The following is a 56,374-nucleotide window of genomic DNA, read 5'->3' on the forward strand; positions in this document are numbered from 1 at the left end:
AGAGAAGAGCAGCATATCAAAATTTCTATAGCGAATCATAGTGAAGAATTTACAAAAAAAGAATTAGAGAATTTGTTTGAGCGTTTTTATAAAAAAGATCAATCGAGAAGTAGAGCTGTAGAAGGTTCAGGTTTGGGGCTTGCAATTGCAAAAAGCATTGTTGAATTGCACAAAGGAGAAATTCGAGCAAAACATGAAAATGGGGTTATTCAATTTATTATATTATTGCCAATTTAATTAGAAAAGCATTAGGAAATTTGGTTACATTTTAATAAGTAATAGTGCCACAATTGATTTAGAGGAAGTCCTTTAAGTGGAAGTATCTGAGAAGAGGAGAATAGAAAGTTTCATGAAAAAAATAAGCGCGTTTATCGTATTGATTATAGTTGGAGTTACATTACTTATAGTGAAGGGTGGACCTATTGTAGATCAACTCAATCCATTTATTAAAGAAGATATTTATTATGCTGTTGTTGATAATGATGGTAAATATGGAGCTGAAAACAAAGGTTTTGCTAGATGGGAATATAAATTCAAAGGATATAATGAATCTGGTCAAGAGCAAAAGATTGCAATGACTGCTTCAAAACATTTAAGAATAGGAGCATATTTAAAGATTAGATCTAAAGGAAGTTATGGTATGGAATGGGAAGAAGTACAAATAGATGAAATACCTAAGAAAGTAAAAGAGAAAGTACAAATACAACATAATTAGTTATAGAAATTATAAGTGGCATTCCATGGATAAGGTAACGAGCAAGCTTCGAAGATTGTAGCAGTATATGATAAGTTCTAAATTTTTTATAAAGAAGATAAAGTTTATCTTAACTTTATTTAAACTGCATTTCTTCTGTGTAAAATGACTAGTATTCTATAGTATGTAGATAAAAAATAGTAGGGAGTAGCAGGATAATTATGCAGGTTTCTAAGAAGAAAATATTATTATTTCTTTCAATTATTCTTTTTGCTTTATTGATGGTGTATGTATGTACAAATAATAAGCATGTCCAAAATATTGTTCATAATATAGAAGACATCTATAAAGTATATAGAGAGAATCAGGTATTGAAAGGGAAAATTGAACATCAAGAATCGTTAAAGAGTAAAGTGCAAATATTAAGTGAGGAGAAAGAAAACCTTACTAAACTTATCAACAAAACGAAAGAATTAAAGGAACAAGGAAAATACAATTTAATTCAAGCTACAATAGTAACTCGTGTAGCAGAAGAGTGGTATGGAGAAGTCACTATTGATAGAGGAGCACAACATGGTGTAAAGGTTGATATGGCTGTTATTACAGTGGACGGTTTTATCGGAAAGGTAGAGAGTGTAGATCAATATACATCTGTTGTGAAATTAATTACGAATGATGAACGAACGAATCGTTTAGCAATCACCCTTCAAAATAATTCATCCATTTTAGGATTTGTTACAGGGTATGATAAGAAAAAACAGGCCCTTCGAATTGATAATATCCCATCAGATAAAGTGAAAGAAATAAAAATAGGTGATAGCATTATTACCTCTGAATTGAGTCAGAAAATACCACCAGGTCTTGAAGTAGCAGAGGTACTAGAGCAAGAACAAGATCAATATGGTCTTACTTATACTATTTATGCAAAACCAAAGGCGAATTTATATCATTTAGAATATGTTATTTTAATAGAACCTAAATAATAGTTTTATGTAGTGCCTTTGAGAGGTGAATTAGAAACGAAGAGAATGAACGTAAAATAAAGAGTAAGAGGGATAAGGAAAAGTAAAACGGTACTAAATTTAATGATATATGGTTATATATTTATAATGTTTTTATTTTATCTTTATCTCGGACAATTATAATGAAGAGGTAAACTGATGATAAGTGCAAAGTTATTAAGTATTACAGTCAGGCTTTTTTTTGTACATTTTTAATATTAATTATTTATATAACCTCTTAAATAGGCTAGAAAATCTATATAATATCCTTCGACTTTATATGTGTAAATATATTATTTGAGCGTGAGAATATTGATGTCAAAAGGTATATGAATCGGATTATAAAATGTTTGATTTGCATATTGTAATGTTTTTTTCAGGAGTGTACATTACAAAAATGTAAGGATAATGTAAGAGGAATCAATATTGCTGTTTGTAGGGAAAAGATAAAATGATAGTTAGTGGCTATGAAAGTAGCATGATCGCAGCACTAGCCAAATGACAGGAGGCAATATGAAAACTTTAATATTTGAAGAGAACGTTGTACAAAGAGGGTATAGTAAAAAGATGAATGTAGTACACCACACTGTAGAAAAGCGTGGGTGTAGAGTGTGTTATTAAAACTTTCTATTTCTAGTATGAAAAAAATGATTAAGGATTATATCGTTTTATTAATAGGTCTTGTCATCTCAATTTCTATTTTTTATATGTTTCAAACGCTTGCGTTAAATAAAGAGTTTACAATGAATAACAGTATTATTGGTTCAATCGTATTTGTATTTCAAATAGGATCGATTTTGGTGGCTTTTATTACATTCTTTTATATTTTTTATGCAAACTCTTTTCTCCTTTCACTACGGCGGAAAGAACTTGGCATGTATCTTGTTTTAGGGGCCAAAAAGAGTAAAATCAGCCAACTTTTATTCTTTGAGACATTGTCTATGGGAATGATTTCACTAGCATTAGGGAGTGTATTCGGAGCTATTCTTTCCAATTTCGTTAGCAAATTTTTAACGAAACAATTGGAAATTTCAACGGAAGGTTATCAAGCATTTTATGTTCCGGCATTCAAAATAACATTTATATTCTTTAGTGCGTTATTTCTACTTACATCCATTATGAATGCGATTCGTATAGCGCTTAAAACGGAACTAGATTTAATTCGTACAGAGGAGCAAACGGAACACATACGAATGAAAGGACCAGCCACAATATTGTTACTTTTATGTAGTTTGCTAGGACTAGGTGTAGGGTATTATTTCGTAATTTTCGTAGGAATAAAGGGCGCTGGAGCCATTATACTTCCATTATTCACGATTACAATCGGGACATATCTTATATTTATTTCGTTCTTACCTATGATTGTTAATAGGTTAAAGAAAACGCGCTATTTAAATGAGAAGAAATTAAATGCATTTACATTTGCACAATTGCAGTTCAGGGTAAGTAGTTTGGCGAAAATATTAGGCACGGTAACGATGCTAATTGGACTAGGTGTAGGGGCAATGGCTGGTGGCATGTCTTTACAGAAAAACGTAATCCTTACAGCAGAAAGAATGTCAGGTTATGATATTACAATTCATGATCCAGAAGCAGAGGATTATAAAGCTATGGAAAAAATGAAAATTGTAGATAAAAAACAATATAAATACAAAGTTAATAATGAGGCTGTTTACTATTTAAAAGAAGAATTATTAGCGAATCCTCCACTGTTGTTTGGAAAGAAAGAGACAACACATATTACTGAACAACTTCCATCTTCGAGCTATAGGATGTTTAAGGGGGAGGAAGTTGATCCATCTATTTCTACGTTACCACTGAATTGGGATAAGAGTATGGATAGTGATTTTAGATCGAATATTTCTGTATATGATCGTAAACCTGTCTATATCGTCGATGAAAACCGTTATGAAGCAATCCAAGGGAATGAGCATACATTTTTTATTGCTAAAGTAGATAATATTTTAAGGTATAAAACAGAGTTAAAAGAGATGGATAATCGTCAAATCGAAAAAATAGCCGCTGCTATTAATAAGCCTAAGGAAGATGTATATTTACCAACAAACTATAGTGATTATGAATCTATGCTTGCCTTTTCAAAAGGAACTTCCTTTATGGGATTCTTTTTAGGCCTTGCTTTTTTAGCTATGATGGTAAGTTGTTTAATGTTTAAGATCCTTTCTGGAGCTACGAAAGATATAGGGCGGTATGAGATGCTTCGGAAAATTGGGGTACGTAAAGAATTACTTATACAATCTATGTATAAAGAATTAGGCATTGTATTTCTATTTCCAGCTATATTGGGTCTTATACACGTTTTGGTAGGAATGAATGTATTTACATTTGTTAAATTTTTTGTGGATCCATATGTGAATATTGGACTTCCGATTTGTATATTTATAATTATTTACGTTGTTTACTATTTGATCACTGTTCAATTATATAAGGGGATTGTCCTCCCAAAGGAAAAATAGAATATAGAATTCAAGGGTCTCAAACTTATTATAGTTTGGGACTTTTTAATATTATTAAGGGGAAATCAAGGAATCCCTCTACTATTTTTAAGGAAACACATCTATACATAGAGATTAGTGTAATTAATTACACTAATTGAATTTTTAAGTGAAATATATCGTATCTGCATTTTATATTTATATAGCTTGTTTAGTCTATGAATACACCCAAGCTGGTATTTAAAAAAGTATACAGGGAGAAAATGAAATGAGAAAGAAAATTTTACTAATTTGTGCGATGGATGAATTAAAAGTCAAACTTGTAAATTTTATTGGATTTCCTTTTATATTAATTTGGTTATTGAGCATATATGTGAACAGTAATCATTTGGATAGGAACTATGGTTGGAATGAGATTAGTAGCTTTGGGGATGGTAGAGAGACAGAGAAAAGAAGGTTTGTATGTGTATTGTCCTAAGTGTAATGTGAAAATTCAAAAAGGGGATTTTGCTCCTTTTTATTCAAAATGTAATTTATTTTTTTAGTAAATAATGATAGTTGGAATGAGTTTGAGATATTGAAAAAGCTTTGCGAGGATACGCAAAGCTTTTTCATATAGTGTATTTTCTTTCGATTCACATTGTAGATAAGGAGAAAGAGAATCCTCTATTTTCAGTTTATAAAAGGTGAAGAGGAAAATTTATTATAACTTTTGTAATAAGCGTTCGTTGCTTTCCATATCTCCTTTACATAAAGGACATTGCGGCTCTTCTTCTAACGAAAAGTTTTTACGCATCCACCCACGGCAGTTTTCTTCTTGACATTCCCATACAGCAATTGCTTCTGGTTCTTCTACAGGTTTATCATTTTTTCTCCAATACATGTGATCGCTCCCTTAAATTGAAAAGTTTTTCAGAAAAAACAAAAAAGGTTGTTAACGATTTTGTTAACAACCTTTTTATATTAGTTCATTATACTTTATTTTTTGAAAAAATGCGAAGGTTAGTAATTGTTAAAGTATAGCAAAATAAGGATTATAAATCATTGTTGAAAGCTTTGATAATAATTCAATTTGACACGGTGTATGCCGTCAACCTTCTCGATATTTTTCTAGCTCTTCTTCACACTATTGTTTTGTTGACTTTGGAATTTCTATATCATCAATTAGGCGTTTCTGCTGTTGTGTCTTCCAGAATATGCTCGTTGTATGGAAGACTTTTTGTTTTGAAAACATTATGAAGTTTAATAAATTTATCCAGCATAAACGGGTAGTAGGGATCTCAACTCAGAATTTGGTTGGAGCGAAGAAGTTAGGTGGAAATAAAGGTTTTGAATATACAGTTAAACCTTATGATGAGAAGGGAGAAGAGAAAGAAGTAACAATTGATGGCGTAGATAAATTACAAAAAGGCTCGTACTGGCATGTCATTACAAGAGGGAAGTTTTTACATGATAAAGTAGAAATAGAGGTAGATAAAATTCCTGATGGTACGAAGGTGAAGTTAGGATTATAAAGATAAAACCGATTCTCAATGTGGGAATCAGTTTTATTATTTTATGGTAAAATGTAGAAGGGTATTGAGAGATATGCTACTCGTTGCTAGGCTTATATTAATTGGGGTTATGTGCAGTATGAGAATAGTATCCTTACATATGATAAGAATGAGAAAAGATAGAAGAGAGATATGTATATTGTCCAAAATGTAATGCGAAAATTCGAAGAGGAAATTCTGCTCCTTTTTGTTCGAAATGCAATGTAACATTTTAACTATATTAAATCCAAAACCACTTTGTATGATTTTGGATTTTTCTTTTTAAGAAAATATTAAGAAACCCCGTGACTATTTGTTAAGAAAATCTATTTATACTGAGTTCTGTTGCTTACAGGGAACATCAAGAATCATAACAGGAGGTTTAAATAGATGAAAACAATGTTAGAAGCGAAAGGGATTTCGAAAATATATAATACAGGTGGTAATGCATTTGAAGCGCTGAAAGATATTCATTTACAGGTGAAAGAGGGAGAATTTGTCGGTATTATGGGGCCATCTGGTTCTGGGAAAACGACGCTTTTGAATGTTCTTTCTACTATTGATACAACATCAAAAGGTGAGATTTTAATTGATGGAAAAGATATTGTGAAGATGAATGATGATGATGAACTAGCGTTATTCCGCCGTGATCATTTAGGATTCATTTTCCAAGATTATAATTTATTAGATACGTTAACAGTACGAGAAAATATTGCATTGCCTCTGGCCTTATCGAAAGTGAAGGCGAAAGAGGTAGAATCTCGCGTTGAGATGATTGCAAAGAAATTTGGAATAAATCATATTTTAAATCAATATCCGTATGAAGTGTCAGGTGGACAAAAACAACGCTGTGCAGCATCAAGAGCGATTGTAACAAATCCAAGTATGATTTTTGGAGATGAGCCAACTGGTGCGCTTGATTCAAAGTCAGCGACAGATTTATTAGAAAGTATGAAATCATTAAATGAAAAAGACCGTGCAACGATTTTAATGGTAACGCATGATGTATTTGCCGCAAGTTATTGCAAACGTGTTGTATTCATTAAAGACGGTGAATTGTATAAAGAGTTATATCGCGGGGAGCTTACACGTAAACAGTTCTTCCAACAAGTTGTTGACGTAATGTCTTCTATTTCTGGAGGTGCTATAAGTGAGCTTATATAGTATCGCTCTTCGTAATATAAAACGAAATTTTAAAGATTATTTTATATACTTTGCTTCTATGATTTTTAGTATCGTAATTTATTTTACATTTAAATCATTGCAGTATAATTCACAAGTTGGAGAAGCTGGCGACCGGGTTAGTAACGGATTTCAACTTGCGAGTGTCATGCTTATTATATTTGTCGCGATATTTATTATATATTCAAATGGATTTTTCACACGAAAGCGTAAAAAAGAAATAGGTCTTTACTCTTTACTAGGTATTCGGAAAAAAGAAATAGGCAAAATGCTGTTTTATGAAAATATGTTAATGGGTTTACTATCATTAGTAATTGGCATTATAATCGGTAGTTTACTTTCAAAATCATTTCTTCAGCTGTTAGTCAGCATGATGGAATTAGGCGTAAATGTTCATTTTGAAGTGCCGATTGGAGCGGTTATTGATACAGCATGTATTTTTTGTTTCATTATTCTTTATACATCTTTTAAAGGATATCGAGTTATTTATCGTTTTAAATTAATTGAATTGTTCCGAGCAGAAAATGAAGGAGAAGGAATGCCAAAAGGTTCTAAAATTATAGCTATTGTTTCTATATTACTAATTGGTTCAGGATATTTCTTATCAGTAACAGCTATTAAAAATGCTAACGGTGATAACTTTATGTCAATTGCTCTTTCCATTTTATTAGCGACAGTACTTGGTACGTATTTATTCTTTATGTTCTTTACTGTATTTGTATTAAAAAGAGTACGAAATAAAAAATCTAAGTTTTATAACGGAATGCAAATCGTTACGACATCTCAGTTACTATACCGTATTAAAGGAAATGCAAAATCATTAGCAACAATTGCAATATTAAGCGCAGTAACATTAACAGCGGTTGGAACTTCTGTAACAACGTACTATAACGCATATATGCAGGCGAAAAAATATATGCCGATTAGTTATTCTTACGAAAAGAAAGATGCTCGTGTAGATCGTAAAGTAGAGGAGATTTTAAAAGAGGAGACAGAAAAGAATGAAGTGATTCATCAATATGAGTTAGAAACAGTAAAAGTAATCGGTGAATTTGGTGATGATGTTTCAAATAAAGATGCATTAAAATCAAGAACGACTGAACTTATGGCTCAATCATCATTTAATAAAATCGCAAAATATTTAAATGAAAAAACAGTGGATTTGAAGAAGGCAGAAGCGTACGCATTTGATGTGATGCACGGTGAAGGGAATAAAGATACTGGCGTATATAAAGGGAAGAAAGGAATATTCCCAATTGGAGAAGTCGCACCAGTACAAATAATAGAAGTAAATGCGCGAAACATTACAAACTTATATGAGCTTGTAGTTGTCGTTCCAGATGAAGTGTATGAGCAGGCGAAGAAGACAGTCGGATCTCACATTGTACAAAACATTGATGTAAAAGATGAAAGAAATAGTAAAGTACTAACAGAGAAATTAAAACAAGTAATATCAAAAGAATATGCAGAAGGACAAGAACAGTTCCGTGACTTCTATACTATTTTCCGAGATGGCATTGAAATGTCAGGATTAATTATGTTTAGTGGTATTTTCTTAGGGTTAGTATTTTTACTTGCGACAGGTTCAATTATTTACTTCAAACAATTAACAGAAGCAAATGCAGATCGTGAGCGTTACATCGTTCTTCGAAAGCTTGGAGTAACGAAAAAAGAAATGAAAAAGGCAATTGCAAAGCAAATGAGATTTATCTTCTTCATTCCTTTAGTAGTAGGTATATTGCACACTTTATTTGCGCTAAAAGGATTAGCGACAGTACTTCCTTATGAAATTGCAGTACCGTTATTACTTAGTATTGGTGTGTATAGTATCATTTATATAGGTTATTATTTGTTGACGGTTCGATCTTATTTTCGGATTGTGAGTAAATAGAAAAAAGCGAAAGAGAACATAGTGAAAATGATGTTCTCTTTCGCTTTTTATATTACTATTTATGTCCTAAAATATGCTCAATCTCATGCAAACTTAATTTACTTGCCTTAGCAATCGTTTCAAGTGGTATACCAAGATCATACATATTTTTAATTATTTGAATTTTTCCCTTTTTCAATCCCTTTTTCAATCCCTTGTTTCATTCCTTGTTTCATTCCTTGTTCCATTCCTCTTTTTATTCCTTCTGTCTCTGCATGGGCAAATTTTGCTGCTTCATCCATTAAAACTTTCTCCCTTGCGTCATAGGCTTGTCGGAAAGAAGAATCTTGACTCATACGTTCCCATTTATTTATCGCTTTTTGTAAAATAGGGTCTTGGTTCATAGCAATATCCTCCAATAGTTTAGTTAAGTGCTCATCCTCATTTGCTGAAAGCAATAAAAGCCAACGAACAAATGGATCTTTCCACGGATTTACTTTTTCTTCATGCCATTGTTCAGTTAACTTTGGAATTTCTATAATGTGGATTTCTATGTCTTCACTCAGGATTTTTTGTTGTTGTGTATTCCATAATATGCTTGTTGTATGGAAGGCTGGGTGTTCCGAAAACATTGCGAAGTTTAGTAAGTTTATGGTGATGGTTTTGTGAAGTGCACTGTAGGGCATCCCTTTTTGTAGTTGAGATGTGTATAGTCTTCCCCAATAATATAAACTGCGTTTAACCATATCGTGATTATTATTGAGTTGTATTTCTACATTAACTTTTGTTCCTGTGTCTAATGTCGCTGAAATGTCTAAAATAGATAACTTATCCTCTTCATATTCCCTGTGTAAATGTGGATCTTCTAGTTGTAGAGAAGCAATGGGCGACTCTAAAGACTCTTGTAACATAGCATTTAAAAATGCAATTAGAATATCTTCGCTACCATTCGTACCAAACAATTGTTTAAATGCAAAATCAATGCGTAAATTAACTAACTGTTGGTTGAACAAAGTTTGTCCTCTCCCTTATATGAAGGTGCTTCTTTCCTTCATTGTACATAAAAAGAACTAGAGTATGCAAACAAGCCATTCTTCTATTTTTTAGTAGTGTTATTAGAATGTCACAGGTAAGTATGGTTATGTTATACTCTAGTGAAATTAAAGAAATATTTTTGTTTATATCGAGGTGAAGATGATACATATGCAAAAAGATATTTTAAAACTATTAGATAAAAAGCAAAGTAAGTATGAATTTCCTGCCTTTGATAATGAATATATGGATATTTCGCAAGTGAAATTCTCTCTTTTCTTTAAAGATACTAAGGATTGGTTAATGGTGTTTCAACTTGTTGGGGTAGGTTCATTAGGTGTATATAATGATATTCAAGTATATGGAGATAGAATTACTTATTCAATGGGTGATGATTGCATTCTACAATTAAATAATGGCGATTATGAGTTGTTTGATGATGAAGGTGAATTTATACCGAATATTTATAAAGGCAGTTTAAAAATTCGCGAGCATCATTTTGAATATGAATTTACAGAAGAGGATTATATAAATAATGGAATAGAAGTACAAACGACAGAACATTATCCAACATACTTTATGCGTATGCTTGCTACTAATGAAGAAGTTAGAACATTATTATGGTGGAGTAAAGAAGAGATTTTGGAAGAGTTCGGTTTAGAAGGTAATTGGGAAGTAGCGTATGAAACGGAAGAATGGAAACATGTTGAAGACGAAAAAGTAAGTGAAAATGAATTCTTCCAATCAGTAGCCGCTGCAATAGAGAAGAAAGATCCAAGTATTATTGTGAAGAAGGATTCTAATACGCATTGGAGAAATTGGGTAGAGTTTGATTGTGACTGAAAAGGATAGGAGAAAGAATAACAAATGAAAAGAAGAAGAAAATCCGGAGAAAAAGTACAAATGCATCGTTTTGCACTACCTCTATGCTACGGAAGTGAAGCACCATATTATTATTACGAGATAGCGCCCCATGAAAGAGAGGAATGCTCCCATTTAACATCAGAACTTTGCGTAATGGACAATGAACATTACTTTATTAGAGGTTGTTTAGAGATTCCTATCATTGATTACCACGAAAATTTTATTTGGACTGTGTGGGTATCACTTAGTAAAGAAAGTTATGATGAAGTATTAGAGAAGTGGGATGAAAGAGGCCGAGAAAATAGTGATCCTTATTTTGGTTGGTTATCTGTAGAAATACCAGTTTATCCAGAAACACTAAATTTAAAAACAAATGTACATATAAGAGAAGTTGGAATGGCACCGTATGTTGAATTAGAGCCAACCGAGCATCCTTTAGCGATCGAACAAAGAAATGGAATTACTTTAGAGAGAGTTAAAGAAATAGAGGAAATGATCCAACAATATAACTAGATTAGAAGAGAAAAAACGAGTGCTAGCACTCGTTTTTTTATTACACAACCGCAGGATTATAAATCATCGTAAAGTGTCCTTGTAATAATTCAATGTGACAAGGTGTATGAAGCGAGCTTTCTCCATCTGTATCTACTTCTTTTTCTTCTTTCGTTTCAATATGAATGGATTTCGCTTTTACGTGGAAGATGTCATTTTCATTTGAGTCTTCAAATAGTTTCTTTCCGATGTAATCTTTAAATGCTTGAATACCTGTTGATTTGACTACGAAAATATCAAGTGTTCCGTCATCACATTTTACGTTCGGAATAAAGGATGGAATACCACCAAGATATTCACCATTTCCAACCATGACAAGGACAGCTTCGTCTTCATATACTTGTCCGTCATAAGTAATTTTTACTGGGAATGTTTCAGCATTTTTTACAGTTCGAATTGTGCTTAAATAGTAACCGATTTTACCAAGCTTTGCTTTTTCTTCTGCATCGATATTGTTTGATACTTCAGATACGAGTCCAATGCCCCAGAAGTTTAAGAAATGTTGTTCATTTGCTTTTGCAACGTCAACTGGTTTTATATGTTCTTTTGTAATAAGTTTTGCCGCTTCTGCAATGTTTTGCGGAACACCAAGTGTGCGAGAGAAGTCGTTGCAAGTTCCACCTGGAATGATTGCAAGTGTAGGTCTAGTTTCGAGAGGTGCTAAGCCATTTGTGCATTCAAATACTGTTCCATCACCACCAAAGACGATAATTAAATCTACTTTACTAGCAAACTCTTGGCAATATTTTGTTGCATCACCTTGTTTTTTCGTATGAAGGATATGTAGATCAGGAAAAGCTGCGGCAAGAGGTGGTACGATTTTTGTTAAATTTGTATGTAAGTCACCTTGACCAGCTTTCGGATTTACGATGAGGAGTACTTTTTCAAATTTTGTCTTTGTCATATTTCATCTCTCCCTGTAGTTTGTAATGGAAAGAAAGGAGCTGTTCCCATGTATTTTAGAACAGCTTCTCCCTATTAATTGGATGCTAAGATTGTCAGTTATTGTCGGTAAGTCGATATATTTAAAAAATCGCCGATATACATTTTATGTACCATCAATTTTTTAAGTTATACGATTACTCCGTTACAACTGAAGCAATAAATGGTAAGTTACGATATTTTTCCGCACAGTCGATACCGTATCCAACGATGAATTCGTCTGGAATTTGGAAGCCAACATATTCAGCTGTTAAGTCCACTTTACGGCGTTCTGGTTTATCAAGTAAAGTACAGAACTTAAGTGCCTTTGGTTTATGCATAAAGAAGTGGTCTTTTAAGAAATGAAGCGTTAAACCAGAATCGATGATATCTTCTACGACAATTACGTTTTTTCCAGTAATGTTTACGTCGATATCTTTTAGTAGTTTCACTTTTCCAGTAGTTTCTGTTTGATTTCCGTAGCTAGATGCAGAGATAAAATCAATTGTTACATCGTTTTTAATGTGACGAATTAAATCAGCAGCAAATACGAATGAACCTTTTAATACTGCGATAACTACGATTTCTTCTCCTTCAAAGTCACGTTCGATTTGAAGTGCTAGTTCTTTTACTTTTGCTTGTAATTGTTCTTCAGAAATTAAAGTGTCTTTTATTTCAATATTCATTGTAATCCTCCTACAGTGTAAAACTTATGAACATTTCGACTGTAAAGGATAGAATAGAAAAAGTCAAAGGAGATAGTAATTTTTTACAAAGATAACGACAAAATCATCTGATGATATGATATACTAAGTACAATAAGAAAACGCTTCCATAAAGGGTGGATATGATGAAGAAGAAACAGTACACAAGTGTAACATTTATAAAAGCATTACTTTTAACAATTGTTCTTGGCCTGTTGGCTTACGTAATTGATGTACCTGCGATTCGTATTTCATTAATTGGAATGACTTTAGTGTTAGGAGCAATTTCGCACGGTATGATGTCGCAGCTAAAAGAAGCTGGACTTGATGATATGAGAGATCATATAGATAAAAAGTAAGAAACCTTCATTATATAGAGTGAAGGTTTTTTTGTTTCTTACAAAAATGTAAGGTAGTTGTAAGGCAAATCGATAGTTGCATAATAGCATTTTGGATAAACTATGGGTGTAAGGTAAAAGGCAAGCATATTTTAGGTAAATTAAGTTTTAGGCACTCTATATGTGAAAAAGGAGTAGGAGGGCATGGAGAAACGTTGGACGACCTTTTCTTTTTTAGCGACTAGTAACACCGTAATGCTAGATGGAAAAATGGATTTTTTGCACTTGTTTGATCGTGAAGATGATCATTCTTCTTCTAAATTTACAATGAAATGGAATAAATGGAGCGAAAGTTGTAGGTTTGAAGAAGAGGCCCCTAACGAAAAGCAAAAGATTATTTTAACAAACCCTATTAAAGCGTGGGTTGTTCAACGTCGTAAGTGTAACGTCAAAAATCACTTCAAGAAAACTGAGCCGAGACAATTAGTTATCGCTCCGGCCCGTTCTACTTCCAAATCACGCGAAAGTAACATGTAGATATTGAGACACACACCCGAAAAAACATCGTACATATTGCGATGTTTTTTCTTTTTCTACAATGAAATCTTTAAATGAAATATATTTCATCTGCATCTTATATTTATATCGCTTGCTTATTCTAGTAATACATCCGATGCGAGTTGATGTGAATAAAGTATAAGGAGAGAATGAAGATGAAAAAGAGACTATTACCAATTTGTGCAATGGCACTTTTAACAGTAGGATATTCTTCAGTAGCGAGTGCTTCTACTGGAACAGTAACAAAGGAAGAAGAAGCGCAAGTGCAACAAGATAAAGCTAAAAAAGAAGAAGCAATTAAGGAACAGCAAAAAAATGAAGTAGAGAAAAAACAAGCGGCACAAGTACAAGAAAAAAATAATATGGCTAAAAAAGAGGAAGCAATAAAAGCTGAGAAAAAGAGTGAAGAAGAGAAAAAGAGAATAGCGCAAGAACAGTTAAAAAATGATATGGCAAAAAAAGAAGCAGCGATAAAAGTCGAGCAAAAGAATGAAGTAGCTAAAAAAGAAGAAGCAAAGCCAGTTGTACAAGGTGAAAAATTACCAAACACAGCATCAAATAATGTAGCAATGATGGGATTAAGTGCATGTCTTGTAGCGATAGGTACATTATTTGGTTTGAATCGTCGCAATAAGGTTAAAGCGTAAATAAAATATTTTCCTATAAAGAATGGGATAATTTCATATATTAAAAATGGTAGGTTACTCCTACCATTTTTTGCATGGAGGGATGAAGGATGAAGTTACTCAATTATATCGGTATCATATTGATGGCTATAGGGCTATTCATGGGATCCTATTACGCTGTGGAATGGTATAAAGGAAAAAGCTCTGCCGGGCAATTAACGGCAGAAGAAATAAAGAGCCTTAAAAATATACAAGATACTCAACTTTCTCATGAAACACCTGTAACTTCTCAAGTGCCTTCTTCTCAAACAGAACATAAAGAAGGAGAAAAGGTAGCACTGTTAAATATACCGAAAATAAAGAAGAAGTTTTCTATATATTGGGGAGCGGATGATACGACTCTGAAAAAAGGAGTTGGTATGTTTGTTAGTGATTTAACGACAACCCCATCTGGAGGAGGACATACTGTACTGAGTGGACATCGAGATACTGTATTTACAGATTTAGGAGAGTTGAAAGAAAAGGATACCCTTGTTTTAGAGTATGATAATAAAACGTACACATATGAAATTCAAAAGACATGGATTACTCATGCGGATGATCGTACTGTTATTATAAAAAAAGAAGAACCGATATTAACACTGACAACTTGTTACCCATTTGATTATATAGGGGATGCACCAGATAGATATATTATCGAGGCGAAGTTAACTGGCAGTTATTCAAAATGAAATTATACTTTCTGAAAGCAGGAGGGGGATATATAAGTTATGTCAAAAAACATTTTAATTGTTGAAGATGAAGATATATTACGTGAAATATTAAAAGATTATTTTTTAAGTGAACAATATGTAGTGTTTGAAGCGAGGGACGGGAAAGAGGCTTTAGCTGTATTTGAAGAAGAAGAGGTTGATTTAGTTATTTTAGATATTATGTTGCCAGAACTCGATGGATGGTCTGTTTGCCGAAGAATTCGAAAGACGTCCGAGGTGCCTATTATTATGCTAACGGCGCGCGTAGATGAAGACGATACGTTACTTGGTTTTGAACTTGGGGCAGATGACTATGTGACGAAGCCGTATAGTCCACCCATTCTATTAGCAAGAGCGAAACGATTATTAGAAAGTAGAAAAGCATCGAAGAAACCTTTAGAGAACGAAGATGATATGTTATCGATTCATGGCATCCACGTCCATTTTCCGTCACGTACTGTTGATGAGGCAGATGTTAGTTTAACGCATACGGAGTTTGAAATATTAGTGTATTTCATGAAAAACCAAGGAATTGTACTAACAAGGGAACAATTAATTTCAAGAATTTGGGGATATGAATTTGCTGGTGATGATCGAACGGTTAATAGTCATATTCGTAATTTAAGAAATAAATTAGGAGAGAAAGCAAAGTACATTACAACTGTAGTACGAACAGGTTATAAATTTGAGGGAACTGTATGAAGAAAGGAATTGTACTAAAATTATTTACTCTTACAACAGCATTATGTATGTTAATTTTAGCGACGATATTTATTGGACAAACGATATTTTTCAAACAATATTATGCGAATCGAAAAGTGGAAGATATTAAAGTGAATTTAAATTCCTTTGAGAAGAATTATTTAAACTACACAGGAACTGCAGAAGGAATCCAGAAACTTGAGCAAGACTTTTTTAGGGAAAATAATACGTGGATTACGACACTAGATCAGAATGGGAATTTAAAACATGTGGATGATTTTTATTTTGAGGTAACGATAGATCGTAGGCAACAAAAGAGCTTTGGACAACAACTATTCAAGATACCCTTACACAATCTCGTCAATATAGAGGAGATTGATAATAAATCATCAGAGCATTTTTTAGGACAAGAGATTTATTTTTCTGGAGTGAGAAAAGAAGATAGTTTTATTCCATTCTCTTTTTCTTTATCTAAGCAGAATTTAAGCGGATCTAATAAACCGTTAGAAAAAGCATTTCAGGAGAAAATAAAATTAGATGAGGAGAAAAAGAGAGCAGTTGGGGAGCAACTTGCTAAGGAAAAGAAACCAGCTGTCCAGGAAGAAGCTGCTCAGGAATTAGGCGTTTACATAGGAGGACGTGTTACAAAAGTACAGTTACCAGATGTAAACGGTCCTGTGAATCCAATTTATAAAAATAGCATATTTTTAGATAATATTAAGGGTTTTCAAACCGATTTATTATTAAAAGAAAGCAATAAAATACGATATACAACACAAACAATGGATTATGAAAAGAATGATATAAAATATAAATTATTAATTAAGCCAATAAAAGAAAAAGACGGATCAGTAGCATATATATATGCAATGGCTTCTTTACAGCCTGTAGATGAAGCTGTACAAATGGTGCAAGATTATTACATATACATCATTGCATTTGTAGTCGTTCTTATTTTTTTAGCTTCGTTTTATTATTCAAAGCAAATTGCCAAACCGTTATTAAAAATAAATGATACGACGAAGAAAATAGCGCATTTAGATTTTACAGAAAAAATACCGATTACTTCAAAAGATGAAATTGGTGATTTATCGAAAAATATTAATATACTTTCTAATAAATTAAATTCTCATATCGGACAGCTTGAACAAGATATTGAAAAGGAAAGAAAGTTAGAAAATACACGGAAAGAATTCATTTCTGGTGTTTCGCATGAATTAAAAACACCGCTGAGTATTATGAAAAGTTGCATTTCCATTTTAAAAGACGGGGTAGCTGAGCATAAAAAAGAGTATTACTTTCAAGCGATGGAGAGAGAAGTAGACAAAATGGATACTTTAATTTTGGATATGCTTGAGTTAGCTAAATTTGAATCTGGTACATATAAAATGAAAAAGGATTTATTTTATATTGATTCAGTAATTGAAGATATATGTGAATACCTTTCTGTGGAGATAGAGAAAAAAGAACTTCGTGTTCATAAAAATATAAGTCCATTTGAAGTGATTGCAAATCAAGGCCGGATTGAACAAGTCATCGTGAACTTCATTACGAATGCAATACGTTATACACCAAATAAAGAGGATATTATTATTTCGACAATAGATGATAAAGATCGTATAAAAGTGTGCATTGAAAATAAAGGTACTCACATTGAAGACGAACAATTAGATAAAATTTGGGATCGTTTTTATCGCGTGGATACAGCTCGGCAGCGTTCACAAGGTGGGACGGGGCTTGGGCTTGCTATTTCAAAGAATATTTTAGAACTACATGATGCTGAATATGGGGCAGGAAATACAGAAGATGGTGTGTTATTTTATTTCTATTTACCGAAGAAAGCGTAGACAATACAATCTGCGCTTTTTTTAAGTTATTTTCATATTATCTTTACCTAATCTTTATTTTTAAGAGATATAATCTTGTTAGAAAATGAGGTTATGTAAGGAGTAGATTAGCCGTGAATAGCAATTTACTAGGTGTGATGGTATTTATTTTTCTTTGTGCATTTATTGTATTTATTATTGATATTACTCACTGAGAATTTTGATATAAAAAAGGCGCTAGTTAAGCGCCTTTTTTTTGTGAATTCATTTGATAAGCACTAATGCTCTTGAATAAGCGTGGTGAAGTGAGAAATAAAAATATAAGTAAAACTGTACATAAAATAAAAGAACCAAGCATTGTACTTCCATTTACGATTAATGAATATAACACAGCCGATTGACCTTTCGGTGCATATTGTCCCCAGAAAATAATACCGGCAATAAAGTGACAGAAATAGCGAGCAAAGCTACCGATAAATGTGGCAAGGATAATGTAAACAAGGATTTTCTTACCATGGTTTTGTTTTGCTGAAGGTTTTTCTTTGCGACTACCTAAAGTTAATTGTTCATTGCTATTCTCATTAGATACTAGAAGTGCTTTTTGAATTGGACGATAGAATAAGCCAGCAAATCCAATAAAAGCAAAGGCAATGAAGTACTCAATAAATGCTTGAACAGGTGTTAAAATGTAAGTATCACCTACAATAATTTGTAATAATCCCCAAATTAAGCCACCTAAGAAAGCAGATTTAAAGCCCCAGCGATATGCAATAATAAAAATAGGAATCATAGCAAATGAAATGGAACCGCCTGTTGGAAGTTTAAGTGATAATGGTAAAATGTCGATAATCATGGCGAAGGCTGCAAGAATAGCAGATTCGATCATCGCTTGTAAATTGGTGTTACGCATGTTGTCTCCCCCTAAATCCAAGTTGTACAAAAAAGAATAGATATCATAGGAGGATACGAAATACGTAAATAAAAATGAGGCATGTATTTCGGACGTTTGCACAATCCCTGCGTAAGCATTAACTAACAGGTTCGAAGGGTCGGAACGAAGTGTTCCCTCTCAGCGACATGGCTCCCCCAGTGATAACGAGATTCTTTATTTGCTACCGTTTATTGTAAGCGAAATGGATGAGAATGGCAAACAAATACAGTATGACAATGATTGAAATAGAATTGTAGCGAAATGTTAATAAATATGAAGCAAAAGGGTATAGTACAAGAGAAATAGAGTGTGCTATAATTTTTCTGAAAATAATTATCATTCTCTTCTGAGGGGGAAGGTTATGAGCTTAGTAGATATTAAAATCGGTGAGAAAGTGTTAGTAAAAAGCGTTCAGTCGTTAGATCAATTATTAAAGAGAAGACTAGCTGCTTTCGGTCTTTCTGAAGGAAGCGAACTTCGTATGAAGCAGAAGGCGATGTTCAAAGGTCCTTGTACATTGGAGTGTCGTGGACAGTTAATTAGTATTCGTCATTGTGACGCGAAAATGATAAAGGTGGAATTAGCGTGAATAAGGTAGCTTTGCTAGGGAATCCGAATACAGGAAAGACATCATTATTTAATGCACTTACTGGTTCTTATGAGTATGTAGGAAACTGGAGCGGTGTAACAGTAGAAAAAAAGGTTGGTAAATTAAAAGATAGACAAGGAACATTAATTGATTTACCAGGTGTTTATGATTTAAATCCAGTTTCGCGTGATGAAGGTGTTGTAACAAACTTTCTATTAACAGAAGAATTTCAGCATATGTTAAATATTGTGGATTCCTCGCAGTTTGAACGAAATATGCATTTAACGTTGCAATTACTTGAATTTGGTAAGCCAGTTTCAATTGGTTTAAACATGGTTGATGTGGCGAAGCAAAGAGGAATTGTAATTGATGTAAAACGATTATCGGAACTCTTAGGTGTAACAGTTGTGCCTGTCGTTGCAAGAAGTGGAAAAGGCTGTGAAGAACTACTTGCGACTCTTAAAGAAAATGACAAAAAAGAGAAAAAGCCATTCCTTATTTCATATGGTGTACAAATGGATGAAGGAATTGGAGAAGTAATTGCTCTTTTAGAGACAGTGAATTACGAGCATCCGAGATGGCTAGCGCTTCAATTTTTAAGCAATAACGAAGTAGTAGAAAAAGAAATGAAAGCATTACCAATTTATAAGGAACTCATAGCCATTCGATCTCGCTTAGAAGGAAAACTTGATTGTACGTTAGAAGAGCACATTTACAAAACTCGTGAAGCGTATATTGAAAAGTTAAAAACAAATGTTATGGAGCATGAGAAAGAAGGAAAAATTCCTTTTTCAGAAAAAGTTGATAGATTAATTACACATAAAATTTTAGGACTTCCAATCTTTTTAGCAGTTATGTTTTTTATTTTTCAGGTTACGTTTACGTGGATTGGTACACCTTTATCGGATATGTTAGATGAGTTTTTTGGTGGCCAGCTTACGGATTGGGTGACAGCTGGACTTACAAGTATTGGAGCTTCTCATTTTATTCAAGCACTCGTTACAGAAGGTATTATTGCCGGTGTTGGTGCTGTATTAGTATTCGTACCACAAATCTTTGCACTATTCTTTTTCATTTCATTATTAGAAGACTCAGGATATATGGCGCGAATTGCAGTTGTTATGGATAGAATTATGGAGTTTTTCGGTTTAAACGGAAAGGCATTTATCCCGATGATTATCGGCTTTGGATGTAACGTTCCAGGTATTATGGCTGCGAGAACGATTGAACAGGAAAAAGAACGTTTACTTACCATTTTAGTAACACCATTTATGTCTTGTTCAGCACGATTACCTGTATATGCATTATTTGCGGGCGTATTCTTCCCGCATAGTCAGGCGACTGTTGTATTTTCTTTATATGTTGCAGGGATTGTTCTCGCGTTATTAGTTACAAAAATTATGTCTCTTACGATTTTGAAAGCGGAAAAGTCTATTTTCGTAATTGAACTACCACCTTATCGTGTGCCACAAGCGAAAACGTTATGGCTGAGCACCTGGGAGAAAGGGAAAGGGTTTGTTCGTAAAGCTGGTACATTCATCTTTGGTGGTTCGGTTGTTATTTGGTTATTAAACTATGCAGGTCCATCAGGATTTGGCGTTGATATGGGAGATAGCTACTTAGCGATGATTGGTGGATTTATCGCACCGCTATTTGCACCGCTCGGGTTCGGAACGTGGCAAGCTGCAGCATCCCTTTTAACAGGATTTTTAGCGAAAGAAGTTGTCGTTTCTACAATGGCAATTATTTATGCAGTTAAAGAAGATGTGCTTGGAAACGTAATGGGAGCACATTATACAGCATTATCGGCTTATGCATTTATGTTCTTTATTTTATTATACGTTCCATGTTTAGCGACGGTGGCTGTTATTAAACGTGAAACAGGATCAGCGAAATGGACGATTTTCTCAGTCGTTTACCCGCTTGTTGTTGCTTATGTATTAACGCTTATTATATACCAAGTTGGATCTTTACTAGGATTCTAAAAGGAGATGTATAATGATGGTCAATATTATAATTGGAGCTATCATTTTTGGTTATGCAGCATACACGTTAGTTAATTTTGTAAAGAGAAGTAAAAAAGGAAAATGCGCAGCATGTTCTTTAAATAAGTCATGTCAGTCGAAAACTTGTAGTCCGGATATGGAACAAGTTGCTCATAATAAATAGAAAAAAGCTTTGCGAATTTCGCAAAGCTTTTTTGTTTTACTTTTTAATTTTTACAAGTTGAGAAGCTTCTACGCCTTTGTAACCAGGAAATTCTTTACTTGGGTCTTTATCAAATTTTAATACACCTACAGATTTTTCATCACCTTTTACATTGCTGTAAGTTGCGTCATCAACAATCGCATACATATCTGTATATGCACGGCCACTTCCGATAATTGTGTTGCCTTCATATTTTAATTTTGCCCCATCAAGTGTAGTATTTTCTACTTTTTCTTTTGCAAATAATACACCTTGTTCTGTTGTTATAGCTGGTAATTTATCAAGTGGTTTCGTGTTGTCTTTTTCATCAACTTTGTTAAGTAACTCTTTTTTCACTAGTTCTTCACCAGTTTTCTTATCCATTACAAGAACTTTTTTACCATCTAATGTTGTCATTTTCATTTTATAGAAGTCTTTTTCTTTCACTTCTTTTTTGTTTTTATCTGTAATTTGCTGAACTTGTTCTTCTGAGCCATACAGTACAAAGCCGTTCGCTTTCTCTCCTAATAAAGAACAACCTGATAATGCTCCAAATGAAATTGCCGCTGCTAATCCGATTCCTACTAATTTTTTCATGATGACTTCTCCTTTTATCTGTTTTATAGTAAATACAATTTTTGTATTATTGCTTACATGTGAAGAAGCATGTTTGTTGCTTCTGGTATTAGTGTATAAGAAATATCGGAATGCAACTATCGAGTTAGCTTACAGTAACATTACAATAATGTAATTTAGTGAAAGTGCATAAAAATAAGTCAATTCTGAAGAGAATTAATGGGAATATATTAGAAATACAATATTTTATCTGGAATGTCATATTATATTGGCTATATTTTGGAAATAACATGTAAGGACATCTTTGTTTTGTTATAATAAACACATAGGCTGTAAAAATGAATATTCTTTACTGTAAAGGGAGATTCTTAAGTTTTCCAAGTAGTGAATTTGAAATATGAGGTATATCATAGGAGGAATTTAGATGTCTGTATTTAAACGATTAAGAGATTTAACAATGTCAAATGTGTATTCGTTAATTGAAAAAGCGGAAGATCCAGTTAAGATGACTGATCAATATTTACGCGATATGCAAGCTGATGTACAAGAAGCTGAGAAAAGTGTAGCAGCTCAAATCGCACTTGAGAAGAAATTCAAAATATTATTTGAAGAGCAAGAAGCACTTGTGAAAAAACGTGAAGAGCAAGCTCATATGGCTGTTCAAGCTAATAACTTAGATCTTGCGCGTCGTGCATTAGAAGAAAAACAAAATGCAGAGCAAAAGATGAATGAGTATAAAGCAAGCTACGAGCAGAATAAAGCTGCTGCTGATAATCTGCGTCTTAAGCTAGAAGAAATGCGCAAGCAATTAACAGAGCTGAAAAATAAACGTGAAACACTTGTAGCACGTGTAAATGCAGCGAAAGCACAGAAGAATATTAATCAGGCGATGTCTGGATTTGATTCAAATTCAGCAAAAGCTGGTTTAAGCAGTATGGAAGAGAAAGCTCTTCAATTAGAGGCTGAAGCGGAAGCAAGCGGTGAAGTTTATAAGAAAGAAAAGTCATTAGATGATGAATTCGCAAGCTTAAACAAAAATTCTGCTGTTGACGATGAATTAGCTCGTATTATGAAGCAGTATGAGAAATAATATAGAATAGAGACAAATGAACCGACATGTCTAAATATATTCATGTCGGTTTTCTATTATATTTAGAGGAGGTTTTGCAATGACATGGATGAATGTAGTTGCCATGCTTGTATGGACTGGAGCGAGTGCAGTACTTTTATTTGCAATTATGTGGGTTGATTCAATTTTTACAAAATACAATGATTTAAAAGAAATCAAAAATGGAAATACAGCTGTAACAACTCGTTTTATTATGAAATTATTTGCACAAGGGTACATTTTATCCCAATCAATTACGAAAGCAAATGACTTATGGCAGGCCCTTCTTGCTTCAGCAGTTTCTTTCGTTATTTTATTAGTGGTAGAAATGTTTATCGAATTCGTATTAAAGAAAATGGCTGGTTTAGATTTAGAAGAAGGTACGAAAGAAGGCAGTGTTGCTCACGCGATGTTGGCTGGATCATTACATATTGTTGGTGCACTTATTTTAGGTGCTTGTTTATAAAGAGAAAAGGAGGGATAGATCATGAGTTTATTTAAACGAATTAAAAATATAATGAAAAGCCCAGAGCCACCGAAGCCGGAAAAGAGTCTTTTAACGTTAGCTCCTGGCGATATGATTGAAGTTTCGTTAGTTATGTACGAATTGACCGGGAAAACGAGTATGCATTCTCGTAAAGAAATTGTTTTAACACTGCAAGATGGAAAAGACATTCGTTATTTAAAAATTGAAGACCGTGAAAATACGTATTACAAATTATATACACCAATTGATGGTCGCTTAGATTCAATTGAGGAAATTCCGACGACAATTGAAATGGATGATACTGAGTATCATATGGAAGAACAATATAACGGACGTGTTGTTGTGATGGGGAAAACACCATTCTCCGCTTCAGAGGAACAGTACGTATGGGAATTCCAATCAGATAATCGAAAATTATTGCGTATTGAATGGCAAAATGGTCGCACAATGATGTATGAGGGAGAAGCAATCATTCCTGCTGATGTACAAATTATAAGAGCAACGTAAGGGGGCGTAATCATGTCAAACCGATTGTTTACCATGATTAAATCGTTTGTAATCCCTATACTTGCTATCGTTATATTACTTGTTGTTGCTGGTTATGCCTTATCAGGTTGTCAAGGCGGGCAGACAAAGTCGATTCAAGACCGTTATCCACTTGAGTCTGTCGCAAAGGAAGGTAAACAAGAATCTTACGTGTATAGGGCCGCCAATCGGTCAGTTCCTGAAGTAGCGAAGGAACTCATTAACGAAAGAGAACCGAAGCAAGCATCTAAAGAAGACGAAAATCAAATGTTCCTCGTTTATTCTGATAAGATTTATAACCTGCAAAAGGATAAGGAGAAACCATCTGATACGTTAATTGAAATAAGTAATAAAGAATTTGTCCGTCAAAATTACCAACCGTCCTTCTTGCAAGGATATATTATGGGTAGCATATTAAACGATATATTCGGTTCAAGAAAATCATCGCCCGGTGATTATCGAGGATACAATGACAGACAAAATCATAAACCAGTTATTCCAGAGAGACCACCTACGAAAGAAGAAAAGAAAACCCCACCTCCAATTACGAAGGAAGGGAAAGGGTCTATCATTAAGCGAGGCGATAATGTAGATTCGAAACCATCAGTAGGTGATAAGGGAAGTATTACTGAAAAAGGAAGTAATACGACGCCCCCACCTTCTACTGGAAGTAAGGGTAAAATTACAAAAACACCAGGCGGTTCAAGCGGATCAGATGTGAAGCCGAAATCATCTATTAAAACGCCGCCAAGAAATACATCTCCTCCGAAAACGAGGGTTGGTGGTTCAGGAAAAATTACGAAGAGAAGATAGTTATAGAGGCCGAAAAGTGGAATTTGCTTTTCGGTCTTTTTTATTATGGAAATCAATTCCTTTTAACTGATACAATTAAGACATAAGGAGGGGATAGTATGACTATGTATAAAAGATTTAGTGTAATTATGTTCCTCGTATTATTCTTGAGTTTGTTTATTAGTACAACGATGAAATTTCACTTTATAGTAGGTATTTTATGGATACTATGTATATGTACTCTCTTTCTATATGTTCCGCTGCGCTTTCAAGAGGAAGTACCCGCCTTTCAAAAATACGTAGCATGGATTAAGAGAGGAAGAAGATGGGGAGAGTAAAATTATATCAGCGATTATTAAAATATAGCGACTTACCGACAAAGACTGCAACTTAATAATAAGAAGAGGGTGTGCCAAATTGTTGGCACACCCTCTTTTTCATAACGATTAATGAATATCACGTTTCTTGAAATTACCGCCTTTTACTTCTGCTACGTCATAAACTGTAATAAAAGCGTGTGGATCGATTTCATTAATAAGTTCTTTCATTTTACTTTCTTCTAAACGGTTAATTACACAAGAAATTTCTTTGAATTTCTCTCTTGAATAGCCACCGTATACTTCGTTATATGTTGCACTTCGGCCTAAACGATCGCGAATTGTTTCTACCATTAATTCAGGCTCTTTTGTGATAATTTTAAATGCTTTCGAACCACTTAAACCAACTTCAACGATATGAATCACTTTCGAAGCGATAAAGTAAGCAATTGCCGAAAGGATAGCTCCTTGAAGGCCGAATACCGTTGATACGAAAATAAATACGAACATGTTTAAGAATAAAATAAGGTCACTCGTTCCAAATGGTAACTTACGAGAAAGCAATACAGCAAGCATATCGATTCCATCTAATGCCCCACCGTTACGTAATGCTAGTCCCATACCAAAACCGATAATAATACCACCAACAACTGTAACTAATAATGTATCGCCTTCGATAATAGCTGGTATTCCGTGCATGACAACGGTACCTACTGCTAATGAAGCGATTCCAATAATAGAATAAATTGCAAAGCTTTTACCGATTTGCTTATATCCTAACCAAACGAAAGGAATGTTAATAACTGCGATTAGAGCTCCTAATGGCAATCCAAATAATCTTGAACTAACGATACTTAAACCAGTCACACCACCGTCTGATACGTTATTTGGAATTAATACTGCTTCTAATCCGTACGCTGTGATAAATGCCCCAATAATAATCATCAAAGCTTTCGAAGCAATTTTTAGCTTATTGGGCTTGTTTTTGATAATTTTCTCCATATAATTTCCTCGTTTCAAACTAGTTTCTTGTTTGTTACATAATTCACACCTAAATTTCATTTTAACATTTAATTTGAAAAAATTCTCCTTTAATGGATGTATGCAGGGAATATTATGACCATATTATTAATTTAAATACAACTGTAGAAGATTAGAGAGTGATCATAATTTTAATATGAAAAAGTAGAATGGATAGTATGGATATATTTGGGGCACTAATCTTAGGGAGGGGATTCTGTGGGATACTGTACGAAATGTGGAAATGAAACGAACGAGGGCAACGAGTTTTGCGGACAGTGCGGGGAGAGTCTTAGCTATAAAACGGTAGAGGGAAGTTTTCCGAATAGCAGTTCTAATAGTAGTATAGAAGTTTTTTCTTTAGTTGGTTTCATCACTGGATTAATATCATGGTTTATAAACTTATGGGGGCTTATTGGTAGTGTAGCTATCGTATTTTCTATATTGGGTTTAAACAAAAAAGTGACGGGTACGAGTAAAACATTTGCTATTGTTGGAGTGATTTCTGGAATAATTAATGTGTTGTATGCTGTTACGTTATTTATTTAAATTTGATGAACGAAAAGGTATAAAAAAGTCCCCTGTGCATAAAGCATTCAGAGGAATTTTTATTTGATAGCTATTAAGAAACAATAAAACTAATTACTGTTAGGAATAAAGCGAAGCCTAAAATAGTTCCACATATTTTCATATGGCGCTTACGTCCCATAACAACAATCGCGACATATTCACGAATCATTGCGTTAGGCCAGTAATAAAATGCAGTTTTTGATCCGATTCCTTGGCTATTAAGGCCAGCTTGTCTTGCGTATATACCAGCGCGGAAAAGGTGGAAATTATTCGTTGTAAAAATACTTCTATACTTACCTTCTGGTTTTAAAGAATCCATAATTTCTTTAGAGAACAACATATTTTGATATGTGTTTACAGAGCGATTTTCTTGCACCGTATGTTCAAGAGGAATTCCTTTTTCAACAGCATAATTTTGCATCGCTTCTGCTTCTGGAAGGCCTTCATCTGGACCTTGACCACCAGAGAAAATAATTGTTGGTGGTGTATTCACAGCTGCTTGTTTCCAATAAAAGTCGATAGCTTTATTAATACGACTTGCAAGTAAAGGTGGTACTTTATCATTAATTAAGCCGCTACCAAGAACGATTATGAAATTTTGATTACGTCTTGGTCTGTTGAATTGGTATAAAAAATATGCGCTTAAGAAGTTAGATAAGTGTATAAAGAAATAGAAGCTTATAAGAGAAATAGCTGCAAAAATAGGCTCTAAATGCGATGAGACTAGACTTGCTGGATTTATGATAGGGAGTAACATAAAGAATAACATCCCTAAAGCAGCAAGGAGTGTTAAACAGTTAGTGAACCGTCTTCCTTCTCGCTTCATTAAAATTCTAGCATTAAGAAATAACCCAAACATTAAAGTAACAATACCGAAAGGAAGCATAATGAGAAGTGCTAAAATAGGTAAAATTATAATATAGCGTAGGACAGCATTATCTGAGTTCAAAGATACAATTACACAAAAAAGAAGGAAAAAACAGATAAAGGCATTAAATAAAAAACCATTTATTATTTTCCGCGGATCTTTTAAATACGAGATAAGAAAAATAATAAACAATATAAGAGGAATAATTCCAAAATACAGCATAAATATAGTACACCTCAATTTGTATAAGAATTTGACATACCTTTTATATTACATGATTTTATAAGTGAAAATGAAAGAAAAAGGATTTTGAATTTTCTCAATAAAATATATAGATATGTATGTTACAATATATTCAAAGCGATATATTAAAAGTAAAATGGTTGAAAAGGCACTCAGTAGAGTGCTTTTTCTTTTTGTATGCAATTGTGCATATTATATTTTTTTTCAAATGAAGAGGATTACAATATAAGTTGTAGACAGACTTTATAAACCAGAATTTAATACAAACATTTTCCTCTACTTTTTGTATCTAACAATCGTATAACAATAAATAATTCTGTTTTATAGTGTCTGTTTATAAAAGGTGTCTTTTTTGAAGGCGCCTTTTTGTTATTAGTATAGATAGTTTTCACTGTTAACATAGTGAAAACTATCTATACTAAACATTAGCAATCTTCCGTATAAATATTATCAATTTACTATATATTCCAGTGGTGTTAACCTACATATGAAAGGCTTTCTTTTTCAAAATATTACCCCTAATAAAATTTTGAAGAAGTCAACTGTCTCCAAACTTGTCTTTATGCTTAAGGAAAAAGCACTCAATTTGAGTGCTTTTTCTTATTGAAACATGCTATTTTTCTAGGCGATTTTCATAAAATAAAAGTAAAGAAATGAAAGTGGGTGACAAAATGCCAGCAGTTGTGGAAGGTGTTATTATTGAAAACTGCAATGGAACAATTAATGTAGGTGATAAATATAACGTACAGCCGATTGAAAAGACGAAAGCTTACAATGGATCGGGATCATCAAATACAGGAATGAAAGTACAAACGTTTAGCGGGATTAGTACGGCGGATGTAAGGGATAATGATGTGTATGATCAAGTTATTCAATCAACGTTATAATTTTAAAATGCAAAATTGCATAAAGTAACATGTTTGTTGTATGTTACACTTTAGCTGTGAGCTGTTAATGATTCTTCTGTATTATAGTTGTTAGATTGGAAATATAACATCTTATCGAAAATCATACATGAAAAAGACACTTCAACCGAAGTGTCTTTTTTTATTTTAGTGATACCCTTTAGCAGAGTCTTTATGAATTTTATTTTTAAAGATACTGTAGCTCCAAAGCTGATATCCAATAACGATTGGTACCATGACCATTGCAACGAAGAACATAATTTTTAAGTTTAATTGACTACCAGCTGCGTTGTATAACGTTGTACTGTATGCATCGTTAATACGAGATGGTAACATTCTTGGGAACATACCTGCAAAGCCAGTTGTCATAAACATTGCGATTGTTAGGCAAACGAATGTGAATGCAAGGCCAATTTTATGTTTGTACACCATAATAAGTGCGAGTACACTCATTAACATTGCAAGTACTGGAAGAATGAATAGTACCGGATATTCCGTAAAGTTTTGGAATAAGTTTGTCCGATTAGTAGTTGCTACATAGAAGATAGCTAAAATAATAGCTGCTGCCATTGAAAATGGTCTTGCTATTTTATAAGCACGATTAGATACTTCACCAGTCGTTTTAATCATGACCCAAAGGGCACCGGATACGACAAATATAGCAGTGAAGAAAAGACCACCTAATATACCGTAATGGTTTAATAAGCTAAGTAAATTTCCTTCATAGCCATTTTTTCCGATTTGTAGTCCGTAATACAGGTTAGCAAATGTAACACCGAATAAGAAGGTGATTAAGAAACTGCCAATTGTAAAGGCCCATTTACAAGTTTTTTGCCAAATTGGTGAATCATCTTTATGCATGAATTCCAGTCCAGCGGCACGAGCAAATAGTGCAAGTAATACTAAGAATAACGGTGTATATAGATAACTAAACATATTTGCATATGTGACTGGGAAGGCAGCAAATGTTGCGCCACCAGCTGTAATTAACCATACTTCATTACCGCCCCAGAACGGGCCAATTGCTTCTTGTAATTGATTTCGTTCTTGTCGGTCTTTCGTAACGAAAGGAAAAATCATTCCGTTACCAAGTGCATACCCATCAAGAATGAAGTAAACTGTCCAAATCACGCCCCATAAACCGAACCAGATGATTGCAAGCATATCATGAGACATGAGCCACACCTCCTTCAGTAGCAGGTTCTTCTAATGCTGCAGGTCCTTTTTTCGCGAACTTCAACATTAAGTATACGTCTGCGATTAAAAGTAAAGTGTAGAACAAAATTAAACTAATTAATGAGAACCAAATTTGTGGAACTGATATAGGCGATACAGATTCTGCTGTACGCATTAGTTTATATACTGTCCATGGCTGACGACCTACTTCAGCGACAATCCATCCTGCGTTAATCGCGATATAAGGAAGTAAGACAGACCATATTGTAATTTTTAAATAACGTTTTGAGTTTTCTAGTTTTCCTTTTCGGTTTAAATAGAAGCCGTACCAAGTTAATGCCATAAAGAACATACCAAGTGCAACCATTAAGCGGAAGCTATAATACACGAGGTTAACATTTGGACGTTCATCTTTCGGAATATCTTTTAAACCAACAATTTCGCCATCAAATGAGTTTGTATAGAAAAAGCTTCCGAGTTTTGGAATCGTAAGGAATTCAAAGTTCTTCTCATTTTTTACATCAGGAATTTGAACAATTGAGAAGCCTTGTCCTTTTCCAGTTTCCCAAACTGCTTCCATCGCAGCTCCTTTTGCTGGTTGATATTTAGCTGCTGATACACCAGATTGATGTCCCATAAACGGTGTAATTGTTGCGGCGAATAAACCTAGCATTAAACCAAACTTAAATGATTTTTTGAAGAATTCCACTTCGTTTTTACGTAATAAGTGATAGGCACTAATTGCCATAACGAAGAAAGCCCCTACGATATAACAACCAATGACAGTATGGAAGAACATATTCCAAGCATATGGATTTGTAACGAGTGCCCAGAAGTCATTTAATTCAGCGCGGCCGTTACGTACTACGTAGCCAATAGGGTTTTGCATAAAGCCGTTTGCTGTAATAATCCAAAGTGCGGAAATATTTGTTCCAAGTGCAACCATCCACATACAGAAGGCACGGAACTTTGGTGAAATTTTGTCTTTACCGAATAACCATATTCCCATGAAAGTAGATTCTAAGAAGAAGGCAACAAGTGCTTCGATTGCGAGAGGTGATCCGAAAATATCTCCCATATATTTGGAGTACTCAGACCAGTTTGTTCCAAATTGGAATTCCATCGTAATCCCGGTTATAATCCCCATTACGAAGTTAATTGTAAATAATTTACCCCAGAAATTTGCCATTTTACGGTATGTTGGATTCAATGTGCGGGCGCATTGAGTTTCCATACATGCTACTAAAATAACAAGTCCGATTGTCAAAGGTACAAATAAAAAGTGATAAAAAATAGTAATTGCAAATTGAAAACGACTTAGTAACAGAACGTCGGACATAATAAATATTCACTCCTTTTTTACATTATCTAAAATCAGTTTATAGTGAAAAAACGTTTAAAGTATGTGAGACTTGTTACAAAGGTGTGTGTATATTTTGAAAGAATTATGTCGATTATCTGAAAACATCCTATTTTTACTATAAAGCAATATCCTTTTTGAGTTTTTTAAATTTTGGTACACTATATAAGTAATGTAAATGAGAGAAAAGAGGGTTCTTTACTATGAAGTCATTAGAAGAGATTTTACAATACAATGAAAAATTCGTTGAAGAGAAAAGATACGAAGAGTATGAAACAGGAAAATTCCCGAATAAAAAAATGGTAATTATCTCTTGTATGGATACTCGTCTTGTTGAATTATTACCAAAAGCAATGAATATGCGTAATGGTGATGTGAAAATTATTAAAGTAGCAGGAGCTGTTATCTCACATCCATTCGGAAGTATTATGCGTAGTATTTTAGTTGCTGTATATGAACTTGGTGCTGATGAAGTTTGTGTAGTTGGTCACCACGATTGCGGTATGGCAAAAATTCAGGCAAGCAGTACAATTGAGAAGATGAAAGAGCGCGGTATAACAAATGAGAAATTAGATACACTCCGTTATTCTGGAATCGATTTAGAAAGATTCCTACAAGGGTTCTCTAGTGTAGAAGAAAGTGTAGAACATAGCGTATCAATACTTCGCAACCATCCATTACTTCCAGAAGAAGTACCTGTTCACGGTCTTGTTATCGATCCTGATACAGGAAAATTAGATCTAGTTGTGAATGGTTACGACAATTAAGAATTTACTTTGTCATCCTTTTTATCTGGGACAGGATCAAATCCTCCCGGGTGGAAAGGGTGACATTTTAATATACGCTTACAAGTAAGCCAAAAGCCTTTAAGTGTACCATGTTTTTGAAACGCCTCTAATCCGTAATGAGAACAAGTCGGATAAAAACGGCATGTTGGTGGCGTCATGGGAGAAATGAACTTTTGATAAAAGCGTATAATCCCAATAAAAATCTGTTTCATAACGGTCTCCTTTTCAGCATATTCTTAAAGTATTATAGCACGACTGTACATAATACTTTACTAATGTGCATTTCCGTTATATCATATTGGATATAACGGAATTAAATTAAAAGCGGGAGAGATGTTTTATGCCATCAGTAGAAAGCTTTGAATTAGATCATACGATTGTAAAGGCACCTTATGTAAGACATTGCGGAGTTCACAATGTAGGTAGTGACGGTATTGTAAATAAATTTGATATTCGTTTCTGCCAACCGAATAAACAAGCAATGAAACCAGATGTTATTCATACGTTAGAACATTTATTAGCATTTAATTTACGTAAATATATTGATCGTTATCCGCATTTTGATATTATCGATATTTCACCGATGGGCTGCCAAACAGGATATTATCTTGTAGTAAGTGGAACACCGACAGTTCGAGAAATCATTGATTTATTAGAACTAACATTAAAAGATGCGGTTCAAATTACAGAAATTCCAGCTGCAAATGAAACACAATGTGGTCAAGCGAAGCTTCACGACTTAGAAGGAGCACAACGCTTAATGAACTTCTGGTTAAGCCAAGATAAAGATGAACTTGAGAAAGTGTTTGGATAAAGAAAAACTGCCTGTGAAAAGGCAGTTTTTTTATTTGTAAAAGAGAAAAGTACAGGTTTTATAGAAAAACAATGAGTTTCACTTATGAGCATTTTTAAGAAATGAAAGGCAGTAGGTGAATATATTAATGAGAGCTCCTGTTTGAAAAACAGGAGTTTTTTGTGTGAATGGAGTATTGACTTTAACGTATACGTCAAAGTTTATAGTGAAGATAAATAAGGCGTGAGGAGGAAACGATGGATAAGTATAGCATTGGTGAAATTTCAAAAGAAACGAATGTAACGACGAGAACACTTAGATATTATGAGGAAATTGGATTGTTAAAACCATCGTACGTTGCCGAGTCAGGGTATCGCTACTATTCAAAAGATGATGTGATTACATTACAGCAAATCACGACTTTTAAAAAGCTTGGTTTTAAGCTGTCGGAAATAAAAGAAGTATTAAAAGAAAAAAAGGGGATTTCAGAAGAAGAAAGATGGAAAAGTGCAATTCAAAATGAAATTCAAACAATACAAGCGGAAGTAAAAAGATTACAGGATTTAGAAAAGCAACTATATACAACATTTCATGCCATTGAATTAACAGGAGAGCTTAGAACAGAAGATTTAATGTTATTTATAAAATCAGTACAGGGAATTGATCAGAGGGAAAAGTTTAGGAAAAGGTATTTTACTGAGGAAGAAAAGCAAATCATTCAGGATTTACCAACGTTTGAAGAAGATGACGAAAGAATGAAAGAGTGGTTACAAGTATTAAGAGAAATTCGCCAGCGTATAAATGAACCAGTAGATTCACCAGAAATGCAACAATTGGCGGAAAAAGTAGTGACTTTTTCAATGCATGTATTTCAAGAAGATGAACAATTAATAAATAAGTATTGGGAATTAATTAGACCTGAAGAGGGAGAAATTGCAAAAGTATATGGACTTGATTCGGAAACAATGAAGTATATAGATGAAATGGTGGAGTATTATTTGAAAAAGGAGGAAGATAAATGACAGCCATGCAAAAAGAAAAGCTATATGGAAAGGAGCACGCACGATTAGAGCGGCAATACTTTTATAAACATGTGGGGATTTTCATTTTTGCACAGCTTCTATTTATTTTTATAGTAGGGCTTGTACCAGCTCAAGAGTTGCCAAGCGGTTCCTATTTCCTTCATATGAAAGAGTGGATTTTAAATAAACAAATTGGATTTTATAAAAATGAAACGATTAATACGATTACAAGTGTCTGGACATCAGTGCTTATTATTCATTTTATATGGGCGATGTCTTACATTCTTTTTCCGAAAAAGAAGCGTAATTCTTCGAAACAAGAAACAAGAGAAGAGATAAAAGAAGAAGTGAAAAAGAAAAAGGAGATTAGCATAAATAGGGCGTGGATGTATTTAGTATTTGGGGGCTTAATTGAAATATATTGGGCGACAGGATTAAAAACAAATTCAATGAGTATTTTGACACTCATTGCAATTTTAGTGAGCTTTCAACTACTAATTGAAGCAACTAAAAAAATTCCAATTGGTACGGCATATGCAGTATTTACTGGAATTGGTACAGTTGGAACGATATTAGTAGATATTTTATATTTCAAAGAACCATTTTCGCTCATCAAAATTTTCCTCGTTTGCTTATTGGCACTATTTATTATCGGATTGAAATTTAGTGGGAATAAGGAAGAGGTGAAATAAAGTGGCATGGATCTATTTAATTATAGCTGGGCTCTTTGAAATTGTCGGTGTAATTGGGATAAAGAAAGTAGCAAAAAATAATAGTTGGACGAATAATATTATTTTAATAGGTGGTTTTATTATTAGTTTTCAATTTTTAACGATGGCGCTTCAAGAAATTCAGTTATCGATCGCATATGCAGTTTGGACTGGAATCGGAACGCTCGGGGCAGCAGTTGTCGGTATTTTATTTTTTCAAGAACCTAAAAACGCTTTTCGGATTATTTGTATTGTTGGGATTATGGGGACGATTATTGGATTGAAAGTAGTGAGTTAAAGAAGAGCACACAAGCTCTTCTTTTTTATGGAAGTATGTCAGAAATCCCAACGAAGAAAGTGATTATCCCAACTATAAAACAAAAGATAGCTTTCGATTTTTGCTTTTGTTGTATTTCAGCAACTCCCGAAAGAATAAATGTGATGCTTAAAAGGATAAATACATAAGAGAAAAGAATAGAAATTCGTGTAAAAAGACTAAAAAAAGCAAGAATAAAAGCAATAGCAGATAGTAAGATTCGAAGGTTTGTTAGCATAGTATCCTCCAATTTATTAACTGTTTAAAAAATCCAAATTAGTGAGAGGTAATGGTCAGTAGGTGATTGGAAATTACATGTTATCTTTAGTGAAAGTAGTTCGATATTACAATGAAGAGCATAAGACTAGAAACGAAAAAATGCGAGATACCCATTGATTTTCTTCCGGATTTCAGTTCATTAATTCCTAGAAGAATAAAGAAACAACTGAGAGCAAATTGCATGTATGGGAGAAGTGTGAAGTTGTCGGTAGCAAGAGAATAAGTGCAAAGAGAGAGTGTGAGAAGCATGAAAAAATAGCGTAATCCAGTTAGCATTGTATACCTCCTTTAAAGAGACTATTTATCGAAATATTTCTGAGAAGCCAAGAAATAAAGCACCAGCTCCTGCTAACAGAGCAAGTATACTACCGCCTTTTTGCTGTTTTAAGTTTTCCTCTATACTAATAACGAAAGCCATCATCCCTAAAAAGATGAACATATAAGGCATAATTTCTCTATTACTAGTAAAGAAACTATAGATTGCTATACATAAAGCAATAAGTGATAAAGTAATCCGTCCCCCTTTTAGCATAAAAGACCTCCTCTATTTTATGTAGGTAATAATGAGAACAATCCAAATGAAAGCACCGGCAATAATACAAATAAGTCCAGTTGCTGACTCCTTTTTCTTTATTTGTTCAAATGCGATGAGAAACATTAAAGCCCCTAATAGAAATTGTGAAAGAGGTAGAAAATTATTTTGACCTGTATATAATCCAATTGCTGACATAACGATCACAGTGAGTGCGATTGTGATGCGGAGTATACGAAGCATACTATGAATCCTCCTTATTCTTTTTTGTATAAGGATTATCTTCTAGTTTATCGACGGAATGTTTATAAGCATAGCCTTTATTAATTGTCATGATGGAGAGTACGAGGATGAGTAGGACGATGATAATACCGATAATTAATATTTTGAACATAAAACCCCTCCTTTTCTTTATTTTACATAATTTTGTAATTGATGAAAACAATAGAAATTAAAAGGATGAAAGAAGGGTGTTACATGGAGACGAAAAAAACATATTATATATCAATAGGAAATGGTCAAATTTCACAAGTGAAGACGGCGGATACGTATAATTTTGAAATTTACGCAAATGATGAGGAAATTACGGAATTAAGAGAGCACTTCGATCAAGCATATGTAGAAGATTTAGGTTCATTTGTACGCTCCCACGTTCCATTTGTTGAGTATCATCACGATTCAAATAATGACCGATATGATGAACAACTACAAAAAGCATATAAAATGATTTACGATTTAGGAAATCATGAGACGAAAGAATTAGTCGCGCAAATGGGAATAATCAATGGATTGTAATTGGATAATATTATGCAGAAAAGCGAGAATATGCTACAATTTGTGGTAGGAAAAACTTGTAACCATCAATAGGGGAGTAATGGCATGTACAAATTTAAAGATTATTACCACAACACTGTACAATTATCGTTTGAACGTTATCCATTTTCTCCTGAGCCAAAGCATGTTTGGGTTGTATGCCGGTACGGGGATCAATGGTTATTAACACATCATTTACGTCGCGGTCTTGAATTTCCAGGTGGTAAAGTAGAACTAGGGGAAACACCGGAAGAAGCGGCAGTTCGAGAGGTTCATGAAGAAACCGGCGGCATAGTTTCTGATTTAACTTACTTAGGACAATACAAAGTATCTGGAAAAGACAAAATAATCATTAAAAACATTTATTTTGCAACAATTAGTGCGGTAGAAGAACATACGCATTACGAAGAAACGAAAGGGTCTGTTTTATTAATAGACATTCCTGACAACATTAAAACGAATAGAAAATTTAGCTTTATAATGCGCGATGACGTATTAGCGCGTACGATGAAACATATAGAAGAAATCGGCTGTTTTACGAAGTAAAGTAGCCGGTTTCTTTTTTTTGTGGGCATTATAAAAGATTACGCCATAAAAAATAGTGAGCGATTTGATTTAAGAAATTATTTATAACATATTTTGTTTTTTCAATAAAAAACAGAATTTTCTGTCATGGATAAGTCTTAATTGAAGGTAATATAAAATATAAAACTGGAATATCTTTTGAATTATTTGATTTTTTTTCCTTATAAACCAAATAAAAGTTAAAATGTTTATCAACATATTGGATATTGAACCAAAAAAAGGAAAACGCTAATATGAGTATATATTATCCAAATAGGTAACAATGTTTGATAGATCTCGTTGAAAAGAAAAGGGAGCGGATAAATATGAGTTTAAGAGATTTAGAGAATAAATTGAATGCTTTAAAAGTTACAGAGGAAATGGAAATTGAGTTAGAAACTAATGGTGTTCCTGTTTTTGAAAAACAAGGGGGATCAGGGATTAATTTAGATTTAACGATGCTGGGAGGTTCTAGGCCTCGTACAGATCAGATTTAATAGAAAAAATTAAGTGTAAAAAATAAAAAATAATATTCAACGAGATCTATGAGATATTGAAGAAATATAAAGGGAGGTAACAAAGTGAAAGTAAAATCTAACGAAAGTATTTTAGAGCCGCTATATTCTCAACCATCCTCTAAGCTTTATGAAGTTGCATGCGATGTGAATACACCTGCAATTATATATGATTATGCTGGTATGAAAGATGTAGTTGATAGAATACAAGAGGATCTGAAAGAACTCCCCCATGCAAAATTAAATCTTGCTGTAAAAGCTACACATACTCCTGAATTATTATCTTTATATGCGAAATGGGGACTAGGGTGCGATGTAGCAAGTCTAGGAGAATATGAGCTTGCAAAGAAGGCTGGTTTTACTGAGATAACTACGACAAATCCAGCTTATAGTTTGAAGGATATGAGAGTTTTCATGAATGAAGGGATTACTTTAGACATTGATTCTATTTCACAGTTGATTTTATATGGGGAACATTTTCCTAATACGAATGTTGGAATTAGAGTTAGAATTCCGCTACCAACTGAAATTGAGTCTGCAGCAACATTTGGAAAAGATAGTAGATTTGGCATAAATATTCTTGATGATAGATTGGAAAAAAATATAAAAAAATTCAATTTAAATATAACAAGGTTACATGTTCATACTGGACAAATGACACCTCAATCGTTGCTCTATAAAGCTGATTATTTATTTGCCGTTGCAAGTTATCTTAGTAATGTCGAAGTTCTTGACTTTGGAGGAGGAATGTTTCATTTTTATGTTGATCGTGAAAAGGCTAGGAAAGCTATTTCTAGTTTAAAAGAGAAAGTAGTTAAGTGGCAGAAGGAAAATAATAGGAAGATACATATACGTTTTGAACCAGGAGGAGCGTTATTATCAGGTTGTGGATATCTAGTTACATCTGTGATGGCAAGCGAGTTTCATACCTTTTTTAATAAGAAAGTGATTACTGTGGACTCTTCTGCTTGGAATTTAGCCCCCTGGCATAAACCTAATCTTATTAGCCTAAATAAGAAGAATAAGAAAAAAGAAAAAATTTTAATTGCAGGAAATACCTTATATGAAGGGGACTTTTTTGGGAAAGATATAAACGGGAATATGATGGATTTTGAATTAGAGAATTTAGATGTTGGAGATAAAATTTTGTTTACTGCTTCTGGGGCATATACCATGACAAACTCTAGAAGGTTTAACTGTCTACCTTTGCCAGGTGAATATTTATTGTTGGAAAATCAATTAATTCGCATTAATCACTCTGGAGGAAGTCGATATGAATAAATATTATAGAGTAAAAAAAAGTTTAATTATTAAAGAAGAATTAAATTATCTCACCTTATGGGATTCTAAAGAAGGCTGGGAAATAAATGTAGAACAAAGCTCCTTAGAGTGTATTAGGGCGTTTTATTTGCCAATAACAAGAGATGCTGCACATAAATTATTACTTAATCGGTTTGATTTAACAAGTGAGCTATTGGATTCAATGATAAACTCTTTACTTGAACAGGGGATAATTGAAGAGTTTACCCCGGAAGCAGAAACTTTTAGAGGAGGGAAAGGAGGTATGTTTAATTCAGAAGTGGTAACGCTGTCTGAATGTATGAATGGAACATGGTGCAATATAGCTTTTATAGGGATGCCATATGACCTTAATGTAACGTATAGACCAGGTTGTCGATTTGCACCAAGATATTTAAGGAAAGTAAGTGGAGCTGTATATCAGCATAACTCGCGGTCCTTATGCGGAGTTTATGATCCAATAAAAGGAAAAAGGATTTTTGAAAATGTAACAATGGCGGATATTGGCGATATTCAATCAATTGTATTTGCTAGAAATGGTAAAGAGTTCGATGCGTTGGAAGAGACTGTGTTTCGTTTGGTCAATCATAATGTTTTTCCGGTAACAATAGGGGGAGATCATTCAATTACTCTACCATGCCTAAAAGGAATAGTGAGAGCGAAGAAAATAGGTGTTATTCAATTAGACGCACATTCTGATTTTGGATTAAATAAGTTGGATAACTGGAGAGATTCGGTACACCACGGTAATTTTATAGATGCAGTTCTTGAGGAAGAGGGTATCGAAGAGGTTATTCAAGTTGGTATTAGACAGTTAGTTGAGAATCAGCTAACACATGAAAAGGTAAAACAATGGCCTGGAAAATCAATTTTGAATAATTTGAATGAATTTGGAGATGTGTTAAATAAAGAATTGCAATATTATATAACACTTGATGTAGATGTATTTGATTCAGCGGTAATTAAGTCTACAGGGACGCCGTTACCAGGTGGATTTAGTTATGATGAAATGATAGAAATATTAGAATTTATAGTTGGACAGGTAGAGGTTATTGGTCTAGATATAGTTGAATTATTACCAGAGGAATCTGAGACTGAGGGGATTACTATCTCAAGAATTATCATAAATATATTATCTAATATAATGGAGAGAAAATATGAGTATTTATCCAGAAATACCACAGTTGTTAATTAATAAAAACTTTGATATACAAACCCCTGCAATCATTTATGATGTTGAGGCAATTAAATATGTAGTGAAAAAAATAAAGGATAACATTAGTAAAATACCTAATACTCATATTTGTTTTTCTGTCAAAGCAAATAGGAATATTTCTCTATTGAAAACTTTAGTGGAACTAGGAATTGGTGCGGATGTTGCGTCTATAGCAGAGTTAGATGTTGCTAAAAGTGCCGGATTTCAACATATCTACGCTACCTCTCCATCTTTTTCAAGTAATGAAATAGAGGTTTTATACAAAAATGGAATTATCCCAGATTTTAGCACTGTATCACAACTTAAAGAAGCGCTGAAAAATGGGAGTGTTGAAAACAAGATAGGGTTGAGAGTTAAGTTTAAATTAGATTTACTAGATTCAGAATTAGAAACCACCTTTGGAGAACAAAGTCGTTTTGGTATTGATGTATTTTCTTCAGATATAAAAATGTTATTAAAAAAATATGGACTTAAAGTGAAGCAAATACATGTGCATTTGGGAGAGATAAGGAATTCAAATATAATGTCGCAAGTAGCGTTGGGAATGGAAAAAATGGTGGGAATGTTTCCGGAAGTCGAGGTTCTTAACTTTGGTGGAGGATTAACATATTTATATTCTGATGAAAATGAGGTTACAAAAACCTGGGATATCTTAGAAGGTGTAATTAAAAGGATAAATAAATTATTAAATAGACAAGTGAAAGTAATAATAGAACCTGGGATGTTGTTAATGGCCATGTGCGGATATCTTGTTTCGACAGTGCTTACTTCAGACGTAGAGGGGAATCATAGGATAGTTACTTTGGATAGTTCAGCATGGAATTTAATGTATTGGACTCCGCCTATCTTGGTATATACGTACACAAATAATCTTATAAAAGACATGCATAAGATTTGTGGTTCTACTTGCTATGAGAAAGACATATTCATTCAATCAAATTATAATGAACGTTTAGATATTGGGGATCGGGTGTTATTAGCTCCAGCTGGGGCATATGTAACTAGTATGGCTAGAAATATGCACGGTTTTCCCTTACCAGATGAGTGGATTCTTAATAATAATAGATTGTATAGAGTAGGAGGAAGAGAAGTTGGTGTTAACTGAATTTTCTAATTATATAGTTTTATTACAAGAAATAGAGGATTTAATTTCAATATATTTTTCTCTAGGTATGGAAGGGCATCCTTACTCAGCAAAAACAAATGGTTGGCTAGAATCCGCAGTTCACTTAGGTAGGCAAATTAGTGAAAAGAAAATTGGGACATTTGAAGATGAAATGCATCTGGAAAATTTAAGCATGCAATTAAGAGTTTTATGGATGGAATTTGTCCAATTTACTACTAATAAACATATGAAGTCACCTCCACTGGGAGAAGTAAAATATTTACCCTCACAAAATAAGATAGATTTTAGTTATGAAAGAAACATAGAGCCGGTTCATTTAGAAAGAAAAGCTAATTTATATCGTGAAAAACATGATGAATGGGAATGTGATCATGTTTTCGCTTCAAGTGGGATGGCTTGTATATCTACTTTTTTACAAAGTTTTTTTGGAATGTCAAAGCCAACACAAAAACAACCATTAAAATTATGCACATGGGGAGATTATTTTGAAACTCGTGTATTGCTAGATTTATACAAAAGGGATTCTATTGAAATTCAAAATTTTAAAACCCAAAAAGAATTTGAAGCAAGTATTAGTCGATTTGATCTTTTCTTTATAGAGCCGGTTCGTTATAACTGGTCATTAGAGGTGTTTAATTTTGTTAGCTTTATAGATAAGTTAACTAAGGATACATCGAAAAATTTAAAGGTTTTGATTATAGATACTACTTTAAACGGGAATACATTAAGAGTGATTGAGTTGTTAGAAAAACTCAAGGCTATTCCTAATTTAATATTTGTACATATTCACTCTTGTTTGAAGTTAGATCAGCAAGGTATGGAATTTTCAAATTGTGGATTATTAAGTGTTTATACAGTTAAGGAAAATAATCAAATACCATCAGCAAAGAATATTTGTTCTTATATTAGAAAAGTACGAACGTTATTAGGAACAGGACTAACTTATGAAGAAATTTCTTTATTAGATAATAAATTTTTCTTAAATAGAAAGGGATTTTCTATTTATTGTAATAGAGTATTTAAGAATAATGAAGATTTAGCAAAATCTATTTGTAATAAAGGTATTTTTAATAATATTGCATACCCATCTCTTATTTCTACAGAAAGTTGGGCAAAAGCTCCTTTTGTTGTTTTTCATTTAAAAGAAGATACATTGGAAAATTACGGTTGGTTACTTAGTATTGTAAATTATGAAGCGAAAAGGAAAAAAATCCCCTTTGTAATGGGCTCAAGTTTTGGGTTTAGAACTCATCGTTTTGAGGTGATAATTCCAAATTTAAAACAGGGAAAAGGATTATTTAAAGTGGCTATGGGGGTTAGAGAAGGTCCTACTAAAGAATATGTTATTAATCTTTTAATGAGAATATCTAAATATAAAAACTTAGAAGAATTAAAATTAGCATATCCCAAAGTTACTCCTATTAATTTAAAGGATATAAAAGCATAAAAGTGAGGAGAAAAAATGATAGAAGTTATAAAAGTAAAAAAAACGTATAAAACTAGAAATAAACAAGTAGAAGTATTAAACAATATCTCTTTTAATATTGGAAAAGGGGAGGTCGTTGGGCTCTTAGGTATCAATGGGGCTGGAAAAACAACATTAATAAAATGTCTATGCGGTCTTATAGAAACCAATGAAGGGGATATAAGGATTAATGGTATATCTGTAACACACAAAAATAAGAAAGCGCTGAAACATATTAGTTCTGTTTTAGAAGGTAATCGTAATTTATATTGGCGTCTAACAGTGAAAGAAAATATAGAATATTTTTTGGGGAATCGTGGAATATCCCGTGGTCATATTCAATCTCGAATAGATTACTTTTTAGAAAGATTCCAATTATACGAGAAGAAAAATGAACTTGTAAAAAATCTTTCTCGTGGTATGCAACAAAAAGTAGCTATTATTATTGCACTTATGGCTGATACAGAAATTCTATTATTAGATGAACCAACTCTCGGACTTGATGTGGAATCTAATAATGAAATAAGAACATTTTTAAAAGAAATCGTGAATACAGAAAATAAAACTATATTAATTAGCTCCCATGATATGAATTTAATTCAAAAGTTATGTGATCGAGTTGTAATTATTAGTAATGGAAGAATTATAACAAATGACACCGTTTTGAATCTAATGAATTTATTCCAAGTTAAGTCCTATCAATTTATTACCAGTATACATCTAAAAGAAACATACAGGCAAACTCTATACAAACTAAATGATTCAATTCACATAATTGAAAAAGATGGAAAAGATATTATTAAAGTAACAATATCTAGCAATGATGATTTTTATTCTATTATGAATTATCTAAAGCAATTTGATATTGAAATAGAGTCTATTGAGAAAGATCAAGTTAATTTTGAGGAAGTATTTTTGAAGCTAATAAAGGGTGAGGTGGCATATGGGTCTATATAATATCTTTATTTCCAATTTACGAAGGGAAGGTATAAATATGTTACGCTATCTTCCTAACACAATAAGTGAATTGGTTATATTTTACTTGGTTTTTCTTGGATTTTTTTTAGGTATAACTTTAGTTGGTGATCCTAATACAATAGAGCATAACATACAGTTGGTAATTTTAAATTATGTTTTTTGGTTTCTTATTTTAACGGTAACACAAGGAATCGGTTGGGAGATATCGAATGAGGCAGGACAGGGAACATTAGAACAGCTATATTTAACACCGTATAAACTTTCTTTTATATTACTTACAAGGATGATAAGCACAATATTAATTAATTTGGTGACTATATCTTTTTTGTTATTTGGTGCTATGTTAACAGCAAATCAATGGCTAAATATTGATTTAATTTCTATATTACCTATTTTATGTATTACATTAATAGGCGTATTTGGAATTGGTTATGCGATAGCTGGAATTACAATGATTTTAAAACAGGTGGATTACATCTTACAATTATTTCAATTTATTATTATGGGTCTGACATTTATTCCGTTAACGGTAGCTCCCTTCCTAAAATACGGTCCGTTTATGTTAGGGTTACAATTGATTAGGGATATAGCCATAAATAAAAAATCATTGTTCTCTATTGGGGGAGCAGAGTTATTATTTCTTATAGTAAATGCATGTATCTATTTAGTTATAGGATTAATTGTATTTTGGAGATGCGAAAAAATCGCTAAAAACAAAGGTCTATTTGGACATTACTAGATAAAGGAGAAGAATAGATGACTAAGTATAAGAGAGAAAACAGAGAGTTAACTAAATTAGCTTCTTATATTGCGACTTTAAATCAAATACCAGAATATCATGTTGGTTATTGTGGGATACAAAAGGATGAAATAAAAAGCACTTTAGAAAATGAATTTTCTGACTGTAGTTTTGAAAAATCGTTTACTATTCTGTATGAGGATTTAGAAATTGTTGGAGCACTTGGTTTTGATGTAGATAGTGACACTAAAACAGCTGAAATTTGGGGACCTTTTATTCATAAAGAAGAGCAGTGGGAAAGACTAGCAGCAAAGCTGTGGAAAATAGGAGTATCCAAATTGGAAGGAAGTGTACATACATTTAATGGTTTTTTTAATAGGAAAAATAAAAATGTAAAAAAATTTATGAACGATTTAGTTGTGGATAAACAAGGAAAACATGTGATTTTAAAAATACACCCCTCAAATTTCGTGTATTATCCTAGTTTAGTAATAGAACCAATTACATCTGGGTTTTATGAAAGTTTTATTAAGTTACATGATAAAGTATTTCCAGATACTTATTATAGTGGAGAAGCAATTATTAATAGAATAAATGAGGAAAATAAATTATTCGTTTTTAAGAAAGAAGGCCTTTTGTTAGGGTATATTTATATTGAAGGGAGCCTGGAATTTAAAGAGGGAAATATAGAATACATTGCGGTCCATCCTTCAGTGCGAAATAAAGGGATTGGCTTAAAACTTTTAAACTATGGATTGTATGAATTATTTAGCTTTGTAAAAGTAGAAGAAATTTCTATTTGTGTGAATGCAGATAATGAACAAGCAATCCGTCTATACAGAAGCGCAGGTTTTTCTATTACAGATGAAATGGATTTCTACAGTGTAAAATTATGACACCTAGTAATGGAATACAATTTTCTTTATGATAAAAACGAAAAGTAAAATTAAAGTTAAAGTTGGTATTACGGATATGTTTATAGACTTTGTTTCGTACAATGCAAAAAAGAATATATAAATATAGATTCTTCTATTAATCCTAATTTTATATAAAAGAGGAGAAAATCTTTGTGGATTACGCAACATTTTAAAGAACATAAAGTAGGAAGCCGTAGCATAAATGCTAGGCTTTTTTTATAAGTAGAAAGAATGGGAAGAGAATAGAAAAAAATTCATGAGATAGAAGCTAAAATAAGGGAAGCACATCTTATCAACGTACAGTTTTATAAAAAATTTCTAGTTATAGATTAACCAAGTAAGCAACAGTTTACCGTTTAAGCTCCACCTCTAAAAACGAAAGCACCTCCAACAAATCATCTACGATACGTGAATGCTTAAAATTCCCCCAAAACGAATCTTTTTTCCAAACACCAAGAATCCCTACTTGTTCAGAACCAAGCACATCGTTTTCTGGATGATCTCCAACATAAAGACATTCTTCTGCCTTCACATCTAGTCTTTGCAAAGCACGTTCGAAAATTTCAGGATGAGGTTTTTTAATTCCTTCAGCTTCTGAAACGAGAATGGTGTTTGTATACGTATGTATATGTAGTGCTCGAAGGTTGCTCATCTGAAATTCAGTAAAACCATTTGTAATAATACCAATTTTAATGTTTCGCTGTTTTAACTGTTGAAGTAGTTCATGCGTGTTTTTGAAAGGAATACAATGATGTTGGAAGTTTGTAATATAGTCGTGTAGTAGTTGTTCTTGCGTTAAAGTAGTAATGTTGTATTCGGAAAGGAGAGTAGCATATACTTTATCTTTCCACGTATAGCCATTATTATCGAGTTCAAGAAATCGAGAACAATACTCTGATTTCTCTATGCTCTTCAAATGTGAGGCGAAGCGATTATATTGCTCACAAATAAATTGTTCTAAAGATTGGCGCCGATCTAATAGTGTTCCATCTAAGTCGAATAAGATTGCACGAATCATGGGAAGCCTCCTTGCAGTTTTTATAATTAATTATCGCATATTCGCAAAAAAATGATTATGATATTTTGTAGAATGGAATAATGGGGGATTATATGAAGGAACTGTATGGCAAGTTAGTGTGTTGTATGATAGCAAGCAGTTTAGTTGCAGGATGCGAGAGTGCTATCGAGGTTACGAAAGAAAAAGAAATTTGTAAAACAGAAGAAGAGTGCACGCAAATAGGAGATAAAACATTACAAAAAGTATATAAAAAGATAGAGGGACTTTCAGAACTTGAAACAGTAGAGGATTATGACATAGAAGAGTATGAAAGTATGAATATGAAAGAGGCGGAACAGAAAAAAGAAGAGGATGAAAATTATTTCTTTTTAGCTTCTTATTATATCGATGATGATGAAATTGTAGATCCTTATTTTGAGAAATTGGATCGTAAGAGATTGAATAAAGCTTTTGCAGATGACGAAGTAGCAAAAGATGATTTGTTAAGCCAGCGGCAAGATAGAGAGTATCATGAAACTTTATGGGACATGTATCGCACTCTCATTCCAGTGAAATATCGTGAGAATATAACAGGGTTTGATCTAATAACGGATGGTTATGACGGCGTTGTTGCTCATGTCATGCCAAGTATGGATGACCCGAGAGATTGGTTGCTTAGTTTAGATGTGCTCGATTCTGGGGTGAATATAGATGAAGTGATGAAAACATTAATTCATGAAACGGCTCACGTATTAACGATTGGGCATAAACAAGTACCAGTGGATAGGAAATATTTAGAGGCGTTTGATGAAGAGAAAGACATTTCATCATATCGAAATAAATGTAAAACGGTGTTCTTGAAAAATGGATGTGCGAGAAAAACTTCGTATATTAACCAATTTTATGATGAATTTTGGAAACCAATTGAGCAAGAGTGGACAGAAAAGAAAGTAGAAGAAAGTGAAGAGGCACAAATTAAATTTTATAAAGAAAAGCATGATGAGTTTGTATCGCTGTATGGAACAACAAATGTAACGGAAGATATCGCAGATACATTTACAGCGTTCATTTTACAAGATTCAAAAAAAGTGAAAGAAGGAACAGAGTTAAAATATAAGAAAATTGCTTTCTTCTATCAGTTCCCTGAGCTTGTAAAAATGAGAGCGGAAGTGCTGTCAGGATTATATGATGTTTCGAAAACGATAGAACAACAAAGTGGAGACTAATGTGAGTTATGCGTTCGATATAGTTTCGTTAGAGTAAAGCGTGAAGAATTTTTAATTCTTTGCGTTTTTTTTATGTTGATAAAATTGAAAATTCTGTATTTTTATTAAAAAGAAGAAGGAACTGGCGGTATAAAATAGAATTAGTATAAAAATGTCACAATTTAGACACAATTATAATGCGCGTGTTGTAGGGACTATAAGTTTACTCTCGAGGAGGTAATGAAACGTATGAAAACGATTCTTGCTGTTGCTGGTCTCATTTGGGTAATGTCTCACGGTTTTCCGATTTTTGAAGGGGAGCAAATTCGTAGTGCTTTGAATGAAAAGTTTAATGATTATCATGTGATAGATCGAAAAGATAATGTCGTTACAGTACGTGTGAAAGACTGTTTCCATACAGTTACGGTTGCGGATGGAAACATTACAAATGAAACGAAAATGTGTGATAAAAGGTAAAAGAAAGAAGCTGACTATAGCGCACTGTTTTGAGTCAGCTTCTTTTTCTTTTTCCAATTAGAATTTTTTCAAATGCCTCGACAAATACATACATAAGAGTTGCAAGAACACATGTGAGTAGTACGCTAAGTAAGACGAGTGTGAAGTTAAAGACTTGGAATCCGTAGCTAATTAAGTAGCCAAGTCCTTGTTTGGAAACGAGAAGTTCTCCGAAAATAACACCGACCCAGGATAAACCAACATTTACTTTTAACGTTGAGATAATTGCTGGAAAGGATGCAGGGAGAACGACTTGCTTATAACATTGCCATTTATTTGCGCCAAATGTGTCCATCACTTTTATATAGTTAGAATCGACTTCTTGAAATGCACTGTAAATAACGAGAATGGTAATGATGATGGAAATGATTACTCCCATTGCGATAGAAGATGAAATGTTTGGACCGAAAATAACGATGATGATTGGACCGAGTGCAACTTTTGGCATTGCATTTAGGACGACGAGATAAGGATCAAGTACGCGGGCTAGAAGTGGCATCCACCAAAGAAATGTGGCAATAATAGCACCGAGTACCGTTCCGAGAATGAAGCCTACTCCTGTTTCCAGCAATGTCGTCCATATGTGGACCCAAAGTGAACCGTCGATCCATTTCGTTAAGAAGAGATCCCAAATACTCGAAGGAGAACTAAAGAGTAAAGGATCGATCCATTCTTTTTTGCTAGCTATTTCCCATAGTGCAAAGAAAAGAATAAGTAGTAAAAGCTGTAATGAGCGAGCAATCCAAGCACGCCTACGTTCTTTCTTTCGAAATTGTTCATGTAGTTGTTTTATATTATCCAAGTCGTTCCAGCTCCTTCCATATATCTTGAAAGAGGGCTGGGAAATCGTAGTGATGGCGTGCTTCTAACGGTGATAAAGAACGGATACTTTCCGGGACGATAAAGGTTTTTGCGATTTTTCCAGGATTCGCTTGCAGTAAATAAATACGATCACTCATCGCAATCGCCTCTTCAATATCGTGAGTAACAAGTAGTGATGTTTTCTTATATTTATTTAGTAAGTTGAAAACGAGTTCTTCTAGTTTTAATTTCGTTTGATAATCGAGTGCGGAGAATGGTTCATCTAGCAATAAAATTTTGGGATCAGTTGCTAACGTTCGAACGAGAGCGGCACGTTGACGCATACCGCCGGATAGTTCACGAGGATATTGTCCTTCTACCCCATGTAAACCGACTTGTTTTAAAAGATTTAAAGTATGCCCTTTCATCTGTTCATCATAAATCTTTCGAATATGAAGTCCAAGCATAATATTTTCTTCAATCGTTTTCCAAGGGAATAAGTAATCTTGCTGCAACATATATCCCATAGATGAAGTTTTCGTTGTAATCGGTTCACCATCTAAAAAGACGATACCGTCAATTGGATCAAGTAGTCCAGCAATGATTGAGAGGAGCGTTGTTTTACCGCAACCACTTGGACCAAGTATAGAAATAAATTCGCCTTCTTCCACTTGTAAGCTCATATCTTCGAGAATAAGTTTGGCATTCTCTTTTGCAAAAAAGCAGTGGGAAACGTTACGTATTTGTAAAAAACTCATACACTTCGCCTCTATTTCTTAATAACGCTTTCGGCAATTTTTGTATTGACGAGCGCTTCATGTGGGACTTCTTTTTGTAATTCGCCAGCGTCTTTCATAATAGTTTGGAGCTGTTTCCATTCTTCCGCATCTAGTAGTGGATTTGTCGCATAAGAATGCTGCTTTTTATACCGTTCAATTACTTTGACTGTTATGTCTTTTGAAGTGTCTTTAAATAATGGGGAAACAGCATCAGCGATCTCTTCTGGACTATGTGTATCAACCCATTGCTGTGCTTTATAGAGAGCACGTGTGAACTTTTCAGCTGCAGCTTTATCTTTCTTTAAGAAACTTTCTTTTGCCATGAACGTTGTATAAGGAACAGTACCAGATTCATTTCCGAATGAAGCGACGATATAACCTTTACCTTCTTTCTCAAGTATACTTGCAGTCGGTTCAAAGAGCTGCACAAACTCTCCAGTACCAGATGCGAAGGCATTTGCAATGTTAGCAAACTCGATATTTTGAATTAAGTTTGTATCTTTATGAGGATCAATGCCATTTTTCTTTAAAACGTATTCCCCGACCATTTGCGGCATGCCGCCTTTACGCTGTCCTAAAAATGTAACACCTTTTACTTCATTCCAATTAAAAGAGTCTAGTTTTTTACGTGAAACTAAAAATGTCCCATCTGTTTGTGTAAGCTGTGCAAAGTTAATGATAGGGTCTTTCGCTCCTTGTTGATGAACGTAAATAGACGTTTCAGAACCGACCAGAGCAATATCAATTCCGCCAGATAATAGGGCGGTCATCGTTTTATCGCCACCAGCTGTTGTTTGTAGGTCAATATCTAGTCCTTCATCTTTAAAAAATCCTTTTTCAATTCCGACATATAACGGGGCGTAGAAGAGAGAATGGGTAACTTCGCCGACACGAATGTTTTGAGTTTGTTCTTTCGTACCTTCTTTTTTATTACTACAAGCAGCAAAAGTAAAAACAGCTAGTAACATGATGCAAAAAATCACGATTAATTTTTTCATTATATAACACCTCCTAGAAGTCACTCTACAAGCATGATATGTAGGTAAGTGCCTATATGTGAGTGTAGATAGCAGGAATTTTTTGGATGGTAAAGAAGTACAAATATAAGGGGTGATAAAATGGAGTACGAATACGATGATAGCGTACATTTACATCTTGATTATTTTGGGACAGAATGTGACATGGAATCGATTGCTTATAAGAGGAAGAATGAAGACGTATGGGATGTGTATTTTAATTTTGGAGTATACGGTATTCAGAAAGACGATGTAGAGTTAGGGAGGTTTATGGACGAATATGCTGGTCATTACGTTTTTTCTGTACATGCTCGCGATCTTAGCTGGGAATTTGGAAGTGCCCAGTTTGAAGAGTGGGTTTTGAAAAATCGGATAGTAGAAAAAACGCTACAAAAATAGGAGGAATTTTGTGATTGGATTTCTCATCTTATTATTTATTTTTGTGGCCGGATTTTTTATCATGCAAATGCTTATTTACCGATTTGCAAAGAAAAACATTCATAAATATACGAAAATAAAATGGTTTCATATGTGGCTACATATGAATATGAAAAAAGGTCCGAGATTAGATTTTTTTGATTTTGTAGTTATAGTACTCGTATGTATCGTATGGAAAATATGGCTGCTTCCTTTTATATAATACACATGCTAATCATTTTCTCTTTTATCATAAAATAACGAAAAGAACCTGTCTTGTGGAAGGTTCTTTTTTATAGTAATAGTTGTCAAAAACTTGCGTCTATAAGAAAAACAGCGCTTGTGAAAATGATTTTAGAATTTGTTTATTCATATCAGAAATCTCCTCTTTCTAAGTGTAGTTTTGTATTGTTATATAAGGAAAATAATATATACGACAAATTTTTACAAAAGAATATATATACTTTTGTTATGCTATGAAAGTTATTAATTTGTAATATATATAGGAGGATTTTTCATGTTGAAAAAAGTATTATTTTCTGTACTTATGGGCTTATGTGTAATTGCTTTAAGTGCTTGTAAAGGTGAGGAAGAAAAAGTAAAAGAAACAACAGATGAGCAAAAAATAGAAGAAGATAAAAAAGTGGCAGAGGAAGAAAAACGTAAGCAAGAAGAAGAGCAAAAAGCAGAGGAAGAAAAGCGTAAACAAGAAGAAGAGCAAAGAGCAGAGGAAGAAAAACGTAAACAAGAAGATCAGCAAAGAGCAGAGGAAGAAAAGCGTAAACAAGAAGAAGAGCAAAAAGCAGAGGAAGAAAAGCGTAAGCAAGAAGAAGAGCAAAAAGCAGAGGAAGAAAAGCGTAAGCAAGAAGAGCGACGCAAACAAGAGCAACAGAAGGCTCAGCAACAACAACCTGTACAACAAGAGAGAACACAAAAGCAAGAAAATACAAAACAAATAACGGGCGGGAAACCAACACGATCACAAATTTCAGTTGGTTCACATGTAGTTATCCAATTAGATAATGATTATAGTAAAACAGTGAGTGGTGTTGTGAAAGATATTTTGACAAATACAGAAACACATACATATGGAATTAAAGTGCGATTACAGAATGGACAAATTGGCCGTGTGCAAAGTGTTGGGTAATAAGAAAGAGGTCGGCCATCTGTGGCCGACCTCTTTCTTATTATGCTTGGTTAGTGCGGAAGAATGGAAGCTTCTGCACAATGTGAATTAATCCGTATGCAAGAATTAAGCACATAAGAGGATTAATGAAAAATCCGTAGCGGTTAATTGCTAAGAATAAGTTTGAGAAGATAATGTAAATAATAGAACTTGCTACTAGCATCATAACGCGTTTATGTTTAAATGAATTTAGCATGAGGCAGAAGCTGCTCAAGAATGTGCCGATGATAAACACTCTATGACATAGTTGCATAAAGTTATGAATACGGTATTGGTCTACAGCAGGAGCTGTTTTGAATAACTCAATTGTTTTACCGACAGTGAACCAAGAGAACCAATAAGTGAAGTCCGTCTTAAATCCATTCTTGATTAATTCTTTTGCGTATGCACCTTTGTCATCTAAGCCTTTAGCTCTCATTTCATTTACTATATTTTCATATCCAATTTTATTAAATGGATCTGCACCGGCAATTAGTGGATCTGCACCTTGGGTTGAGAATAAAATAAATTGGTTGAGTGCTAAATAGTTACGAACAACCCATGCGCCAATAATAAAGAAAGGTCCGATAAACCATAACAATCCGATTCGAATGGAGTCTTTAAATCCATATGTAAATAACACAACAAGAACAGGAATGAGCATCATTGGAGCTGGATTTGGACGGAACATAAGTAAAATTGAAACGACAATTCCAAACCATATATGGAATTTCACTTTATTGTATTTCCATGCGAGAACAAATACATATACACATAAAGCCAATAAGAATATGGATGGAACTTCTGTTAGCAATGTACGGAAGTATGTATAGTTACTTGGATAAATAGCGTATAAAATACTTGCAACAATTCCATAAATGTTTTTTTCGAACAATTCTTTTCCTATTAAGAATACTAATAGCACTGTACAAAGGTTCATGATCATGTTAATAACAGTTGCTACGTAATAGTAAGGAATTGATGTAATATCAGAAATAATCATAGCGCCAGCTAATAGTAATGGCTGACCTGGTGTGATATATGCATTTTTTCCTGGAACTTCACTAGGTTCTAAATACACATAACCAAATACACCATGCTTTAATAGTTGTTCAGCTGTTAACGAATAGTTAAAGGCATCATTTGCACCATATGTTACTTTGACTAACTCCCCATCCAATCCTGGCTGTTTTACTAAACAAAAAACGTGCAACAGGAAAGAAAGCGCCAAAATTGCATATACCGCTTTAGGCAAACTTTTAAACTTAGTAAGCAAAAATGAGCAACTCCTTTTTTATTAATTCTTTCGTATTTTCATGAGAAACCCTTAATAGTATTAATGATTTCCAAAACATAGTTATTATATCATAAAGTGGAATGCTAAAATGAAGTTTTTCAAGAATGAATAATTTGTATGGAAAATTTAACTGTTGATTAAGGAAATATTAAGACAATACATTTATGATAGAAGCAAGTATGCAGACGAAATATGTAATATATGTTATTTTAATAGAAATAGTTCTTTCGATGCGGGGAAATTAAGACATAGAAACGAGGGAATGAATTGAAGTATGGTTATACACTTTTTCATCTTCCGAAAAGAAGTATATTAATTTCTAGCATTATAAGTAGTATGGTGACTTTATTAGTAATAACTATGCTGTTTATGATTTTAAAGGTTTTTAATTTAGACATGATGAAAGATCATTTAAATCAAAAGCTTGTTTTAAGTGTTATGATGATTTTCATATGGGGCATAACATTTTATATTACGCATTTCAATAAAAAAGAGATGTCTATACCTAGGGCATCTCTGCGAGTGCATTTTATATTATTTTTGCTAGCTCATGCAGTAGCATTATTTTATATTGTAATGCAAGTTAATATGAGTTTCATAGAGACAATGAATTGGATTTACATTTATAATATGCAGTTTATATTAAGTTTTGTAGTAATTTATGCAATATATATTCTTGTATATAATTTAATAGGTAAGGTCTTTCTAAGTATGGTTTTATCTAGCTGTACGTTAGTCATTTTAGGTATTGTGAATTATTTGAAGCTTATTTTCAGAGGTGATCCGTTATATCCTTCTGATTTCACACAAATTACGCATATGCAATCTGTTATACCGATGGTGATGGACTATTTTAGCTGGGGTTATATTTTAATCATTATCGTAAGTATCGTAGCTTGTATTGTAGCGGGGATATATATGAGAAGGTATATTCAAAATGTAAAAATTCATCTAGGAATAAGAGCTTTATTAGTAATAGGATCTATTTTTGTTCTATATGCGTACGGTAATTTTGCGAATACATTTATGAATAAAGTATTTCAAAAATCAGGTGTAGATTTTGTTTTGTGGAATCAAAATGAGAACTATGCTTCAAATGGTTTTGTACTGGGGTTTATTAGCAATTTAGATACAACAGTTATGGAAAAACCAAAAAATTATTCTAAAGAAAATATGCTTCAAATAGCAAACGATATAAAAAAACAATATAGTGGAAATATAGGGAACCAAAAGAAAAAAGAGAAACCGAATATTATTTTTGTAATGAGTGAATCGTTTTGGGATCCGACGAAAGTAACCAACCTTTCTTTTAGTGAAGATCCTGTACCAAATTTACATCATTATATAGAAAACTTTCCTGGTGGACAAACTATTTCTCCTACATTTGGGGGAAATACGGCGAACGTTGAATTTGAGGCATTAACGAGTTATTCAATGAGTTTGTTAAAGCCAGGTTCTATACCATATCAGCAGGTTATTACAAATAAGAAAGAAATTCCATCAATCCCTACGGTGTTGAAAAAAGAAGGCTATTACACAAGTGCAATTCATTCATTTGGACGCACATTCTTTAAACGTGATGATGTATATAAGGTGTTAGGATTTGATAAGTTTAATGCAGATGACACGATGGAAAATGTGGATATTGATGGAGATTATATTAGTGATTTAGAGATGAGTAAAGAGATAATTGCTGAGTTAGAGAAACAAAAACAACCTACATTTATTCATGCAGTTACGATGCAAAATCATTTTCCCTTTACAGAGGGCCGATTTGGTGAAAACCTAATAGAAATTAGCGGGCTAGAAAATGAAGAATCAAAGGGAGAATTAGAGACGTATACAGAAGGATTAAGACGTTCAGATGAGGCTCTTCAATATTTAATAGAGCAACTAGATAATTTAGATAGACCTACATTATTAGTATTCTTTGGAGATCACCTTCCATCATTAGGAACAAATAAATCTTTTTATAAAGAAAATGGGTATATAACGAATGAAAAAACACCGAGTGAACGTTTAGCGATGGCGCAAACGCCGCTATTAATGTATGCAAACTTTGATATGCCAAATGATAATTTAGGTTTAGTAAGCCCAATTTATTTTTCTAATCTTATTTTTGATTATGCAGGATTAAATAAATCCTCATTTTATCAATTTTTATCGGGACTTTACAAGGAAATACCAGTGCTTAGAGATGAATTAAAAGTTGATAAAAATGGAGAAGTAATCAATGATTTAACAAAGAAACAAAAAGAAATGTTAGAGCAATATAAAATGCTTCAATATGATTTACTCGTTGGAAATCAATATAGCAAAGAAATCCTCTTTTAATAAAAGAAACAAAAAGAACTTGTATAACGATACAAGTTCTTTTTTCATAGTATTTAACGGGGTAACCAGACAAGCTGGGTTTAGGGAGTATTACTTGTACATTTAGTATATATGAAAATGTAATCGTTTTATTTGTGTATTTGTGAGAAATATGTGAATTTTATGTTTTGTAAAAAATCAATCATATTAACTTTCAATCTTGTATTGCAGTTGTTATGCATGTGAAAATTTTATCAGTTCTTTATTTAATTCATCCGCTTGATCGATTGGTGAACCATGGCCACTATTTGTAAGAGCGTGTAACTGAGAATTTTTAATTCGTTGTTGCGTAAGCTCAGCACTTTTGTAAGGAATAAGTTGGTCGTGAACGCCGTGGAAGATTTTTGTTGGGACGTTAATTTTATTTAAATCTTTCGTTACATCTTCATTTGCAGCTGCTTGTAAAATTTTGATAAGGGCATAAGAAGCGGACTGCATACCGAGATAAGAAAACCATTCAAGGGTTGCAGCTCCT

General features: G+C 33.3%; 66 protein-coding genes, 4 pseudogenes and 1 riboswitch (2 of these 71 only partly in view). Of the genes and pseudogenes, 48 read left to right on the forward strand and 22 right to left on the reverse strand.

What is annotated here, in order from left to right; translation table 11 throughout:
• The 5 genes from C4S65_RS00355 to C4S65_RS34185 form a co-directional block, all read left to right on the forward strand.
• On the forward strand, positions 1-237 hold the 3' end of the coding sequence (locus C4S65_RS00355; protein ID WP_061667104.1) for a HAMP domain-containing sensor histidine kinase. It extends 1,272 nt beyond the left edge of the window; the window shows 237 of its 1,509 coding nt (coding positions 1,273-1,509); the start codon falls outside the window, past its left edge; its stop codon occupies positions 235-237.
• Between the two features lie 112 nt (positions 238-349).
• Positions 350-715, forward strand: a complete 366-nt coding sequence (locus tag C4S65_RS00360) for a YxeA family protein (RefSeq protein ID WP_042972761.1) — start codon at positions 350-352, stop codon at positions 713-715.
• Positions 716-915: 200 nt separating this feature from the next.
• The gene (gene mreC, locus C4S65_RS00365; RefSeq protein WP_001198146.1) at positions 916-1,677 is read left to right on the forward strand and encodes a rod shape-determining protein MreC; all 762 of its coding nucleotides are present in this window, start codon (positions 916-918) and stop codon (positions 1,675-1,677) included.
• A 629-nt stretch (positions 1,678-2,306) separates the two neighbouring features.
• Positions 2,307-4,169, forward strand: a complete 1,863-nt coding sequence (locus C4S65_RS00370; protein ID WP_097888565.1) for an ABC transporter permease — start codon at positions 2,307-2,309, stop codon at positions 4,167-4,169.
• 247 nt (positions 4,170-4,416) lie between these two features.
• Positions 4,417-4,626 (forward strand): hypothetical protein, encoded by a 210-nt coding sequence (locus C4S65_RS34185; RefSeq protein WP_061667106.1) that lies wholly within the window; start codon positions 4,417-4,419, stop codon positions 4,624-4,626.
• A gap of 225 nt (positions 4,627-4,851) precedes the next feature.
• Here C4S65_RS34185 and C4S65_RS00375 read toward each other — a convergent pair whose 3' ends face one another.
• Both C4S65_RS00375 and C4S65_RS35010 read right to left on the reverse strand, forming a co-directional pair.
• Positions 4,852-5,031 (reverse strand): cold-inducible protein YdjO-related protein, encoded by a 180-nt coding sequence (locus C4S65_RS00375; RefSeq protein ID WP_000289927.1) that lies wholly within the window; start codon positions 5,029-5,031, stop codon positions 4,852-4,854.
• A 246-nt stretch (positions 5,032-5,277) separates the two neighbouring features.
• Positions 5,278-5,403 (reverse strand): annotated as a pseudogene (locus C4S65_RS35010) (ATPase); the annotation flags it as partial.
• Between the two features lie 49 nt (positions 5,404-5,452).
• On the opposite strand from C4S65_RS35010, the pseudogene C4S65_RS00385 reads away from it, so the two are divergent.
• From C4S65_RS00385 to C4S65_RS00395, 4 genes and pseudogenes are all read left to right on the forward strand, one after another.
• A pseudogene (locus tag C4S65_RS00385) lies at positions 5,453-5,662 on the forward strand (DUF1093 domain-containing protein); the annotation flags it as partial.
• Positions 5,663-5,735: 73 nt separating this feature from the next.
• Positions 5,736-5,916 (forward strand): annotated as a pseudogene (locus C4S65_RS35015) (hypothetical protein).
• 154 nt (positions 5,917-6,070) lie between these two features.
• Positions 6,071-6,844, forward strand: a complete 774-nt coding sequence (locus C4S65_RS00390) for an ABC transporter ATP-binding protein (protein WP_000855636.1) — start codon at positions 6,071-6,073, stop codon at positions 6,842-6,844.
• A complete protein-coding gene (locus C4S65_RS00395) occupies positions 6,831-8,753 on the forward strand; it encodes an FtsX-like permease family protein (protein ID WP_097888563.1) in 1,923 nt (640 codons plus the stop codon). The genes C4S65_RS00390 and C4S65_RS00395 overlap by 14 nt, the downstream gene beginning before the upstream one ends.
• Positions 8,754-8,808: 55 nt before the next feature.
• On the opposite strand, the pseudogene C4S65_RS00400 reads toward C4S65_RS00395, so the two are convergent.
• Positions 8,809-9,745: pseudogene (locus tag C4S65_RS00400) on the reverse strand (Rpn family recombination-promoting nuclease/putative transposase).
• Positions 9,746-9,935: 190 nt separating this feature from the next.
• Here C4S65_RS00400 and C4S65_RS00405 point away from each other — a divergent pair.
• On the forward strand, positions 9,936-10,607 hold the full coding sequence (locus C4S65_RS00405; protein WP_097888561.1) for a hypothetical protein: 672 nt from the start codon (positions 9,936-9,938) through the stop codon (positions 10,605-10,607).
• 24 nt (positions 10,608-10,631) lie between these two features.
• Positions 10,632-11,141 (forward strand): DUF2199 domain-containing protein, encoded by a 510-nt coding sequence (locus tag C4S65_RS00410; RefSeq protein WP_097960385.1) that lies wholly within the window; start codon positions 10,632-10,634, stop codon positions 11,139-11,141.
• Between the two features lie 40 nt (positions 11,142-11,181).
• Here the strand turns inward: C4S65_RS00410 and C4S65_RS00415 are convergent, their stop codons facing one another.
• Together C4S65_RS00415 and hpt are read right to left on the reverse strand one after the other, a co-directional pair.
• The gene (locus C4S65_RS00415) at positions 11,182-12,084 is read right to left on the reverse strand and encodes a YegS/Rv2252/BmrU family lipid kinase (protein ID WP_000167896.1); all 903 of its coding nucleotides are present in this window, start codon (positions 12,082-12,084) and stop codon (positions 11,182-11,184) included.
• A gap of 175 nt (positions 12,085-12,259) precedes the next feature.
• A complete protein-coding gene (gene hpt / locus C4S65_RS00420; RefSeq protein WP_001019295.1) occupies positions 12,260-12,787 on the reverse strand; it encodes a hypoxanthine phosphoribosyltransferase in 528 nt (175 codons plus the stop codon).
• Positions 12,788-12,948: 161 nt separating this feature from the next.
• On the opposite strand from hpt, the gene C4S65_RS00425 reads away from it, so the two are divergent.
• From C4S65_RS00425 to C4S65_RS00450, 6 genes are all read left to right on the forward strand, one after another.
• On the forward strand, positions 12,949-13,164 hold the full coding sequence (locus tag C4S65_RS00425) for a hypothetical protein (protein WP_002001286.1): 216 nt from the start codon (positions 12,949-12,951) through the stop codon (positions 13,162-13,164).
• A 183-nt stretch (positions 13,165-13,347) separates the two neighbouring features.
• Positions 13,348-13,680, forward strand: a complete 333-nt coding sequence (locus tag C4S65_RS00430) for a hypothetical protein (protein ID WP_000415616.1) — start codon at positions 13,348-13,350, stop codon at positions 13,678-13,680.
• Between the two features lie 176 nt (positions 13,681-13,856).
• The gene (locus C4S65_RS00435) at positions 13,857-14,348 is read left to right on the forward strand and encodes an LPXTG cell wall anchor domain-containing protein (RefSeq protein WP_000746716.1); all 492 of its coding nucleotides are present in this window, start codon (positions 13,857-13,859) and stop codon (positions 14,346-14,348) included.
• Between the two features lie 89 nt (positions 14,349-14,437).
• A complete protein-coding gene (locus tag C4S65_RS00440; protein ID WP_000771571.1) occupies positions 14,438-15,058 on the forward strand; it encodes a class D sortase in 621 nt (206 codons plus the stop codon).
• A gap of 39 nt (positions 15,059-15,097) precedes the next feature.
• Entirely contained in the window at positions 15,098-15,781 is a 684-nt protein-coding gene (locus C4S65_RS00445) for a response regulator transcription factor (RefSeq protein WP_103945084.1), read from the forward strand.
• Positions 15,778-17,628, forward strand: coding sequence for a HAMP domain-containing sensor histidine kinase (locus C4S65_RS00450; protein ID WP_000715420.1), 1,851 nt, complete (start codon positions 15,778-15,780; stop codon positions 17,626-17,628). The genes C4S65_RS00445 and C4S65_RS00450 overlap by 4 nt, the downstream gene beginning before the upstream one ends.
• Positions 17,629-17,848: 220 nt before the next feature.
• On the opposite strand, the gene thiT is transcribed toward C4S65_RS00450, so the two are convergent.
• Positions 17,849-18,517 (reverse strand): energy-coupled thiamine transporter ThiT, encoded by a 669-nt coding sequence (gene thiT / locus C4S65_RS00455; protein ID WP_098838565.1) that lies wholly within the window; start codon positions 18,515-18,517, stop codon positions 17,849-17,851.
• 86 nt (positions 18,518-18,603) lie between these two features.
• Positions 18,604-18,705: riboswitch (TPP riboswitch) on the reverse strand.
• Between the two features lie 194 nt (positions 18,706-18,899).
• Between thiT and C4S65_RS00460 the strand changes: the two genes are divergently transcribed.
• From C4S65_RS00460 to C4S65_RS00470, 3 genes are read left to right on the forward strand one after another with little or no spacing between them, the layout of a single operon-like run.
• Entirely contained in the window at positions 18,900-19,127 is a 228-nt protein-coding gene (locus tag C4S65_RS00460) for a FeoA family protein (RefSeq protein WP_000060519.1), read from the forward strand.
• Positions 19,124-21,112: a ferrous iron transport protein B gene (gene feoB / locus C4S65_RS00465; protein WP_097960388.1), complete on the forward strand. Its 1,989-nt coding sequence runs from the start codon at positions 19,124-19,126 to the stop codon at positions 21,110-21,112. Before C4S65_RS00460 ends, feoB begins: the two co-directional genes overlap by 4 nt.
• 13 nt (positions 21,113-21,125) lie before the next feature.
• Positions 21,126-21,296 carry a FeoB-associated Cys-rich membrane protein gene (locus tag C4S65_RS00470; RefSeq protein ID WP_000989593.1) on the forward strand — a complete coding sequence of 57 codons (171 nt, stop codon included), beginning with the start codon at positions 21,126-21,128 and terminating at the stop codon, positions 21,294-21,296.
• 36 nt (positions 21,297-21,332) lie between these two features.
• Here the strand turns inward: C4S65_RS00470 and C4S65_RS00475 are convergent, their stop codons facing one another.
• Complete coding sequence (locus C4S65_RS00475) at positions 21,333-21,911, reverse strand: lipoprotein BA_5634 family protein (RefSeq protein WP_000737464.1); 579 nt, start codon at positions 21,909-21,911, stop codon at positions 21,333-21,335.
• 403 nt (positions 21,912-22,314) lie between these two features.
• Between C4S65_RS00475 and C4S65_RS00480 the strand changes: the two genes are divergently transcribed.
• The 5 genes from C4S65_RS00480 to C4S65_RS00500 all read left to right on the forward strand — a co-directional run bounded on the left by C4S65_RS00480 (position 22,315) and on the right by C4S65_RS00500 (position 25,140).
• Positions 22,315-22,980, forward strand: coding sequence for a PspA/IM30 family protein (locus C4S65_RS00480; RefSeq protein WP_103945085.1), 666 nt, complete (start codon positions 22,315-22,317; stop codon positions 22,978-22,980).
• A 79-nt stretch (positions 22,981-23,059) separates the two neighbouring features.
• On the forward strand, positions 23,060-23,464 hold the full coding sequence (locus C4S65_RS00485) for a DUF350 domain-containing protein (protein ID WP_000220086.1): 405 nt from the start codon (positions 23,060-23,062) through the stop codon (positions 23,462-23,464).
• A gap of 21 nt (positions 23,465-23,485) precedes the next feature.
• Entirely contained in the window at positions 23,486-23,992 is a 507-nt protein-coding gene (locus C4S65_RS00490) for a DUF4178 domain-containing protein (RefSeq protein WP_000051755.1), read from the forward strand.
• Positions 23,993-24,004: 12 nt separating this feature from the next.
• Positions 24,005-24,823: a DUF4247 domain-containing protein gene (locus tag C4S65_RS00495; protein ID WP_000071186.1), complete on the forward strand. Its 819-nt coding sequence runs from the start codon at positions 24,005-24,007 to the stop codon at positions 24,821-24,823.
• A 98-nt stretch (positions 24,824-24,921) separates the two neighbouring features.
• Positions 24,922-25,140: a hypothetical protein gene (locus tag C4S65_RS00500; RefSeq protein WP_000180095.1), complete on the forward strand. Its 219-nt coding sequence runs from the start codon at positions 24,922-24,924 to the stop codon at positions 25,138-25,140.
• 108 nt (positions 25,141-25,248) lie between these two features.
• Here the strand turns inward: C4S65_RS00500 and C4S65_RS00505 are convergent, their stop codons facing one another.
• Complete coding sequence (locus C4S65_RS00505) at positions 25,249-26,121, reverse strand: YitT family protein (protein ID WP_000411244.1); 873 nt, start codon at positions 26,119-26,121, stop codon at positions 25,249-25,251.
• Positions 26,122-26,358: 237 nt separating this feature from the next.
• Here C4S65_RS00505 and C4S65_RS00510 point away from each other — a divergent pair, with 237 nt between their 5' ends.
• A complete protein-coding gene (locus tag C4S65_RS00510) occupies positions 26,359-26,688 on the forward strand; it encodes a zinc ribbon domain-containing protein (RefSeq protein ID WP_000540173.1) in 330 nt (109 codons plus the stop codon).
• 73 nt (positions 26,689-26,761) lie between these two features.
• Here the strand turns inward: C4S65_RS00510 and C4S65_RS00515 are convergent, their stop codons facing one another.
• Positions 26,762-27,799, reverse strand: a complete 1,038-nt coding sequence (locus C4S65_RS00515) for a YdcF family protein (protein WP_061667112.1) — start codon at positions 27,797-27,799, stop codon at positions 26,762-26,764.
• 674 nt (positions 27,800-28,473) lie between these two features.
• Between C4S65_RS00515 and C4S65_RS00520 the strand changes: the two genes are divergently transcribed.
• On the forward strand, positions 28,474-28,707 hold the full coding sequence (locus C4S65_RS00520; RefSeq protein WP_003308072.1) for a spore germination protein: 234 nt from the start codon (positions 28,474-28,476) through the stop codon (positions 28,705-28,707).
• A 165-nt stretch (positions 28,708-28,872) separates the two neighbouring features.
• Here the strand turns inward: C4S65_RS00520 and cydB are convergent, their stop codons facing one another.
• Together cydB and cydA are read right to left on the reverse strand one after the other, a co-directional pair.
• Positions 28,873-29,901, reverse strand: a complete 1,029-nt coding sequence (cydB, locus tag C4S65_RS00525) for a cytochrome d ubiquinol oxidase subunit II (RefSeq protein ID WP_000017670.1) — start codon at positions 29,899-29,901, stop codon at positions 28,873-28,875.
• Positions 29,891-31,240 carry a cytochrome ubiquinol oxidase subunit I gene (gene cydA / locus C4S65_RS00530; RefSeq protein WP_103945086.1) on the reverse strand — a complete coding sequence of 450 codons (1,350 nt, stop codon included), beginning with the start codon at positions 31,238-31,240 and terminating at the stop codon, positions 29,891-29,893. The genes cydB and cydA overlap by 11 nt, the downstream gene beginning before the upstream one ends.
• Positions 31,241-31,464: 224 nt before the next feature.
• Between cydA and C4S65_RS00535 the strand changes: the two genes are divergently transcribed.
• Complete coding sequence (locus C4S65_RS00535) at positions 31,465-32,028, forward strand: carbonic anhydrase (RefSeq protein WP_000838173.1); 564 nt, start codon at positions 31,465-31,467, stop codon at positions 32,026-32,028.
• Here the strand turns inward: C4S65_RS00535 and yidD are convergent.
• Positions 32,025-32,261, reverse strand: a complete 237-nt coding sequence (yidD, locus tag C4S65_RS00540) for a membrane protein insertion efficiency factor YidD (protein WP_029443483.1) — start codon at positions 32,259-32,261, stop codon at positions 32,025-32,027. The genes C4S65_RS00535 and yidD overlap by 4 nt on opposite strands.
• Positions 32,262-32,389: 128 nt before the next feature.
• Between yidD and luxS the strand changes: the two genes are divergently transcribed.
• The 4 genes from luxS to C4S65_RS00560 all read left to right on the forward strand — a co-directional run bounded on the left by luxS (position 32,390) and on the right by C4S65_RS00560 (position 34,872).
• Positions 32,390-32,863: an S-ribosylhomocysteine lyase LuxS gene (gene luxS, locus C4S65_RS00545; protein ID WP_001141371.1), complete on the forward strand. Its 474-nt coding sequence runs from the start codon at positions 32,390-32,392 to the stop codon at positions 32,861-32,863.
• 236 nt (positions 32,864-33,099) lie between these two features.
• On the forward strand, positions 33,100-33,864 hold the full coding sequence (locus C4S65_RS00550; RefSeq protein WP_061667115.1) for a MerR family transcriptional regulator: 765 nt from the start codon (positions 33,100-33,102) through the stop codon (positions 33,862-33,864).
• Positions 33,861-34,556: a multidrug efflux SMR transporter gene (locus C4S65_RS00555; RefSeq protein WP_086405777.1), complete on the forward strand. Its 696-nt coding sequence runs from the start codon at positions 33,861-33,863 to the stop codon at positions 34,554-34,556. Before C4S65_RS00550 ends, C4S65_RS00555 begins: the two co-directional genes overlap by 4 nt.
• 1 nt (position 34,557) lies before the next feature.
• A complete protein-coding gene (locus C4S65_RS00560; protein WP_000312334.1) occupies positions 34,558-34,872 on the forward strand; it encodes a multidrug efflux SMR transporter in 315 nt (104 codons plus the stop codon).
• Positions 34,873-34,897: 25 nt separating this feature from the next.
• Here C4S65_RS00560 and C4S65_RS00565 read toward each other — a convergent pair whose 3' ends face one another.
• The 4 genes from C4S65_RS00565 to ytzI all read right to left on the reverse strand — a co-directional run bounded on the left by C4S65_RS00565 (position 34,898) and on the right by ytzI (position 36,095).
• The gene (locus C4S65_RS00565; RefSeq protein ID WP_000957185.1) at positions 34,898-35,128 is read right to left on the reverse strand and encodes a DUF3953 domain-containing protein; all 231 of its coding nucleotides are present in this window, start codon (positions 35,126-35,128) and stop codon (positions 34,898-34,900) included.
• Positions 35,129-35,470: 342 nt separating this feature from the next.
• Positions 35,471-35,701 carry a DUF3953 domain-containing protein gene (locus C4S65_RS00575; RefSeq protein WP_000911648.1) on the reverse strand — a complete coding sequence of 77 codons (231 nt, stop codon included), beginning with the start codon at positions 35,699-35,701 and terminating at the stop codon, positions 35,471-35,473.
• A 12-nt stretch (positions 35,702-35,713) separates the two neighbouring features.
• Positions 35,714-35,944, reverse strand: a complete 231-nt coding sequence (locus C4S65_RS00580; RefSeq protein WP_000944464.1) for a DUF3953 domain-containing protein — start codon at positions 35,942-35,944, stop codon at positions 35,714-35,716.
• A 1-nt stretch (position 35,945) separates the two neighbouring features.
• Positions 35,946-36,095 (reverse strand): YtzI protein, encoded by a 150-nt coding sequence (gene ytzI, locus C4S65_RS00585; RefSeq protein ID WP_000472795.1) that lies wholly within the window; start codon positions 36,093-36,095, stop codon positions 35,946-35,948.
• Between the two features lie 83 nt (positions 36,096-36,178).
• Here ytzI and C4S65_RS00590 point away from each other — a divergent pair, with 83 nt between their 5' ends.
• The 10 genes from C4S65_RS00590 (at position 36,179) to C4S65_RS00630 (ending at position 45,312) form a co-directional block, all read left to right on the forward strand.
• On the forward strand, positions 36,179-36,496 hold the full coding sequence (locus C4S65_RS00590) for a hypothetical protein (RefSeq protein WP_000448411.1): 318 nt from the start codon (positions 36,179-36,181) through the stop codon (positions 36,494-36,496).
• 84 nt (positions 36,497-36,580) lie between these two features.
• Positions 36,581-37,060 carry an antimutator 8-oxo-(dGTP/GTP)ase gene (gene mutTA / locus C4S65_RS00595; RefSeq protein WP_103945087.1) on the forward strand — a complete coding sequence of 160 codons (480 nt, stop codon included), beginning with the start codon at positions 36,581-36,583 and terminating at the stop codon, positions 37,058-37,060.
• A gap of 344 nt (positions 37,061-37,404) precedes the next feature.
• Positions 37,405-37,575: a hypothetical protein gene (locus C4S65_RS34190; RefSeq protein ID WP_153577967.1), complete on the forward strand. Its 171-nt coding sequence runs from the start codon at positions 37,405-37,407 to the stop codon at positions 37,573-37,575.
• Positions 37,576-37,659: 84 nt separating this feature from the next.
• A complete protein-coding gene (locus C4S65_RS00600) occupies positions 37,660-38,874 on the forward strand; it encodes a hypothetical protein (protein ID WP_061667117.1) in 1,215 nt (404 codons plus the stop codon).
• Positions 38,867-40,087 (forward strand): arginase family protein, encoded by a 1,221-nt coding sequence (locus tag C4S65_RS00605; protein WP_061667118.1) that lies wholly within the window; start codon positions 38,867-38,869, stop codon positions 40,085-40,087. The genes C4S65_RS00600 and C4S65_RS00605 overlap by 8 nt, the downstream gene beginning before the upstream one ends.
• Positions 40,050-41,213: a hypothetical protein gene (locus C4S65_RS00610; RefSeq protein WP_061667119.1), complete on the forward strand. Its 1,164-nt coding sequence runs from the start codon at positions 40,050-40,052 to the stop codon at positions 41,211-41,213. The genes C4S65_RS00605 and C4S65_RS00610 overlap by 38 nt, the downstream gene beginning before the upstream one ends.
• A complete protein-coding gene (locus C4S65_RS00615; protein WP_086405779.1) occupies positions 41,200-42,681 on the forward strand; it encodes a hypothetical protein in 1,482 nt (493 codons plus the stop codon). The genes C4S65_RS00610 and C4S65_RS00615 overlap by 14 nt, the downstream gene beginning before the upstream one ends.
• Before the next feature lie 15 nt (positions 42,682-42,696).
• The gene (locus tag C4S65_RS00620; RefSeq protein ID WP_061667121.1) at positions 42,697-43,656 is read left to right on the forward strand and encodes an ABC transporter ATP-binding protein; all 960 of its coding nucleotides are present in this window, start codon (positions 42,697-42,699) and stop codon (positions 43,654-43,656) included.
• Positions 43,657-43,693: 37 nt separating this feature from the next.
• On the forward strand, positions 43,694-44,416 hold the full coding sequence (locus tag C4S65_RS00625; RefSeq protein ID WP_224980930.1) for an ABC transporter permease: 723 nt from the start codon (positions 43,694-43,696) through the stop codon (positions 44,414-44,416).
• Positions 44,417-44,433: 17 nt separating this feature from the next.
• The gene (locus tag C4S65_RS00630; protein WP_061667122.1) at positions 44,434-45,312 is read left to right on the forward strand and encodes an N-acetyltransferase; all 879 of its coding nucleotides are present in this window, start codon (positions 44,434-44,436) and stop codon (positions 45,310-45,312) included.
• 370 nt (positions 45,313-45,682) lie between these two features.
• Here C4S65_RS00630 and C4S65_RS00635 read toward each other — a convergent pair whose 3' ends face one another.
• Positions 45,683-46,351, reverse strand: a complete 669-nt coding sequence (locus C4S65_RS00635; RefSeq protein WP_061667123.1) for an HAD family hydrolase — start codon at positions 46,349-46,351, stop codon at positions 45,683-45,685.
• 92 nt (positions 46,352-46,443) lie between these two features.
• On the opposite strand from C4S65_RS00635, the gene C4S65_RS00640 reads away from it, so the two are divergent.
• Together C4S65_RS00640 and C4S65_RS00645 are read left to right on the forward strand one after the other, a co-directional pair.
• On the forward strand, positions 46,444-47,556 hold the full coding sequence (locus C4S65_RS00640) for a recombinase family protein (RefSeq protein ID WP_142391516.1): 1,113 nt from the start codon (positions 46,444-46,446) through the stop codon (positions 47,554-47,556).
• A gap of 228 nt (positions 47,557-47,784) precedes the next feature.
• Positions 47,785-48,012, forward strand: coding sequence for a hypothetical protein (locus C4S65_RS00645; RefSeq protein ID WP_000849112.1), 228 nt, complete (start codon positions 47,785-47,787; stop codon positions 48,010-48,012).
• A gap of 34 nt (positions 48,013-48,046) precedes the next feature.
• Here the strand turns inward: C4S65_RS00645 and C4S65_RS00650 are convergent, their stop codons facing one another.
• The 3 genes from C4S65_RS00650 to C4S65_RS00660 are packed head-to-tail and all read right to left on the reverse strand — an operon-like array spanning position 48,047 to position 50,629.
• Complete coding sequence (locus C4S65_RS00650) at positions 48,047-48,853, reverse strand: ABC transporter permease (protein ID WP_000368771.1); 807 nt, start codon at positions 48,851-48,853, stop codon at positions 48,047-48,049.
• Positions 48,846-49,610, reverse strand: coding sequence for an ABC transporter ATP-binding protein (locus C4S65_RS00655; RefSeq protein ID WP_000009030.1), 765 nt, complete (start codon positions 49,608-49,610; stop codon positions 48,846-48,848). The genes C4S65_RS00650 and C4S65_RS00655 overlap by 8 nt, the downstream gene beginning before the upstream one ends.
• A gap of 11 nt (positions 49,611-49,621) precedes the next feature.
• Positions 49,622-50,629 (reverse strand): ABC transporter substrate-binding protein, encoded by a 1,008-nt coding sequence (locus tag C4S65_RS00660; RefSeq protein ID WP_103945089.1) that lies wholly within the window; start codon positions 50,627-50,629, stop codon positions 49,622-49,624.
• A gap of 120 nt (positions 50,630-50,749) precedes the next feature.
• Between C4S65_RS00660 and C4S65_RS00665 the strand changes: the two genes are divergently transcribed.
• The 3 genes from C4S65_RS00665 to C4S65_RS00675 all read left to right on the forward strand — a co-directional run bounded on the left by C4S65_RS00665 (position 50,750) and on the right by C4S65_RS00675 (position 52,211).
• Positions 50,750-51,046: a DUF3986 family protein gene (locus C4S65_RS00665; RefSeq protein ID WP_000455579.1), complete on the forward strand. Its 297-nt coding sequence runs from the start codon at positions 50,750-50,752 to the stop codon at positions 51,044-51,046.
• Between the two features lie 10 nt (positions 51,047-51,056).
• Positions 51,057-51,287 carry a hypothetical protein gene (locus C4S65_RS00670; protein ID WP_000578981.1) on the forward strand — a complete coding sequence of 77 codons (231 nt, stop codon included), beginning with the start codon at positions 51,057-51,059 and terminating at the stop codon, positions 51,285-51,287.
• Positions 51,288-51,581: 294 nt separating this feature from the next.
• The gene (locus C4S65_RS00675) at positions 51,582-52,211 is read left to right on the forward strand and encodes a YwbE family protein (RefSeq protein ID WP_086405782.1); all 630 of its coding nucleotides are present in this window, start codon (positions 51,582-51,584) and stop codon (positions 52,209-52,211) included.
• Between the two features lie 40 nt (positions 52,212-52,251).
• Here C4S65_RS00675 and C4S65_RS00680 read toward each other — a convergent pair whose 3' ends face one another.
• A complete protein-coding gene (locus tag C4S65_RS00680; RefSeq protein ID WP_000956218.1) occupies positions 52,252-53,505 on the reverse strand; it encodes a glycosyltransferase family 39 protein in 1,254 nt (417 codons plus the stop codon).
• Between the two features lie 288 nt (positions 53,506-53,793).
• On the opposite strand from C4S65_RS00680, the gene C4S65_RS00685 reads away from it, so the two are divergent.
• Positions 53,794-55,860, forward strand: coding sequence for an LTA synthase family protein (locus tag C4S65_RS00685; RefSeq protein WP_000873700.1), 2,067 nt, complete (start codon positions 53,794-53,796; stop codon positions 55,858-55,860).
• 213 nt (positions 55,861-56,073) lie between these two features.
• Here C4S65_RS00685 and C4S65_RS00690 read toward each other — a convergent pair whose 3' ends face one another.
• Positions 56,074-56,374, reverse strand: the 3' end of a protein-coding gene (locus tag C4S65_RS00690) for an alpha/beta hydrolase (RefSeq protein ID WP_086405783.1). Its footprint extends 509 nt past the window's final position; the window shows 301 of its 810 coding nt (coding positions 510-810); its start codon lies off the right edge, out of view; it ends in the stop codon at positions 56,074-56,076.

This window comes from Bacillus sp. ok061, assembly GCF_900108285.1.
GTDB lineage: Bacteria > Bacillota > Bacilli > Bacillales > Bacillaceae_G > Bacillus_A > Bacillus_A thuringiensis_S.

Bases quoted from the DNA above. Each gene is read 5' to 3' on its own strand.
- C4S65_RS00360 (WP_042972761.1), top strand. From the start codon at position 350: ATGAAAAAAATAAGCGCGTTTATCGTATTGATTATAGTTGGAGTTACA.
- mreC (WP_001198146.1), top strand. From the start codon at position 916: ATGCAGGTTTCTAAGAAGAAAATATTATTATTTCTTTCAATTATTCTT.
- C4S65_RS34185 (WP_061667106.1), top strand. From the start codon at position 4,417: ATGAGAAAGAAAATTTTACTAATTTGTGCGATGGATGAATTAAAAGTC.
- C4S65_RS00375 (WP_000289927.1), bottom strand. From the start codon at position 5,031: ATGTATTGGAGAAAAAATGATAAACCTGTAGAAGAACCAGAAGCAATT.
- C4S65_RS00390 (WP_000855636.1), top strand. From the start codon at position 6,071: ATGAAAACAATGTTAGAAGCGAAAGGGATTTCGAAAATATATAATACA.
- C4S65_RS00405 (WP_097888561.1), top strand. From the start codon at position 9,936: ATGCAAAAAGATATTTTAAAACTATTAGATAAAAAGCAAAGTAAGTAT.
- C4S65_RS00410 (WP_097960385.1), top strand. From the start codon at position 10,632: ATGAAAAGAAGAAGAAAATCCGGAGAAAAAGTACAAATGCATCGTTTT.
- C4S65_RS00415 (WP_000167896.1), bottom strand. From the start codon at position 12,084: ATGACAAAGACAAAATTTGAAAAAGTACTCCTCATCGTAAATCCGAAA.
- hpt (WP_001019295.1), bottom strand. From the start codon at position 12,787: ATGAATATTGAAATAAAAGACACTTTAATTTCTGAAGAACAATTACAA.
- C4S65_RS00425 (WP_002001286.1), top strand. From the start codon at position 12,949: ATGATGAAGAAGAAACAGTACACAAGTGTAACATTTATAAAAGCATTA.
- C4S65_RS00430 (WP_000415616.1), top strand. From the start codon at position 13,348: ATGGAGAAACGTTGGACGACCTTTTCTTTTTTAGCGACTAGTAACACC.
- C4S65_RS00435 (WP_000746716.1), top strand. From the start codon at position 13,857: ATGAAAAAGAGACTATTACCAATTTGTGCAATGGCACTTTTAACAGTA.
- C4S65_RS00440 (WP_000771571.1), top strand. From the start codon at position 14,438: ATGAAGTTACTCAATTATATCGGTATCATATTGATGGCTATAGGGCTA.
- C4S65_RS00445 (WP_103945084.1), top strand. From the start codon at position 15,098: ATGTCAAAAAACATTTTAATTGTTGAAGATGAAGATATATTACGTGAA.
- C4S65_RS00450 (WP_000715420.1), top strand. From the start codon at position 15,778: ATGAAGAAAGGAATTGTACTAAAATTATTTACTCTTACAACAGCATTA.
- thiT (WP_098838565.1), bottom strand. From the start codon at position 18,517: ATGCGTAACACCAATTTACAAGCGATGATCGAATCTGCTATTCTTGCA.
- C4S65_RS00460 (WP_000060519.1), top strand. From the start codon at position 18,900: ATGAGCTTAGTAGATATTAAAATCGGTGAGAAAGTGTTAGTAAAAAGC.
- C4S65_RS00470 (WP_000989593.1), top strand. From the start codon at position 21,126: ATGATGGTCAATATTATAATTGGAGCTATCATTTTTGGTTATGCAGCA.
- C4S65_RS00475 (WP_000737464.1), bottom strand. From the start codon at position 21,911: ATGAAAAAATTAGTAGGAATCGGATTAGCAGCGGCAATTTCATTTGGA.
- C4S65_RS00480 (WP_103945085.1), top strand. From the start codon at position 22,315: ATGTCTGTATTTAAACGATTAAGAGATTTAACAATGTCAAATGTGTAT.
- C4S65_RS00485 (WP_000220086.1), top strand. From the start codon at position 23,060: ATGACATGGATGAATGTAGTTGCCATGCTTGTATGGACTGGAGCGAGT.
- C4S65_RS00490 (WP_000051755.1), top strand. From the start codon at position 23,486: ATGAGTTTATTTAAACGAATTAAAAATATAATGAAAAGCCCAGAGCCA.
- C4S65_RS00495 (WP_000071186.1), top strand. From the start codon at position 24,005: ATGTCAAACCGATTGTTTACCATGATTAAATCGTTTGTAATCCCTATA.
- C4S65_RS00500 (WP_000180095.1), top strand. From the start codon at position 24,922: ATGACTATGTATAAAAGATTTAGTGTAATTATGTTCCTCGTATTATTC.
- C4S65_RS00505 (WP_000411244.1), bottom strand. From the start codon at position 26,121: ATGGAGAAAATTATCAAAAACAAGCCCAATAAGCTAAAAATTGCTTCG.
- C4S65_RS00515 (WP_061667112.1), bottom strand. From the start codon at position 27,799: ATGCTGTATTTTGGAATTATTCCTCTTATATTGTTTATTATTTTTCTT.
- C4S65_RS00520 (WP_003308072.1), top strand. From the start codon at position 28,474: ATGAAAGTGGGTGACAAAATGCCAGCAGTTGTGGAAGGTGTTATTATT.
- cydB (WP_000017670.1), bottom strand. From the start codon at position 29,901: ATGTCTCATGATATGCTTGCAATCATCTGGTTCGGTTTATGGGGCGTG.
- cydA (WP_103945086.1), bottom strand. From the start codon at position 31,240: ATGTCCGACGTTCTGTTACTAAGTCGTTTTCAATTTGCAATTACTATT.
- C4S65_RS00535 (WP_000838173.1), top strand. From the start codon at position 31,465: ATGAAGTCATTAGAAGAGATTTTACAATACAATGAAAAATTCGTTGAA.
- yidD (WP_029443483.1), bottom strand. From the start codon at position 32,261: ATGAAACAGATTTTTATTGGGATTATACGCTTTTATCAAAAGTTCATT.
- luxS (WP_001141371.1), top strand. From the start codon at position 32,390: ATGCCATCAGTAGAAAGCTTTGAATTAGATCATACGATTGTAAAGGCA.
- C4S65_RS00550 (WP_061667115.1), top strand. From the start codon at position 33,100: ATGGATAAGTATAGCATTGGTGAAATTTCAAAAGAAACGAATGTAACG.
- C4S65_RS00555 (WP_086405777.1), top strand. From the start codon at position 33,861: ATGACAGCCATGCAAAAAGAAAAGCTATATGGAAAGGAGCACGCACGA.
- C4S65_RS00565 (WP_000957185.1), bottom strand. From the start codon at position 35,128: ATGCTAACAAACCTTCGAATCTTACTATCTGCTATTGCTTTTATTCTT.
- C4S65_RS00575 (WP_000911648.1), bottom strand. From the start codon at position 35,701: ATGCTAAAAGGGGGACGGATTACTTTATCACTTATTGCTTTATGTATA.
- C4S65_RS00580 (WP_000944464.1), bottom strand. From the start codon at position 35,944: ATGCTTCGTATACTCCGCATCACAATCGCACTCACTGTGATCGTTATG.
- ytzI (WP_000472795.1), bottom strand. From the start codon at position 36,095: ATGTTCAAAATATTAATTATCGGTATTATCATCGTCCTACTCATCCTC.
- C4S65_RS00590 (WP_000448411.1), top strand. From the start codon at position 36,179: ATGGAGACGAAAAAAACATATTATATATCAATAGGAAATGGTCAAATT.
- mutTA (WP_103945087.1), top strand. From the start codon at position 36,581: ATGTACAAATTTAAAGATTATTACCACAACACTGTACAATTATCGTTT.
- C4S65_RS34190 (WP_153577967.1), top strand. From the start codon at position 37,405: ATGAGTTTAAGAGATTTAGAGAATAAATTGAATGCTTTAAAAGTTACA.
- C4S65_RS00605 (WP_061667118.1), top strand. From the start codon at position 38,867: ATGAATAAATATTATAGAGTAAAAAAAAGTTTAATTATTAAAGAAGAA.
- C4S65_RS00610 (WP_061667119.1), top strand. From the start codon at position 40,050: ATGAGTATTTATCCAGAAATACCACAGTTGTTAATTAATAAAAACTTT.
- C4S65_RS00620 (WP_061667121.1), top strand. From the start codon at position 42,697: ATGATAGAAGTTATAAAAGTAAAAAAAACGTATAAAACTAGAAATAAA.
- C4S65_RS00625 (WP_224980930.1), top strand. From the start codon at position 43,694: ATGTTACGCTATCTTCCTAACACAATAAGTGAATTGGTTATATTTTAC.
- C4S65_RS00630 (WP_061667122.1), top strand. From the start codon at position 44,434: ATGACTAAGTATAAGAGAGAAAACAGAGAGTTAACTAAATTAGCTTCT.
- C4S65_RS00635 (WP_061667123.1), bottom strand. From the start codon at position 46,351: ATGATTCGTGCAATCTTATTCGACTTAGATGGAACACTATTAGATCGG.
- C4S65_RS00640 (WP_142391516.1), top strand. From the start codon at position 46,444: ATGAAGGAACTGTATGGCAAGTTAGTGTGTTGTATGATAGCAAGCAGT.
- C4S65_RS00645 (WP_000849112.1), top strand. From the start codon at position 47,785: ATGAAAACGATTCTTGCTGTTGCTGGTCTCATTTGGGTAATGTCTCAC.
- C4S65_RS00655 (WP_000009030.1), bottom strand. From the start codon at position 49,610: ATGAGTTTTTTACAAATACGTAACGTTTCCCACTGCTTTTTTGCAAAA.
- C4S65_RS00660 (WP_103945089.1), bottom strand. From the start codon at position 50,629: ATGAAAAAATTAATCGTGATTTTTTGCATCATGTTACTAGCTGTTTTT.
- C4S65_RS00665 (WP_000455579.1), top strand. From the start codon at position 50,750: ATGGAGTACGAATACGATGATAGCGTACATTTACATCTTGATTATTTT.
- C4S65_RS00675 (WP_086405782.1), top strand. From the start codon at position 51,582: ATGTTGAAAAAAGTATTATTTTCTGTACTTATGGGCTTATGTGTAATT.